This is a genomic window from Galactobacter valiniphilus, assembly GCF_003575975.1.
GTDB classification, from domain to species: Bacteria; Actinomycetota; Actinomycetes; order Actinomycetales; family Micrococcaceae; genus Galactobacter; species Galactobacter valiniphilus.
The window spans coordinates 1-40,517 of sequence record NZ_QQXK01000032.1 but is presented as its reverse complement, the minus strand read 5'-3'; the positions used below and the strand labels follow the sequence as shown (position 1 = coordinate 40,517).

At 70.2% G+C, this 40,517-nt stretch carries 35 protein-coding genes, 2 tRNA genes and 1 pseudogene; 26 read left to right on the top strand and 12 right to left on the bottom strand.

Annotation, left to right across the window (positions count from 1 at the left end):
• Positions 1-78: 78 nt before the first annotated feature.
• The 3 genes from DWB68_RS16850 to pepN form a co-directional block, all read right to left on the bottom strand.
• Positions 79-459: a globin gene (locus tag DWB68_RS16850; RefSeq protein WP_325048571.1), complete on the bottom strand. Its 381-nt coding sequence runs from the start codon at positions 457-459 to the stop codon at positions 79-81.
• A gap of 215 nt (positions 460-674) precedes the next feature.
• A complete protein-coding gene (locus DWB68_RS13730; RefSeq protein ID WP_119425691.1) occupies positions 675-1,202 on the bottom strand; it encodes an OsmC family protein in 528 nt (175 codons plus the stop codon).
• The gene (pepN, locus tag DWB68_RS13725) at positions 1,199-3,751 is read right to left on the bottom strand and encodes an aminopeptidase N (protein WP_119425690.1); all 2,553 of its coding nucleotides are present in this window, start codon (positions 3,749-3,751) and stop codon (positions 1,199-1,201) included. The genes DWB68_RS13730 and pepN overlap by 4 nt, the downstream gene beginning before the upstream one ends.
• Positions 3,752-3,895: 144 nt before the next feature.
• On the opposite strand from pepN, the gene DWB68_RS13720 reads away from it, so the two are divergent.
• Both DWB68_RS13720 and DWB68_RS13715 read left to right on the top strand, forming a co-directional pair.
• Positions 3,896-4,369, top strand: coding sequence for a ribose-5-phosphate isomerase (locus DWB68_RS13720; RefSeq protein ID WP_119425689.1), 474 nt, complete (start codon positions 3,896-3,898; stop codon positions 4,367-4,369).
• Between the two features lie 146 nt (positions 4,370-4,515).
• Positions 4,516-4,800 carry a hypothetical protein gene (locus DWB68_RS13715; protein ID WP_147391697.1) on the top strand — a complete coding sequence of 95 codons (285 nt, stop codon included), beginning with the start codon at positions 4,516-4,518 and terminating at the stop codon, positions 4,798-4,800.
• A gap of 75 nt (positions 4,801-4,875) precedes the next feature.
• On the opposite strand, the gene DWB68_RS13710 is transcribed toward DWB68_RS13715, so the two are convergent.
• Positions 4,876-4,949, bottom strand: a tRNA-Gly gene (locus DWB68_RS13710).
• Positions 4,950-5,057: 108 nt separating this feature from the next.
• A complete protein-coding gene (locus DWB68_RS13705) occupies positions 5,058-5,582 on the bottom strand; it encodes a hypothetical protein (RefSeq protein WP_119425687.1) in 525 nt (174 codons plus the stop codon).
• Between the two features lie 7 nt (positions 5,583-5,589).
• Here DWB68_RS13705 and DWB68_RS17060 point away from each other — a divergent pair, with 7 nt between their 5' ends.
• On the top strand, positions 5,590-5,724 hold the full coding sequence (locus DWB68_RS17060) for a hypothetical protein (RefSeq protein ID WP_267896977.1): 135 nt from the start codon (positions 5,590-5,592) through the stop codon (positions 5,722-5,724).
• Positions 5,725-5,791: 67 nt separating this feature from the next.
• Here DWB68_RS17060 and DWB68_RS13700 read toward each other — a convergent pair whose 3' ends face one another.
• Entirely contained in the window at positions 5,792-7,273 is a 1,482-nt protein-coding gene (locus DWB68_RS13700; RefSeq protein ID WP_147391696.1) for a gamma-glutamylcyclotransferase, read from the bottom strand.
• A gap of 176 nt (positions 7,274-7,449) precedes the next feature.
• Between DWB68_RS13700 and DWB68_RS13695 the strand changes: the two genes are divergently transcribed.
• The 6 genes from DWB68_RS13695 (at position 7,450) to DWB68_RS13670 (ending at position 12,622) form a co-directional block, all read left to right on the top strand.
• A tRNA-Pro gene (locus DWB68_RS13695) sits at positions 7,450-7,523 on the top strand.
• Positions 7,524-7,590: 67 nt separating this feature from the next.
• The gene (gene tig, locus DWB68_RS13690; protein ID WP_119425685.1) at positions 7,591-8,907 is read left to right on the top strand and encodes a trigger factor; all 1,317 of its coding nucleotides are present in this window, start codon (positions 7,591-7,593) and stop codon (positions 8,905-8,907) included.
• Between the two features lie 248 nt (positions 8,908-9,155).
• Positions 9,156-9,779, top strand: a complete 624-nt coding sequence (locus DWB68_RS13685; RefSeq protein WP_119425684.1) for an ATP-dependent Clp protease proteolytic subunit — start codon at positions 9,156-9,158, stop codon at positions 9,777-9,779.
• A gap of 55 nt (positions 9,780-9,834) precedes the next feature.
• A complete protein-coding gene (locus DWB68_RS13680) occupies positions 9,835-10,488 on the top strand; it encodes an ATP-dependent Clp protease proteolytic subunit (protein ID WP_119425683.1) in 654 nt (217 codons plus the stop codon).
• A gap of 131 nt (positions 10,489-10,619) precedes the next feature.
• On the top strand, positions 10,620-11,891 hold the full coding sequence (gene clpX / locus DWB68_RS13675; protein WP_119425682.1) for an ATP-dependent Clp protease ATP-binding subunit ClpX: 1,272 nt from the start codon (positions 10,620-10,622) through the stop codon (positions 11,889-11,891).
• Between the two features lie 104 nt (positions 11,892-11,995).
• Positions 11,996-12,622, top strand: coding sequence for a mycothiol-dependent nitroreductase Rv2466c family protein (locus DWB68_RS13670; RefSeq protein WP_233548825.1), 627 nt, complete (start codon positions 11,996-11,998; stop codon positions 12,620-12,622).
• Positions 12,623-12,708: 86 nt separating this feature from the next.
• On the opposite strand, the gene valS is transcribed toward DWB68_RS13670, so the two are convergent.
• Positions 12,709-15,327 carry a valine--tRNA ligase gene (gene valS, locus DWB68_RS13665; protein ID WP_119425680.1) on the bottom strand — a complete coding sequence of 873 codons (2,619 nt, stop codon included), beginning with the start codon at positions 15,325-15,327 and terminating at the stop codon, positions 12,709-12,711.
• Positions 15,328-15,435: 108 nt separating this feature from the next.
• Between valS and DWB68_RS13660 the strand changes: the two genes are divergently transcribed.
• Positions 15,436-16,374, top strand: a complete 939-nt coding sequence (locus DWB68_RS13660; protein WP_158588322.1) for a prohibitin family protein — start codon at positions 15,436-15,438, stop codon at positions 16,372-16,374.
• Between the two features lie 3 nt (positions 16,375-16,377).
• Here DWB68_RS13660 and DWB68_RS13655 read toward each other — a convergent pair whose 3' ends face one another.
• Complete coding sequence (locus DWB68_RS13655) at positions 16,378-16,950, bottom strand: hypothetical protein (RefSeq protein ID WP_119425678.1); 573 nt, start codon at positions 16,948-16,950, stop codon at positions 16,378-16,380.
• Entirely contained in the window at positions 16,947-17,480 is a 534-nt protein-coding gene (locus DWB68_RS13650; RefSeq protein ID WP_199700463.1) for a GNAT family N-acetyltransferase, read from the bottom strand. The genes DWB68_RS13655 and DWB68_RS13650 overlap by 4 nt, the downstream gene beginning before the upstream one ends.
• A gap of 97 nt (positions 17,481-17,577) precedes the next feature.
• Here DWB68_RS13650 and DWB68_RS13645 point away from each other — a divergent pair, with 97 nt between their 5' ends.
• Positions 17,578-18,162: a hypothetical protein gene (locus DWB68_RS13645; RefSeq protein WP_119425676.1), complete on the top strand. Its 585-nt coding sequence runs from the start codon at positions 17,578-17,580 to the stop codon at positions 18,160-18,162.
• On the opposite strand, the gene DWB68_RS13640 is transcribed toward DWB68_RS13645, so the two are convergent.
• Positions 18,050-20,476, bottom strand: a complete 2,427-nt coding sequence (locus tag DWB68_RS13640; protein WP_119425675.1) for an HNH endonuclease signature motif containing protein — start codon at positions 20,474-20,476, stop codon at positions 18,050-18,052. The genes DWB68_RS13645 and DWB68_RS13640 overlap by 113 nt on opposite strands.
• 281 nt (positions 20,477-20,757) lie before the next feature.
• Between DWB68_RS13640 and DWB68_RS13635 the strand changes: the two genes are divergently transcribed.
• The 5 genes from DWB68_RS13635 (at position 20,758) to ndk (ending at position 27,623) form a co-directional block, all read left to right on the top strand.
• Complete coding sequence (locus tag DWB68_RS13635; RefSeq protein ID WP_119425674.1) at positions 20,758-21,528, top strand: SDR family oxidoreductase; 771 nt, start codon at positions 20,758-20,760, stop codon at positions 21,526-21,528.
• Between the two features lie 412 nt (positions 21,529-21,940).
• Complete coding sequence (gene ileS / locus DWB68_RS13630) at positions 21,941-25,216, top strand: isoleucine--tRNA ligase (RefSeq protein ID WP_119425673.1); 3,276 nt, start codon at positions 21,941-21,943, stop codon at positions 25,214-25,216.
• A gap of 8 nt (positions 25,217-25,224) precedes the next feature.
• Complete coding sequence (locus DWB68_RS13625; protein WP_119425672.1) at positions 25,225-26,625, top strand: bifunctional folylpolyglutamate synthase/dihydrofolate synthase; 1,401 nt, start codon at positions 25,225-25,227, stop codon at positions 26,623-26,625.
• A gap of 2 nt (positions 26,626-26,627) precedes the next feature.
• On the top strand, positions 26,628-27,062 hold the full coding sequence (locus tag DWB68_RS13620) for a DUF4233 domain-containing protein (RefSeq protein WP_119425671.1): 435 nt from the start codon (positions 26,628-26,630) through the stop codon (positions 27,060-27,062).
• Positions 27,063-27,203: 141 nt separating this feature from the next.
• The gene (gene ndk, locus DWB68_RS13615; RefSeq protein WP_119425670.1) at positions 27,204-27,623 is read left to right on the top strand and encodes a nucleoside-diphosphate kinase; all 420 of its coding nucleotides are present in this window, start codon (positions 27,204-27,206) and stop codon (positions 27,621-27,623) included.
• Between the two features lie 122 nt (positions 27,624-27,745).
• On the opposite strand, the gene DWB68_RS13610 is transcribed toward ndk, so the two are convergent.
• Positions 27,746-28,393, bottom strand: a complete 648-nt coding sequence (locus DWB68_RS13610; protein ID WP_158588321.1) for a vitamin K epoxide reductase family protein — start codon at positions 28,391-28,393, stop codon at positions 27,746-27,748.
• A gap of 452 nt (positions 28,394-28,845) precedes the next feature.
• On the opposite strand from DWB68_RS13610, the gene DWB68_RS13605 reads away from it, so the two are divergent.
• From DWB68_RS13605 to rsfS, 10 genes are all read left to right on the top strand, one after another.
• On the top strand, positions 28,846-31,866 hold the full coding sequence (locus tag DWB68_RS13605) for an Rne/Rng family ribonuclease (protein ID WP_119425668.1): 3,021 nt from the start codon (positions 28,846-28,848) through the stop codon (positions 31,864-31,866).
• Between the two features lie 200 nt (positions 31,867-32,066).
• The gene (rplU, locus tag DWB68_RS13600) at positions 32,067-32,375 is read left to right on the top strand and encodes a 50S ribosomal protein L21 (protein ID WP_119425667.1); all 309 of its coding nucleotides are present in this window, start codon (positions 32,067-32,069) and stop codon (positions 32,373-32,375) included.
• Positions 32,376-32,412: 37 nt separating this feature from the next.
• Positions 32,413-32,664: a 50S ribosomal protein L27 gene (gene rpmA, locus DWB68_RS13595; RefSeq protein WP_119425666.1), complete on the top strand. Its 252-nt coding sequence runs from the start codon at positions 32,413-32,415 to the stop codon at positions 32,662-32,664.
• A gap of 136 nt (positions 32,665-32,800) precedes the next feature.
• Positions 32,801-34,366, top strand: a complete 1,566-nt coding sequence (obgE, locus tag DWB68_RS13590; protein ID WP_119425665.1) for a GTPase ObgE — start codon at positions 32,801-32,803, stop codon at positions 34,364-34,366.
• A gap of 26 nt (positions 34,367-34,392) precedes the next feature.
• A complete protein-coding gene (proB, locus tag DWB68_RS13585; protein ID WP_233548824.1) occupies positions 34,393-35,517 on the top strand; it encodes a glutamate 5-kinase in 1,125 nt (374 codons plus the stop codon).
• Positions 35,518-35,603: 86 nt separating this feature from the next.
• Positions 35,604-36,923, top strand: a complete 1,320-nt coding sequence (locus tag DWB68_RS13580) for a glutamate-5-semialdehyde dehydrogenase (protein ID WP_233548822.1) — start codon at positions 35,604-35,606, stop codon at positions 36,921-36,923.
• 78 nt (positions 36,924-37,001) lie between these two features.
• The gene (locus DWB68_RS13575; RefSeq protein ID WP_147391695.1) at positions 37,002-37,235 is read left to right on the top strand and encodes a hypothetical protein; all 234 of its coding nucleotides are present in this window, start codon (positions 37,002-37,004) and stop codon (positions 37,233-37,235) included.
• A gap of 11 nt (positions 37,236-37,246) precedes the next feature.
• On the top strand, positions 37,247-37,852 hold the full coding sequence (gene nadD, locus DWB68_RS13570) for a nicotinate-nucleotide adenylyltransferase (RefSeq protein WP_119425661.1): 606 nt from the start codon (positions 37,247-37,249) through the stop codon (positions 37,850-37,852).
• A 7-nt stretch (positions 37,853-37,859) separates the two neighbouring features.
• Positions 37,860-39,596 (top strand): hypothetical protein, encoded by a 1,737-nt coding sequence (locus tag DWB68_RS13565; protein WP_119425660.1) that lies wholly within the window; start codon positions 37,860-37,862, stop codon positions 39,594-39,596.
• Positions 39,597-39,662: 66 nt separating this feature from the next.
• Positions 39,663-40,082, top strand: a complete 420-nt coding sequence (gene rsfS, locus DWB68_RS13560) for a ribosome silencing factor (protein WP_119425659.1) — start codon at positions 39,663-39,665, stop codon at positions 40,080-40,082.
• A 117-nt stretch (positions 40,083-40,199) separates the two neighbouring features.
• Here the strand turns inward: rsfS and DWB68_RS13555 are convergent.
• Positions 40,200-40,424 (bottom strand): annotated as a pseudogene (locus DWB68_RS13555) (ubiquinone-dependent pyruvate dehydrogenase); the annotation flags it as partial.
• Positions 40,425-40,517 lie beyond the last annotated feature (93 nt).

Here is a 40,517-nt window from a genome sequence, read left to right as displayed (position 1 = left end):
CAATCACCACCGCGGCCACACATCACTCAAGGGCTCCACCCCCGCCAGCCGCGTACCCAACCTGGCGGGGCAATACACCTAGCCGGGGGTGTTGATCATCGCGGTGGCGGCGCGCTCGAAGTAGTCCCACATGATGCCGTCCAGCATGGGCGGGAGCGCCACCTCATCGAGCGCTGCCCGCATGTGCGTCAGCCAGGCCTCGCGGGCAGCCTGATCGACGGCGAAGGGGAAGTGGCGCATGCGCAGGCGCGGGTGCCCACGGCGCTGCGAGTAGGTCGTGGGTCCGCCGAAGTACTGGATGAGGAAGAGGCGCATCCGCTCCTCGGCGGGCCCCAGGTCCTCCTCGGGGTACATGGGTCGCAACAGCGGGTCCTCGGCGATGCCGCGGTAGAAGGCGGCGACCAGGGCCGTGAAGGTGGCCTCGCCGCCGGCTTGGACGTACACCGAGGCGGGGTCCAAGCGCTCCTCCGGTTCGGTCGCCTGGGCGGGGGCGGCGGGGGCGGTCTCGGACGGGGCCGTCGCCGGCTCGGCCGGGACCTTGGCTGCGGTGGGCACCACGGGAATCTGCACGCGGGCGCCGGCTCCCACCGAACGCACCTCGAGGGAGGCTCCGAGCGGGGCCGCGGCCTCCGGCAGGGTGGGCTTGGATTCGGGGGTGGGGGAGGTCATGCCCGTTATTCTCCCGCAGTCGGGCTGCTTGCGGTGGCCCCGGTGTCCGGCTTCACGCTGAGCGCAAAGTTGAGCGAGTTGGCGATGAAGCACTGCTCGTGGGCCCGGTCGTGGAGTGCGTGGAGAGCCTCGGCGCCGAGGGGCACTCCCGCGGCGTCGAGCACCCTGCTGCTGGGGGAGAGACTCGCCGAGACGAAGCGGCCCGCGTCCCCTGGGCCGAGTTCGAGGATGCCCTCGACCTCCACGGAGGCGTCGGTGACCTCGTAGCCGGCCAGGCCGGCGAGGCGCAGGAACGCCAGGAGGTGGCACTGCGCCAGCGCGCTCAAGAGGAGGGTCTCGGGGTTGAAGGCGTCCCGGTCCCCGAAGAAGGTGCGGGCGGCGGAGACCCGCAGCGCCGGAACCTCCGGCCCCGCCGAGGCGGTGGCCGCTCGCGAGAAGCGCCGCACCTCGGTGGTGGGGCGCGCCCCGGGCCCGTCCCAGTCCACCCGGGCGGTGAACACGTGGGACGGGCCGCGGCGCGCGCTCTCACTCATCGTGTGGCGTCGGCCTTCTGCGCGTTCAGGGCGCGGGCCATGCCGTCGCGGGCCTCCGAGAGGAGGCGCGAGAGCGCCGGGATGCGCTCGCCCAGGCCGGCCAGGGCGGCGTCCGTCGCTTCGAGCGTGTCCTGCGAGGTGGGGCGCGCGGGGTACAGGCCGTTCACGATGGCCTGGGCCATTTCGTAGGAGCGCGAGGTCCATACGCCCTCCACCGCAGCGAAGTACGGCGCCACGTAGGGGGCCAGCAGGGACTTGTCGTGCGTGCGCTGGAAGCCGGCGATCACCTTGCGCTGGAAGGTGTTGGAGAGCTCCTGCGACTCGATGAGGCTGGACCAGGCGGCGGCCTTGGCCTCGGCCGTGGGCACGGCCGCGCGGGCCAGGGCTGCGGCCAGCTCGCCCGTCGCCGAGCGATCCGCGGCCAGTGCGGAGGCGATCTCGTCCTCGCCGGCGACGCCGCCGGCCACGAGGGAGGTCAGCAGCTCCCAGTTCAGATCGGTGTCGATCTCCAGGCCCTCCAGGGTGATCTCGCCCGAGCGCAGGGCGGCGACGGTGGCGAGCTGCGCCTCCGTGCTGGCGAGGGAGGAGAAGGTCATGACGAGCATGAACTGCGAGTCGGAGCCGGCCTCCGCGGCCTGGGCCAGGGCCCACAGGCGATCCGTGGCGTCCACGGCGGTCGCCTCGGCAAACTCGGGCGCCACGTAGCGAGCCAGGGCCGTGCGTAGCTGGGCCAGCTGCACCTTGATGGTCGTGGAATCCTGCTCCGGGCCGATGTTGTTCAGCACGAGCTCGACGTAGTCGCGCGCGGCGATCTCGCCGTCGCGCGTCGCGTCCCACACGGCACCCCACAGCAGGGCGCGCACGAGCGAATCGCTCGCGGTGGAGAGGTAGTCGATGGCGGTGCGCAGGCTGCGCGGATCCAGGCGCAGCTTGGCGTAGCCCAGGTCGCCGTCGTTGACGAGGACCAGGTCGCCGCGGCGCTTGCCCACGAGCTGCGGGACCTCGGTGCGGGCACCGTCTACGTCGAGCTCCACGAACTCGCGGCGCACGAGCTTGCCGTCGACCACGTCGTGCAGGCCAACGCGCAGGCGCTGGGCGCGCAGCGTGGGGTGCTGCTCGGGCGTGGTCTGCACGATCGCGAAGGAGGTGATCACGTCGTCGGCGTCGACAGTGAGCTCGGGGCGCAGGGTGTTCACGCCGGCCGTCTCGAGCCATTGGCGGGACCACTCGGAGAGGTCGCGGCCGGAGGACGCCTCGAGCTCCACGAGCAGGTCCGAGAGTTCGGTGTTGGAGTAGGCATGCTTCTTGAAGTACTCGCGCACGCCGGCCATGAACTCGTCCTGACCGACCCAGGCCACGAGCTGGCGCAGCACGGAGGCGCCCTTGGCGTAGGTGATGCCGTCGAAGTTGACCTGCACGTCCTCGAGGTCGCGGATGTCGGCCTTGATGGGGTGCGTGGAGGGCAGCTGGTCCTGGTCGTAGGCCCAGGACTTCTCGAGGGAGGAGAACGTGGTCCAGGCGGTGTCCTTGTACTGCGTGTTCACGGCAGCGGCGTGCGTGGACATGAACTCGGCGAACGACTCGTTCAGCCACAGGTCGTTCCACCACTTCATGGTCACGAGGTCGCCGAACCACATGTGGGCCAGCTCGTGTAGCACGGTGATGGCGCGGCGTTCCACGAGGGCGGCCGGCACCTTGGAACGGAAGACATAGTCCTCGAGGATCGTCACGCAGCCCGCGTTCTCCATGGCGCCGGCGTTGAACTCCGGCACGAAGAGCTGGTCGTACTTCTCGAAGGGGTAGGCGACGCCGAAGTCCTTCTCGAAGACCTCGAAGCCCTGGCGGGTGACCTCAAAGATGTTCTCGGCGTCCAGGTGCTCGAAGAGCGACTTGCGGGCGTAGGCGCCCAGGGCGACCTCGCGGCCGTCGGCGCTCGTGACCGTCGAGTGCGTCGAGGCGTACGGGCCGGCCACGAGGGCCGTGACGTAGGAGGAAAGGACCGGGGTGGGGGAGAAGGTCCACGTGGCAGTGCCCTCCGCACCGGCTTCCGGCTGCGGCGTGGGCTGATTGGAGATGACGTCCCAGTGCGCCGGGGCGGTCACGGTGAAGGCAAAGGTGGCCTTGAGGTCGGGCTGCTCGAAGACGGCGAACATGCGGCGGGAGTCGGGCACCTCGAACTGGGTGTAGAGGTACACCTCGTCGTCGGCCGGGTCCACGAAGCGGTGCAGCCCCTCGCCCGTGCTGGAGTAATCCATCGTGGCGTCGACCGTGAGCACGTTCTCCGCCGCCAGGTTCGGCAGCGCGATGCGCACGCCATCGGCCACCTCGGCCGGGTCCAGCTCGACGCCGTTGAGCACCACGGAGTGCACCTCGCGGGTCACGGCGTCGATGAAGCTGGAGGACCCCGCCGTGGCGGAGAAGGTCACGGTGCTCACCGAGCGGAACGTGGTACCCGGGGCGCTGAGGTCCAGGCGCACATCGTAGGACTCGGTGGAGATGAGGCCGGCGCGCTCCTGCGCTTCGGCACGGGTGAGGTTCAAGCCCGGCACGTGATGTCCTTCTTTCGAGGGTGTTCTGAAAGAACTGTTTGACAGTCTTGCAACGATCTTCGCACTTTTGCGTCCAGTTTGGCCCATATTCTTGGAAGAGACAGCAGGAAAACGGCCCCAAGGGCCAGGAGGAAGACCCCCGCCATGCGCATTCACATCGCCACCGACCACGCCGGCCTCGAGCTGAGCCACCACCTGATCGAGGTGCTGGGCGCCGACGGTCACGAGGTCATCGATCACGGACCGACCTCCTATGACCCGCTGGACGATTACCCGGCCTTCTGCCTGCGCGCCGCGCAGGCCGTCGTGGCCGATCAGCGCGCCGGCGTCGAGGCTCTGGGCATCGTGCTCGGCGGCTCCGGCAATGGTGAGCAGATCGCCGCCAATAAGGTCGAGGGGGTGCGCGCAGCGCTCGCATGGAACGCCGACACCGCCAAGCTGGCCCGCGAGCACAACGACGCCAATGTCGTGGCCCTGGGCGGGCGCCAGCACAGCGTCGAGGAGGCCACGGAGCTCGTGCGCCTGTTCCTGGCCGAGCCGTTCTCCGGCGACGAGCGCCACTCCCGCCGCATCGGCAAGATCGCGGCCTACGAGACCACGGGCGAGATCATCGACTGAGCTGGCTCCAGCCAAGCAGAGGGGCCCTGCGCGGAACGCGCGGGGCCCTTTGCTTTGATAAAACGCTTCGCTCTAAAGAGTTTCTTGGGTTAGATAATATGTGTTTATGCCCGATGGTCGGGCGCGAAGCGCAGAGAGTGGAGCGGATGAGCGGGATCGACAAGGGCGCGCGACTTGAGGCGCGACTGCTGGACAGCCGGAATCTCGAATCGAATGTCACGCTGCGGCTGGATGGGGTCCTTCACGGCTTTCGCCTCGCGGAGTTCTCGAGGGGCGAGGAGACCGTGACGCTGACGGGAAGCGCGGGCGTGCAGTTCACCGTGCCCGGGACTCACGAGGTCACCGTCAGGCCGAACGCCGACCAAACCTTGCTCTTCAACATTCTTCAGCGCCGCAATGGGCTCCAGGCGGGCGAAGGGCGTCCAGTCTAGTAGCGCTCGAGCGCGATAGCGACAGCTGTACAACGCCGGGGGCCCCTTCCTGATGGAAGGGGCCCCCGGCGTTGCTGGAGGGGTAGACGGGAATCGAACCCGCGTAATTAGTTTGGAAGACTAAGGCTCTACCATTGAGCTACTACCCCGAAAGTGATTCTTTCGACGCCGGAAGCCGTAGCTCCGACGACCGACAGCCTAGCGCCAGCCACCACAGTGCCACAAATCGAGTATCCGGCGACCCGAGGCGATCCGGCTCAGTATCGCCACGACCAGCCGCCGGTGCCGGGCGGCTCGTAGATCAGCAGGCCGTGTTCGTGGGCGGCGTCGAGGACCAGGGTGCCCTGCTCCGTTCCGCCCGCGTCCACGGCCACGGGAACCTGGGTGGGATCGTTGCAACCGAAGGCCGCCTCGCTATCGGCCGGGGTGGCTTCCGAGCTCGAGGCGGACGGGGCCGTGAAGAAGGCCGCGGGGGTGAGCGGCATGAAGCCCTCCTCGCCGCCCGCCGCGGCGGCCAGCGAGGTGTGGAGCCGGATCTTGAGGAAGACCTTGCGCTCCGGCTCGGACCGGCCGCCGAGGCCGCGGATCTCGCAGCTCGTGAGCCGTTCCACGGACACGATGCGCAGGCTGAACTCGGTGGCCGAGGGATCGCCCGGCGCGCTGAGGAGCGCGGTTTCTCCGAGGGCTTTCACGGGGCGGCCGGCCGCGTCGGTCCTGACGGCGCCGCCCGTGACGGGGTCGCTCGAGGCGACCGCAGGGGGAGGGGCGCTGGGGGTCTCCACGACATGCGTGCTCGGCTCGCTTGGTGCACGCGTCGAAGCGGCCGGGGACCTCGCCGGAGAGCTCGCCGAGAGCCCGGAGACCCCGCCCCCCTCGCTGGGGCTCGCCGACGTGGCCGCGGAGCTCGCGGGCGGCTCCGCCTGACTCTGGCAGGCGCACAAGGCAGCCGTAGCGGCGAGGAGGACTCCGGCTACCGCGGCTCGCGCGGCCCTCACGAGCGCAGTCGCTTGGTGAAGTCGCCGCTGGTGATGAGCTTGCCGGCACCACCCAGGAGGTACTTCCTGCCGGCGGGGGTGGAGACGTAGCTCCACGACGAGCTGCCGTCGGCCAGGATGACCTTGGAGCGCTGGTACATGGCCGCACCCTTGGGTGTGCGCACCCCGAGTTCGTAGCGGTCCACCCGCCGCAGCTTCTCCGGGCCCTTGGATGCCGCATAGCTGATCTGCTCGGCCACCACGGCCCCCTTGCCCTGGGTGATGAAGGTCAGCCCGTTGTTGCGGTTCATGTATAGGCGATGGTTCGTGATGCGCTGGTCGGTCTGCCACAGCCGGTAGCCGCGCATGATGTGATCGGCGCCCTGGCCGCGCCGGAGCGTTCCGAAGACGGCGAAGGAGTACTTGTAGTCGACCCGCAGGTCGGTTTTGGCCATGACGAATCCGGTCTTCGAGGTGCCGACGACCTTGACCTTGACCCACGGCCCGACGACGCCGATCACGTTCACCTTGGTGCCGACGGGCAACGAGGCACTGACAGGGCTGTACGGGAGCCGGTTGGTGTCGGGACGCAGGGGCGTGGTGTGGCTCGTGAAACGACCGTAGGTGGCCACGGTCTTGACGGGAATCCGCGTGCCGATGTCGTTGCGGGTGATGACGTACCCCGTCTTGCCGGCGTAACTCACGCGGGACCAGGGCCCGGCGTGACCGGTGACCTTGACCTTCACCCCGGCCGGGATCGTGAGCAGGCTGCGATCGTAGGGGCCAGTGCTGGTGCCCGCCCTGAGGGGAACGTCCTTCGCCGACCAGCGATAGAACGCGGTGCTGCCGGTGACAGGAACGGAGCCGACGAGCTCGGAGGAACGGACCCAGCCCGAGGTGCCGCCCTTCGACACGAGCGACCACGCCCCGGACACCGCGCGCAGGCTGACTGTGTCGGCCACGCCGAGGCGGCGCAGGGCGCGGGAAGCGGTATCCGTTTCGGCAAGAACGCCGGTGGTGGCCCGCATCCACCGGGTGCCGCTCACCGCCGTGCTGCTGCGGGTCGCTTGAAGGTGGGTGGACATCGCCCATCCCTTGGCTCCGCCGGTCTCGACCCACAGCCAGGGACCGAAGGCGCGCGAGGCCTGAACGCGGGTGCCGGCCACGATGGTGCCAGCGCTGGCCGAGCCCGCGTCCGGATCCCGGCGCAGCGTGATGTTCGCCCCGGCGAAGCGCGCCGTGGCGGCGAAGGTTGTCGTCGGCGTGGGGGAGGGTGGTGTGGTGGACGGCGTCGGCGTCGGCGTCGTGGTTGGCGTGGTGGTCACCGCCGGCGGCGTCCCGCCGCCCGTCGCGGTGCCGGTCCCCGGCGCCGATCCGGTGGGGGTGCTGCTGTCGGGTGTCGCGGCGGCGGTGCCACTCGCCGAGGCCGAGGGATCGGCCGGATCGGCGCTCACCTCGGCCCGCGCCGGAAGGGCCGACACGGCAAGAATGCCGCTCAAGGTGATCGCCGTCGCCAACCCCATCACTCGGAACCGTGATCGTTGCGTCACTGCGTGCCCGCCCCCCAGGTATCGCTCGATGATTGGCTAACTCTAACGCGCAACTTCGAGTCGAGGCCAGGGGAACGCGATTCGGGGCGGGGCCCAGGGTGTGCGTAAACTGGATTCCGCATCATCGGGGTGTAGCTCAGCTTGGTAGAGCGCGCGCTTTGGGAGCGCGAGGTCGCAGGTTCAAATCCTGTCGTCCCGACGAAGATCCGTTACCCGGACCCGCAGACGGCGGGCCCGGCCAACACACATGTCAGGAGCTGCACGCAGTGAAGAGCGCCGTCGAGAATCTCTCCCCCACCCGGGTCAAGATGCACATCGAGGTCCCGTTCGCGGAGCTGAAGCCGGCCATCGACGCCGCCTACAAGGAGATTGCGTCGCAGATCCAGGTGCCCGGCTTCCGCAAGGGCAAGGTGCCGTCCCGCCTGGTCGACCAGCGCGTCGGCCGCGGCTACGTCATCGAGACCGCCATCAACAACTCGCTGGATAACTTCTACCGCGACGCCGTCAACGAGGCCTCCGTGGTCCCGCTGGCCCGTCCCGAGGTTGAGGTCCAGCAGGCCCCCGGCATCGACGAGGCCGCCCTGGATTCCGATCTGGTCTTCGACATCGAGGTCGATGTCCGTCCCGAGATCGAGCTCCCCGAGTACTCGGGCCTCGAGGTCGAGGTCGAGGCCCGTGAGGCCGGCGACGCCGAGGTCGAGAAGGCCCTCGAGGAGCTGCGCGGCCGCTTCGGCACGCTGAAGGCCGTCGAGCGCCCCGCCGCCGATGGCGACTACACCACCATCGACCTGGTCGCCACGATCGATGGCGAGACCATCGACGAGGCCACCGGCCTGTCCTACCTGATCGGCTCCGGCTCCATGCTTGAGGGCCTGGACGAGGCCCTCACCGGCCTGTCCGCCGACGAGGACGCCACCTTCGAGACCACCCTGGCCGGCGGCGAGCACGCCGGCGAGAAGGCCCAGGTCAAGGTCGTGCTGACCGCCGTCAAGGAGCGCGAGCTCCCCGAGGCCGACGACGACTTCGCCCAGCTGGCCTCCGAGTTCGACACGATCGCCGAGCTGCGCGAGTCCCTCGTGGCCAAGGCCGCCGAGGACGTCCTCGTGGAGCAGGGCATCGAGGCCCGCGACAAGGTCCTGGAGGTCCTGGTCGGCCTCGTCGAGGTTCCGGTCCCCGCCTCCGTCCTGGACGAGCAGGTTGAGCAGCACTTCTCCGGCGCCAACCAGGCCGACGATCACGACACGGACGAGCACCGCGCCGAGATCAAGGCCAACACCGAGAAGGCCTTCCGCAACGAGATCGTCCTCGACGCCGTCGCCGAGAAGGAAGAGATCGAGGTGGAGCAGGGCGAGCTGATCGAGTACCTGATCCAGTCGGCTCAGCAGTACGGCATGGACCCGAACCAGTTCGCGCAGATGCTCGACGGCGCCGGCCAGGTCCCGATGATGATCGGCGAGGTCCGCCGCCGCAAGGCCCTCGCCAAGGTCCTGGAGCTGGCCAAGGTCAAGGATTCCAACGGCAAGGCCGTTGACCTCGAGGCCTTCGTGAAGCCCGCCGGTGAGGACGCCCCCGAGGCCGAGTGACCCGGTCGCGGGCCTCGCAGCCCGTGAACGCTAGCTCATGGACCCCTCCACCCCCTGGGTGGAGGGGTCCTCGCTTTCTGGAGCGGGCGCCGTCGTGCGCCCAAGCCGGCGCGCGCACCGTGCGCCTACAGCGAAACGGGGCCGCCACACCCTTCCTGGGCGGGCGCGGCTGGGTAGGGTCGAGCCAGCAGATCATCACCGGGCGCGTTGTGCGCAGCGCCCCCGGACACGTTGAGAGGGAATCGAAGATGACCAACGACGCCACCCCCCGCATGAGCTCGGTGGACCCGGCCGCGCGCGAGGACTACATCTACAACCGACTCCTCAAGGAGCGGATCGTTTGGCTCGGCTCCGAGGTGGAGGACGGCATCGCCAATGCGATCTGCTCCCAGCTCCTGTTGCTGTCGGCGGAGGATCCCGAGAAGGACATCTTCCTGTACATCAACTCGCCCGGCGGCTCCATCACCGCCGGCATGGCCATCTACGACACGATGCAGTTCATCCCGAACGACGTCGTGACGGTCGCGACCGGCCTGGCCGCCTCCATGGGCCAGTTCCTGCTCTCCTCCGGCACGCCGGGCAAGCGCTACGCCACCCCGAACGCCCGCATCCTCATGCACCAGCCCTCGGGCGGCATCGGCGGCACGGCCTCCGACATTCGCATCCAGGCGGAACTGATCCTTCACATGAAGAAGGTCATGAGCGAGCTGACCGCCGCGCAGACCGGCCAGAGCATCGAGACGATCCTCAAGGATAACGAGCGCGACAACTGGTTCACGGCGGCCGAGGGCCTGGAGTACGGCTTCTTCGACCACATCGCCCAGAGCTCCAAGAACGTTTCCGGCGGCGGCGGCGTGGGTGCCGGCGCCTGAGCGCCGCTGAACCACACCGAGAGCCCCAGACCCTTCGTCTTCTTCAGGAGAAATCATGTTCTTCAATGGCAAGGCAGAGAACCTTCCCACCTCGCGCTACATCCTCCCGCAGTTCGAGGAGCGCACCCCCTACGGCTTCAAGCGCCAGGACCCCTACGCCAAGCTCTTCGAGGACCGCATCGTCTTCCTCGGTTCGCAGGTCGATGACGCCTCCGCCGACGACGTCATGGCGCAGCTGCTCGTGCTGGAGTCCATGGACCCCGAGCGCGACATCACCATGTACATCAACTCGCCCGGCGGCTCGTTCACGGCCATGACGGCGATCTACGACACGATGCAGTTCGTGCGCCCGGAGATCCAGACGGTCTGCCTCGGCCAGGCCGCCTCGGCCGCCGCGGTGCTGCTGGCCGCCGGCACGCCGGGCAAGCGCCTCGCGCTGCCGAACGCCCGCGTCCTGATCCACCAGCCGGCCCTGGGCGGCGGCGAGCGTGGCACGGCCACCGACCTGCAGATCCAGGCCGAAGAGGTCATGCGCATGCGCGCCTGGCTCTCCGACACGCTGGCCGGTCACTCGAGCCAGGATCCCGAGCGCGTGGACAAGGACATCGAGCGTGACCTGTTCATGACGGCCGACGCCGCCAAGGCCTACGGCCTGATCGACGAGGTCATTTCCCCGCGCAAGATGAAGCCCACGGCCATCTCGCGCTAAGGACACCCAGGCGCGGCGTTGCCTTCATCTACGAAGGCAACGCCGCGCCTTCCTCATGCCGTGGGGCGTAACGCCTACCATGGATCGACGGGCGCAGAAGCTGCGTCCACCCCGACACGAAGAAGGCAGCGATGAGCGAGAGTTCCGACCTGTTGAAGTGCTCCTTCTGCGGCAAAAGCCAGAAGCAGGTGCGCCGATTGATCGCCGGTCCCGGCGTCTACATCTGCACCGAGTGCATCGAGGTCTGCAACGAGATCATCGAGGAAGAGGCCGTCGAGGTCTCCGAGGAGCCCGAGTTCGAGCTGCCTCGCCCCTCCGAGATCTTCGATCACCTGCAGGAGTTCGTGGTGGGGCAGGAGGCGGCCAAGCGCGCCCTTTCCGTGGCGGTGTATAACCACTACAAGCGCATCAACGGCGCCGGCTCCTCGAGCCAGGGCGCCCTGGAGCACCGCGAGCTGGACGAGGTCGAGGTGGCCAAGTCCAACATCATGCTGATCGGCCCCACGGGCTCCGGCAAGACCTACCTGGCGCAGACGCTCGCCAAGCGCCTCAACGTCCCCTTCGCCGTCGCCGACGCCACGAGCCTGACCGAGGCCGGCTACGTGGGCGAGGACGTCGAGAACATCCTGCTCAAGCTCATCCAGGCCGCCGACTTCGACGTCAAGCGCGCCGAGCAGGGCATCATCTACATCGACGAGATCGACAAGATCTCGCGCAAGAGCGAGAACCCCTCCATCACCCGCGACGTTTCGGGCGAGGGCGTGCAGCAGGCGCTCCTGAAGATCCTCGAGGGCACGGTTGCCTCGGTGCCGCCGCAGGGCGGGCGCAAGCACCCGCACCAGGAGTTCATCCAGATCGACACCACGAACGTGCTCTTCATCGTGGCCGGCGCCTTCGCCGGGCTGGACGACATCATCGCGGGCCGGGCCGGCAAGAAGGGCATCGGCTTCGGCGCCCCGCTGGAGCACCTGAAGTCCGCCGAGGTCTCCTATGCGGATGTGCAGCCGGAGGACCTGCTGAAGTTTGGCCTGATCCCCGAGTTCATCGGTCGACTCCCCGTCATCACGGCCGTGGAGAACCTGGACCGCCCGGCGCTCATCAGCATCCTGACGGAGCCCAAGAACGCCCTGATCAAGCAGTACCAGAAGATGTTCCTCCTGGACGGCGTGAAGCTCACCTTCGAGCTGCCCGCCCTCGAGTCCATTGCTGACCTGGCCCTGGAGCGCGGCACGGGTGCCCGCGGCCTGCGTTCCATCCTCGAAGAGACCCTCGGGGCCATCATGTTCGAGGTGCCCAGCCGCGACGACCTCGCCGAGGTCATCGTCACGCAGGACACCGTCCTGAACCGCGCCGCCCCTGAGCTCGTGCTGCGCCAGGAGATGCGCCGCCCCAAGTCGGCCTAGCGCGGCGTCAGCTTTCGACGCACAGTGCACGGCACTCGCCCCCATCCGGTCCCGAAGGTGACAGGATGGGGGCGAGTTCTTTTTCCTCGCTAAGGAGCGTTGCCGTGAGCACGAACACCGTCGACTTCTGGTTCGACCCCGCCTGTCCCTTCGCCTGGTGCACCTCGCGCTGGATCAAGCAGGTGGAACAGGTCCGCGACATCGAGGTCGTCTGGCACCTGATCTCCCTGGGCGTCGTCAACGAGGGCCGCGAGTTGGACCCCGGGTACCGCAAGCACATCGATGGCACGTGGGGCGCGATTCGCGTCGTGGCCGCCGCGGCGGCCCAGGTGGGGGAGGGCGTGCTCGACGACCTCTACACCGCCATCGGCACGCGCTTCCACAACGATGCGCGCAACGGCGCCGAGGAGAGCCGCAAGGAGGCCGTCGCCGAGGCCCTCGCCGAGCTGGGCCTGAACGCCGAGCTCATCACCGCCTGGGAGTCGGACGAGTACGACCAGTCCCTGCGAGAGAGCACCAAGGCTGCACAGGACCTCGTTGGCTCGGACGTGGGCACCCCCGTGGTCGCCCTCAACGGCGTGGGCTTCTTCGGCCCGGTCATCACGCGCGTGCCGCGCGGCGAGCTGGCCGGCGAGATCTTCGACGCCGCCGTGACGCTCGGTAACTACCCGCACTTCTTCGAGCTCAAGCGCTCGCGCACCGAGGATCCCTCGGCCACGGCCGAGGGCTGAGCGGCGGGCCGCCTTCCGGCCCGGCAGACGCAAAAGCGCCCGACGGCGTGTGGTGACCACACGCCGTCGGGCGCTTCTCATGCGGCTCAGGCCCCCTCGGGGGCCTCCAGCTCGACGTCGGAGACGAGGAGCTCCTCGCCGCCCGTGACGAGCGTGAGCTCGGCGGCCGCGGTGGCGGCCTTCAGATCACCGAGGCCGTCCTGCAGGCGAGCGATCTGCTCGGCCGGGGCAGTGATCGTCGCGGAGAGCACGGCGGTGCGCTGCTTGACCTTGGCCTCGGACTTGGCCTTGCGCAGGCCGGCGAGGGCCACGCCCACGGTCGGCAGGACCTCGGGGTCGGCGTCCTCGAGGCCGGCGGTGAGCGCCGTGGCCTCGGGCCAGGCGGCGCGGTGCACGGAACCCTCGCGCCACCAGCCCCAGACCTCGTCGGTCGCGAAGGGCTGGAACGGGGCGAGGAGGCGCAGCACGGCGTCGAGCGTCGTGGCCAGGGTGGCGCGCACGGAGGCGGTCTCCTCGGGGGAGACGCCGCCGTAGGCGCGATCCTTGATGAGCTCCACATAGTCGTCGGTGAACGACCAGAAGAAGGACTCGGTGAGGTTCAGCGCGCGCGCGTACTCGTAGTTCTCGAATGCGCGGGTGGCCTGCTCGATGACGCCGGCGAGGCGGGTCAGGAGCGAGCGGTCCAGCTCGTTGGTGATGACGGAGGTGTCGCCCGTGACCACATCGGCCGCGGAGACGCCCATGCCGAGCGCGAACTTGGAGGCGTTGAGGACCTTGATCGCCAGGCGGCGACCGATCTTCATCTGGCCGATCTCGTAGGCGGTGTCGGCGCCGAGCTTGGCGGAGGCAGCCCAGTAGCGGACGGCGTCGGCGCCGAACTGCTCCAGGATGTCCGTGGGGACCACCACGTTTCCCTTGGACTTGGACATCTTCTTGCGGTCCGGGTCCAGGATCCAGCCCGAGAGCGCAGCGTGCTTCCACGGGGTCTCGCCCTCGAGGGAGTTGGCGCGCACGATCGTCGAGAAGAGCCAGGTGCGGATGATGTCGTGGCCCTGCGGGCGCAGGTCGAACGGGAAGACGTTGCGGAAACGCTCCTCGTCCACGCCCCAGCCGCCCACGATCTGCGGGGTCAGCGAGGACGTGGCCCAGGTGTCGAGGACGTCGGGGTCGCCGATGAAGCCGCCGGCGACGCCGCGCTGGGACTCCTCGTAACCGGCCGGGGTCTGCGCGGCCGGGTCGACCGGCAGCTGCGCCTCGTCGGGGACGATGGGGTTCTCGTAGTCGGGGTTGCCCTCGGCGTCCAGCGGGTACCAGACGGGGATCGGCACGCCGAAGAAGCGCTGGCGGGACACGAGCCAGTCGCCGTTGAGGCCCTCGACCCAGTTCTCGTAGCGCGAGCGCATGTGGCCCGGATGCCACTCGAGCTCGCGGCCGCGCTGGATCAGCTCGGCGCGGCGCTCCACGTCGCGGCCGCCGTTGCGGATGTACCACTGGCGGGAGGTGACGATCTCGAGGGGCTTGTCTCCCTTCTCGTAGAAGTTCACGGGGTGCGAGATCTTCTCGGGCTCGCTGATCAGCAGCTCGTTTTCGCGCAGCATCTCGACGACGCCCTCCTTGGCGGAGAACGCGGTCTTGCCCGCGATGCGCTCGTAGTTGGCGCGGCCTGCCTCCGTGGTGATCCACTCGGGGGTCTCGGAGACCAGGCGGCCGTCGCGGCCCATAATGGCGCGCGTGGGCAGCTGCAGCTCGCGCCACCAGGTGACGTCGGTGAGGTCGCCGAAGGTACACACCATGGCGATGCCGGTGCCCTTGTCGGGCTTGGCGAGCGGGTGGGCCTTGACCTCGACCTCGACGCCGAAGAGCGGGCTCGTGACCTTCTTGCCGAAGAGGCCCTGGTAGCGCTCGTCGTCGGGGTGGGCCACGAGGGCCACGGCCGCGGGGAGCAGCTCGGGGCGCGTGGTCATGATCTCGATGCCGCGGCCGTCCTCGGCCGTGAAGTTGTAGCGGTGGTAGGCGCCGGGCATGTCCCGGTCCTCCAACTCGGCCTGGGCCACGGCGGTGCGGAACGTGACGTCCCACATGGTCGGGGCCTCGGAGAGGTAGGCGTCGCCCTTGGAGAAGTCGCGCAGGAAGGCGCGCTGGCTCGTGGCGCGGGAGTGGTCATCGATCGTGCGGTACGTGATGTCCCAGTCCACGGAGAGGCCCAGGGTCGTGAAGAGATCCTCGAAGACCTTCTCGTCCTCGGTGGCCAGCTGCTCGCAGAGCTCGATGAAGTTCTGGCGGGAGACGACGTCCCAGTCGCGCTGGTTCTTGGCCGGCTTCTCCGGCGGCTGGTAGCCCTCGACGTACTTGTACGTGGGGTCGCAGCGGACGCCGAAGTAGTTCTGGACGCGGCGCTCGGTCGGCAGGCCGTTGTCGTCCCACCCCATGGGGTAGAAGACGTTCTTGCCGCGCATGCGCTGGAAGCGGGCGATCACGTCGGTCTGCGTGTACGAGAAGACGTGGCCGACGTGCAGCGAACCGGAAGCGGTCGGCGGCGGGGTGTCGATCGAGTAGACCTGCTCGCGCGTGGTCTGCGGGTTGAAGGCGTAGGTGCCCTCCTCGCGCCAACGCGTGTTGAGCTTGGTCTCGAGGCCCTCGAGGGCCGGCTTGTCGGGGACGGTGGAGGATGCGGGCGTGTCTGTGCCCGGAGTGATCTCAGCCATGCCTGCCATTCTCCCATGAGCGGCGGCGGGTCCGGTCCCCGTGTCGGGTGCACCCTCGGCCCGCCTAGAGTGAGATGCATCATTCGTTGCCTGCTCGAGAGGACCGGCATGGCCCAGTTCGTGTTTTCCCTTGTCTTGATCGTGATTGCCATCGGAGCGGTGGGGTATTCCCGCGCCAAGGCCAAGCGGGCGGAGGAGGGGAAGCCCTCTCGGGCCGCCAAGTGGACCGGGGTCGGGGCCAGCCTCGTGGCGGCGCTCGGCTTTGTGTTGCTGGGCACCTCGTTCCTCTACACGCAGGACGAGGGCGAGGCGAAGGCGCTGCGTTCCTTCACGGGCGAGCTGGTCGGTTCCAAGGTGGAGCCGGGCATCGGCATCAAGGCCCCGTGGGTGGAGACCGTCACCTTCGACACCCGCAACAACGTCGCCAAGTTCTCGGATTCTGATTCCGGGACCACGGGAAACTCCATCCCGTTCAACGACAAGGCCGGCACGCGCGGTTCCATGGACGTCACGGTCACCTACGCCGTGCGCCCCGACATGGTTGAGGCAATCTACAAGGAGTACCGCACGCAGGACATGTTCCGGACGCGCCTGATCAACCAGGACATCGCCGCCATGGTGCGCACGGTTCCCTCGCGCTACACCACGGTCGAGGTGCTCTCGAAGCGCGAGGAGGTCTCCGCGAACATCCTGGAGGCGCTGGAGAAGCGCTGGGAGAAGTGGGGCGTCACGGGCATCCAGGTGGCGCTGCAGGACATTCGCTACCCCGAGCAGATCATGCAGCGCTTCGAGAACTTGACGGCCGAGCAGACGCGCGCCGAGGAGGCGAAGGCCGCCACGGTCACGGCCGAGCAGGAGGCCAAGAAGAAGCTCGTGGAGGCGGAGGGCGAGGCCAAGGCCAACGCCGCCCGCTCCAAGGCGCTCACGCCCGAGGTGCTGCAGCAGCAGTACATCGAGGCCCTGAAGATCGCGGCCGAGAAGGGCCAGCTGATCATCACCGACGGCAAGACCACGCCCATGATCAACGTGGACGGCGCCAAGAAGTAGCGCCTAGCGGTGGGCACCGAGGCGGTGGTGTTCAAGGAAGTCGCGCAGCTCGTCCATGATCACGACCGCCTCGATGGCCCTGGCGTAAGGGCTGGGCATGCGGAAGAGCTCGGCGCCCCAGGAGGTGCCGTTCGGGTGGAAGCCCGGGCGGCCCTCGCTGCCGGCGAGTTCGCGGGCGCCATGGCGCCACATGGAGATCACCAGCTCGACGTCGCGCCTGGCCAGTTCCGCTTCGACGGCGGGCGAGTGCTCCCGCATGAGCGTCAGCGTCTCGGGGTCGTCCTTGCTGCGTGGGACCTGGGAGAGGTTGACGAAGCCGATGCCCTGGGCCGCGGCGACCTCGTCCTGGAAGGGCTCGTCGGTGGGGACGTAGAGGCCGGCGTCAGCGAGCCGACCCATCTGCCGGCGGCCGATGGGTCCCAGGTAGAAGTGGCCGTTCGTGATGGCGCCCGGGGAGGTCTTGCCTCCCACGATGCAGGCCCAGGCCGGGGGCTCGTCCTCGGCGGGCCAGAGCTGGGCGAGCGTCAGCGTGCCGTCGGGGAGCGTCGTCAGGCGCTCGCGCCGGGAGGCCGTCACGCGCCGGCCCCGGGCTGCCCGGTGGCAGGGAGCCTGCGCTCCAGCACCTGGCCGGGCCAGTCCTCCACCGTGAAGGTGCTCAGCCGCGTGTAGCCGCACGACTCGTAGTACTCGACGAGCCTCCCGGTGCCGCCCGCGTAGCAGTCGACGCGCAGGTAGCCCGGCCCCGCTTCGCGCGCCAGGTCGTCGGCGTGGGCCATGAGGCGACGGCCGACGCCCTTGGCGCCCGGCCGGCGCGAGCCGATCAGCACGCGGACGTACAGCTCGGGCTCGGTGGCGGGCGGTACATCCTCGCTCGCCTCTCCCACCACGAGGGAGCCGATGACGGAACCGTCGTCGTTGACGGCGACCCAGGCGCCGGGCAACGCCAGCATCTCCGCGACGCGGCGTTGCTGGCGCTCGCTCGTGGACCAGGGCTGGGATCCCCATTGCCCGGTGTTGCCGACCGAAACGAACCACTCGACGGCCTCGTCGAAGAGCGTGAGGACGGCGGGGACGTCGTCTGGGGTGGCGCGGCGAAGGGAGATCACGGGTTCCATGCTCGCACGGCGCGTGCCCCAGCGGATCAGGGATGATCCGCCGCTCGGTCGATGCGGGGATGCACTTCACACCGATAGCGTCGAGGACATGACGAAGCCTGGATCACGCCTGTCACGTTCCCTCGCCTTCGGTGTCGCCACCGGACTGACCTCGCTGCCCGCGTACGACAAGATCTCCACCCGCAATCGACGCCGCATCATCGGATGGGGCAGCCTCGCCGGGGCGATCGCCGCCGGTGGCGCCATGTTTGCGGCCAGTCGGCGTGGCGTCGATTCGGCCGGTGCTGATGCTGTCGGGGCCGCGGCGCCGGCCTCGGTGCCGGCTGCCGATGCGCCCGCCCCCAGCGCGGCCCAAGCCGCCCGGCCCCAGCCGGCCTTGCAACAACAGCTGGCCGCGACGGCCGGGCTGGCCCTCGCCGGTGGTGCGGCGACGGCCGGTGCACTCTGGTTCAGCTTCTGGGCCGATCGCCAAGCCATGCAGTTCCTGCGCAAGCGGGGTGTTCGGGCTCCGCGGGTCTGGTTGGCCGGAGGCGGCGCCGTCCTGGGTGCCGCCCTCGAGTTCATGGATCAAGCCAAGCCCGACGACAGCGAACGGAACGGACAGGTGGGGGCTCCCGATCCGACGCAGCCTCCCGGTGACGCCGAGGGTGCTCCGATCTTCTCCGCCTCATAGCGCCTGCTGCGGACCGCCCCCCTCCGCCCGGCTGCCACGGCAGGTGCCCGGGTGAGCCTCCTGTGGGGTGCCCTCGCGACGGTCGGGTGACGATCCTGGCGAGCCGCCCGCCCTCGTGCTCGACCGGCGTGACGTTCACGCGGTGGTGGCATCGGTAACGCGCCGTCCACGGGCGCCCCGGTTCGCTGGGGAGCGTGGCCGACCACACCGGGGAAGGCGACCGGAGTCCCTGCGTTGCCGACCTGTCGATCCGAACGGGCTCGCTCGGCCTCGCGGCCGCGACGGCCCCGTCCAAGGGAGCCAGGTTCGCGGGTCGAGCAAGGCGTGTTGGACCCACTCCGCTCGTGGGGTCGGCCTCACGCGCCAGCCCTGCATGGCCTGGTGGACGTGCCACGGAGCCTTCGGTCGAGCGGTGTTGTTCCTTCTCGAGCGCCCTGGCAGTGAGCGCCGAAACGATCCGGGGTGAACCGTTTCCGCCCTGCGTGGGCAAAGCGACGAGTCGCCCGCGATGCACCTCGTGGTGGTGGAAACTGCACAGGAGCACCGCGTTGTCGACGTCGCTGGCGCCGCCGCGCTCCCACGGGATCACGTGGTGGGCGTGGCACCAGCCTGGGGGAGCGTTGCAACCGGGTGCCCGGCAACCGCCGTCCCTCACGGTGAGGACCCGCCGCTGTTGCGGAGAGAAGAGCCGACGCGAGCGCCCGTAGGCCAGCGGCGATCCGGCGTCGTCGGTGACGAGCAACGACACCGCATCCTCGCAGAGCCTGGCGGCGAGCGCCGAGAGCGGCACTGGTTGGTCGGTGCGGGAGAGTTGAGCCTCGCGGTCGCGCGTCAGCGCCTGGAGCGTGGTGAACGCGGGGCCCAGCGATCCGGTGCTTGCCCCGGACGGGTTCGAGCCCCGTTCGGGCCGGGAAGTCTCCGAGCCGTGCGGGTTGACTCCCGCAACCCGGCGCTCGCCGTCGAGCGAACGGAACAGCCCGCCGGCCAGGGCGGCGCCTGGGAAGGTTCCCTGGCCCTCGACGAGCCCGGCCTCGCTGGCGGCCAGGTAGTCGGCCAGGGCCGAGAGGGTGACGGTCACGACGAGCGCCGAACTGGCACCCACGCCGGCGGCCGTGGCGCCGGAGCGCACGTGCTCCTCCACGAGGGCGTGGAGGGCATCGAAGTTCTGCTGATCCGAGCTGCGGTCGGTGGGCGCATCACCGTCCGGGGAACCTTCAAGCGTTGCGTGGCTGGCCGTTTGGGCCGAGGCGGCCTCGCCACGCCGCGATCCCGGTGCGGTGAAGCCGTCCAGGACCGACAGGAGGAGCGCCCCCTCGGCCTCCGGGGCGAAACCGCTGAGGGTGTAGCCGCCTCCGCGGGCCGCCCGCAGGCGAAGCGCACGGCGCTGCTGCTGTTCCTCGTAGCGGGGCTCGGGGCCGTCCGGGTCGATGTGGTTGGCCCACACCTTGGCCTGATTGCGCACGTGGTGCACCTCGAGGCGCCGCCCACCCCAGGGATCCTGGTCTCGGAGATCCGTGTCGCGGGTGCCGTTCCGAGCAGCGGCGGCACCGCTGCGCGGATTGCCCCACGGGCCCGCGGAGCGTTCGCCTTGCGTGTGGGTATTCGCAGCGGCCGCTGGTTCCGTGCCAGTGCCAGTGCCAGTGCCCGTGCCCGCGGCGCTACCGGGAGTGGCCGTCGGCCCGGCATCCGGGGGTGCGCCTGCGCCGCCTGGTGCCCCAAGCGTTCCCTGGGTTCCGGCTGCGGCGCGGTCTCCGTGGCGCTGTCCAGCGTTCGGCGCCGGCGGGCGGGAGAGATCGATCCGTCCGCCGGTTGCCTCGGCGACGAGCGAGACCTCGGCCGCCGCGATCATGCCGGGGATGGATTCGGGGGCGCTCGGATGCGGGAGCTCGCGGTGAACCGCGGCCGCTTGGTCCGCGCTTAGCTCGCCTGCCCGCAACGCCGCGGCGAGCGCCGGACGGAAGGGAGACAACTCGCCAGCGGAGAAGCCGGAGCGCGGGGCGGTGGCCTGGGCCAGGGAGATCAGGAGGTCCGCCGTGGGGGCCTGGATACCGAAGGCCTGCATGAGCAGCGGCTTGGTGGCGCGGAAGCCGAGGCGGGCCGCGAAGGATTCGGCCCGGTTGAAGCCTTCGGAGCGTCTGCTCACGGCGCCAGCGACGCTCACCCTCAGCGCGTCCACCGCTCGGGAGAGATCCGCCGCCGCGCCCAGCACGTCAACGAGTTCGGGCTCGCTCGCGGCGTCCCATGAGCCGGGGGACCAGGCGAGGGTCTGCCGCACGCGCGAGGTCGCTTCCTGCAGTGCGTTGCTGCTCAGCACGGCGACCTCCCATCGAACGCATCATTGGTTTCGAATGTATGTTCTAAGTCTACTCCCGGGGCACGGCCTTGTCTCGCGATATTTCGCGGATTCCAGGGATACTTCCCTGGCCATCGCGGCGGTTGACCGTGCGGGCGAGTGGGGGGAGTCTCGGAGGTCGTCGTGCCGTTCATAGAACATACGTTCTACTCGTCTAGTGCCCTGCTCACCCGAGCGGCCCGCCCGGGCCAACCGCCCGCCGTCGTGCATCCCACGCCGCCTCCCGGTCGTAGGCTTGAACCATGACCTCCCCCTCCGTGACCCCCGCCCGCTGTGCCCTCGTGACGGGCGCCTCCGCCGGCATCGGTGCCGCCACCGTGCGTGCCTTGCGCGCCGAGGGCTGGGATGTCCTGGCCGTGGCCCGCCGCGAGGGCCGCCTCATGGCGCTCGCCGAGGAGACCGGCTGCGCCTGGGTGGCCGGCGACGTTTCAAGCGACGAGGACGTGGAGCGCATCGCGCAGTCGGCCAGGGCCAACGGCGTCGACACCCTCATCAACATCGCCGGCGGCGCCCGCGGCAACCAGCACGTGGCGCAGGCCCACACGGAGGATTGGGACTGGATGTTCCAGTCCAATGTCATGGGCTCCATGAAGCTCACCCGTGCACTGCTCCCGCAGCTGCGCTCGGCCCAGCCCGGCGGCACGGTCCTGAACCTCACCTCCACCGCGGCCCTCGCCAGCTACGAGGGTGGCGGCGGCTACAACGCCGCCAAGGCGGCCCAGCGCGCCATGACCAAGGCCCTGCGCCTGGAGGAGGCCGAGCACAACGTCCGCGTCATCGAGGTGCTCCCCGGCCTCGTCAAGAGCGACGAATTCGCCCTGCGCCGCCTCGGCTCCCAGGAGGCCGCCGACGCGGTGTACGCGGGTGTCGAGGCGCCGCTGACCTCGGAGGATGTCGCCGAGGTGGTCCGCTACGCCGTGAGCCTGCCGCACCACATCAACCTCGACGAGATCGTTCTGCGCCCCGTGGCCCAGGCCGCGAACCACAAGCTCCTGCGCACGCCCCAGGCGTGAGCCGCGCGTGAGCCGCGCGTGAGGCGTGAGTGAGGCGTGAGTGAGCCGTGGCTGACTCAGCGTCAGGCCCGGTCGCCGGGCCCGGTGTGACCCATCGGGCTTGACGCCGCACGCTAGACTTGACCGCAACACAGGCACTGACCCGGCCATCACCGGCGAGCCTTCGGAAGAACCCCGCTGAACCACCGCGCACGGCGCCGCGGACCAGCGGCAAGTAGAACCGAGCGGGTGCGCCCGTCACAGCGCACACGAGCGGCTCGCGTCGCCCGGGATCACCCGGGGGAGCGCAAGCAAGCGGGGTGGTACCGCGGCCCCGGCGTCCATGCGCCGGTGCGTCGTCCCTGTAGTCGGCGAACAGCAATGCGCGCTTGCCTCAGGGGCAGCGCAGAAGGACTCGCAGGAAAGCCACGCCATGAGCCTTTACCCCCGCGTTACGAGCGATCCGTCCGGGAACACCCCGGCCTCCCCGCGCTTCCCCCAGATCGAGGAGCGCATCCTCAAGTACTGGGACGAGGACGGCACCTTCCAGGCCTCCATCGATCAGCGCGCCGCCGGCGAGAACGAGTTTGTCTTCTACGACGGCCCGCCGTTCGCCAACGGCCTGCCCCACTACGGTCACCTCCTCACGGGCTACGTGAAGGACCTCGTGGCCCGCTATCAGACGCAGCGCGGCCGCCGCGTTGAGCGCCGCTTCGGCTGGGACACGCACGGCCTGCCGGCCGAGCTCGAGGCCATGAAGCAGCTGGGCATGACGGACAAGAAGGAGATCCTCGACATGGGGATCGACAAGTTCAACGCCGCCTGCCGCGCCTCCGTGCTCAAGTACACCGACGAGTGGCAGAACTACGTCACGCGCCAGGCCCGGTGGGTGGACTTCGAGAACGACTACAAGACCCTGAACCCCTCCTTCATGGAGTCGGTCCTCTGGGCCTTCTCCGAGCTGCACCGCAAGGGCCTGACCTACGAGGGCTTCCGCGTGTTGCCCTACTGCTGGAAGGACGAGACGCCGCTCTCCAACCATGAGTTGCGCATGGATGACGACGTGTACAAGGATCGTCAGGATCCCACCGTCACCGTCGCCTTCCCGCTGACCGGCGCCGGCTTCGAGGGCGGCAACGCCGAGCTGGCCACCGACCTGAACGGCGTCAACGTCCTGGCCTGGACCACCACCCCCTGGACGCTGCCGACCAACCAGGCGCTCGCCGTCGGACCCTCCATCTCCTACGTGGTGGTGCCGGCCGGGCCGGCCCAGCCCCACACCAACACGCTCCCTGCGGGAGCGCGCTACCTCCTCGCCGCCGACCTCCTGGGCGCCCACGCCAAGGATCTGGGGTACGACGACGCCGCTTCCGCAGCCGGGGCGGTCGAGGCCACCTACCTAGGCTCCGAGCTCAAGGGCCTTCGCTACCAGCCGCTGTGGAACGTCTTTGCCGACGCCGAGCAGTGGGGCACCGAGAACGCCTGGCAGATCGTGGTGGACGACTACGTGACCGTCTCCGACGGCACGGGCGTGGTCCACCAGGCCCCCGCCTACGGCGAGGACGATCAGCGCGTCTGCGAGGCCAACGGCATCCCCGTGGTCATCTCCGTGGACGAGGGCGCCAAGTTCCTGCCGCTCTTCAAGGGCACCGAGCTGGACGACGTCGCCGGCGTGCAGGTCTTCGAGGCCAACAAGACGATCATCAACCACCTCAAGGCCGACGGCCGTCTGTTCCGCCAGGCCACCTACGAGCACAGCTACCCGCATTGCTGGCGCTGCCGCACGCCCCTCATCTACCGCGCCATCTCCTCCTGGTACGTCCGCGTCACGGACGTCAAGGACCGCATGGGCGAGCTCAACCAGGGCATCAACTGGATCCCGGAGAACGTCAAGGACGGCCAGTTCGGTAAGTGGGTCGCCAACGCCCGCGACTGGTCCATCTCCCGCAACCGCTTCTGGGGTTCCCCGATCCCCGTGTGGCAGTGCTCCGACGCCGAGTGCAAGCACGAGGAGGTCTTCGGCTCCCTCGCGGAGATGCAGGCCCGCTTCGGCCGCCTGCCCGTGAACCACGAGGGAGAGACCGATCTGCACCGCCCCTTCATCGACGAGCTCACCGTCGCGTGCCCCGAGCCGGGCTGCGAGGGCACGCTCAAGCGCGTCGAGGACGTCCTCGACGTCTGGTTCGACTCCGGTTCCATGCCCTACGCCCAGGTGCATTACCCCATGGAGAACAAGGACTGGTTCGACACCCACAACCCGGCGGACTTCATCGTCGAGTACATCGGCCAGACCCGCGGCTGGTTCTACACCATGCACATCCTGGCCACGGCGCTCTTCGACCGCCCGGCGTTCAAGAACGTCATCTCCCACGGCATCGTCCTGGGTTCGGACGGCCAGAAGATGTCCAAGTCCCTGCGCAACTACCCGGACGTTAACGAGGTCCTGGACCGCGACGGCTCCGACGCCATGCGCTGGTTCCTCATGGCCTCGCCGATCCTGCGCGGCGGCAACCTCATCGTCACCGAGGAGGGCATCCGCGAGGGCGTCCGCCAGGTGCTGCTGCCGCTGTGGAACGTCTGGTACTTCTTCACGCTCTACACGAACTCCGCCAACCACGGCGAGGGCTACGAGGCGCAGCTGCGCCACGACGCCAAGGACCCGCTGGATCGCTACCTCCTGGCCGCCACGGGCGATGTCATCCGCGACGTCCGCGTGGCACTCGACGCCTACGAGGTCTCCGACGCCACCGAGGCCCTCCGCTCCTACATGGAGACGCTGACCAACTGGTACGTGCGCCGCTCCCGCCAGCGCTTCTTCGACGAGGACACCGAGGCCTTCGACGTCCTCTACACGGCCCTCGAGGCCGTGTGCCGCGTGGCCGCCCCGCTGCTGCCGCTGGCCACCGAGGAGATCTGGCGCGGCCTGACCGGCGGGCGCTCCGTGCACCTGACGGACTATCCGGACGACTCGCTCTTCCCCGTGGATGCCGAGCTCGTGGAGCGCATGGAGCTCACCCGCACCATCGCCTCCACCGGCTCCAGCCTGCGCAAGGCCGCCAAGCTGCGCGTGCGCCTGCCCCTGGCCGGCATGGACGTCGTGGTCCCGAATGCGGCCGGCCTCGCCGGGACGTTTGCCGACATCATCAAGGACGAGCTGAACCTCAAGTCGATCGCCCTGGTGGACGCCGAGGAGGCGGACGAGGCCTCCTACGGCATCGTCCGCACGCTCTCCGTCAACGCCCGCGCCGCCGGCCCGCGCCTCGGCAAGCAGGTGCAGCAGGCCATCAAGGGCGCCAAGTCCGGCGACTGGTCCGTGGCCGATGACGGCACCGTGACCGCCGGCGGGCTCGACCTCGTGGAGGGGGAGTACACCCTCACCACCGCCGTGGACGAGTCGGCCGCCGCCGAGCGCGCCGCCGCGGTCCTGCCCGGCGCCGGCTTCGTGGTCCTGGACACCGTCCTGACCCCGGAGCTCGAGGCCGAGGGCGCCGCCCGCGACCTCGTCCGCGCCATCCAGTCCGCCCGCAAGGCCGCCGACCTCAATGTCGGCGACCGCGTCCGCACCTCGGTGCAGGCGCAGGCTGGCATCGTTGAGGCCGCCGAGGCCTTCCGCGAGCTGGTCATGTCCGAGACGCTCTCCGCCGAACTGGAGCTCAACGTCGTGGACCTGCCCGAGCCCGCCGTCGTCGTCGAAGCAGTGGAGGCCTGAGCCACATCATGAGCGATTACACGCCGATCCCGGACCCGGAGGGGGTGGCCCGCGCCTACTCGGAGCTGCTCTCCCGGGCGCCCGAGAACAAGGTCGAGGCGCGTCTTGAACCCATGCGCCGCGCCATGGAGGTCCTGGGCGATCCCCAGAAGGCCGCCCCGGTCATCCACCTGACCGGCACCAACGGCAAGACCAGTACGGCCCGCATGATCGAGTCGCTGCTCCTGGCCCACGACATCCGCACCGGCCGCTACACGAGCCCTCACCTGAGCTCCGTGACCGAGCGCATCGTCATCGACGGCGCGCCCGTGGCCGACGCGACCTTCGTGCGGGTCTGGGACGAGATTGCTCCCTACCTGCAGATCGTCGACGCCGAGCTCTCCGAGAACGGCGAGCACACCCTGACCTTCTTCGAGGCGGTGACCATCCTCGCCTTCGCGATCTTCGCGGACGAGCCGGTGGAGGCCGTGGTGCTCGAGGTCGGGATGGGCGGCAGTTGGGACGCCACGAACGTCGCCGACGGCGCCGTCTCCGTGGTCACGCCCATCAGCCTGGATCACACCGATCTGCTGGGCGACACCGTCGAGGACATCGCGCTGGAGAAGTCGGGCATCATCAAGCCAGGCGGCTTCCTCGTCTCCGCCGTGCAGGCGCCCGGCGCGGCGTCGGTGCTGCTGGAGCGCGCCCGCGAGGTCGGGGCCGAGTTCCGCTTCGAGGGCATCGAGTTTGGCGTCGAGGAGCGCGTGCTCGCCGTGGGCGGCCAGGTGCTCTCCCTGCGCGGCCTCGCGGCCCGCTACGACGAGGTCATGGTGCCGCTCTTCGGCGAGCACCAGGCCCAGAACGCCTCGCTGGCCCTCGCGGCCGTCGAGGCCTTCATCGGCGGGGGAGAGCGCCCCCTCAACGAGGAGCTCGTCCGCGAGGGCTTCGCCGCGGCCTCGAGCCCCGGCCGCCTCGAGATCGTGCGCACCTCGCCCACCATCGTGGTGGACGCCGGGCACAACCCCGAGGGCATCCGCGTGAGCGCCGAGGCCGTCAAGGAATCCTTCGGCTTCAGCAAGCTCGCGCTCGTCGTGGGCATCCTGAAGGAGAAGGACGCTCCGGACATGTTCGCCCAGCTCCTCGAGGAGTACGGCGATCTGGTGCAGGACGTCGCGATCACGCAGTCGGCCTCCCCGCGCGCCATCCCGGCGGGCGAGCTCGCTGCCATGGCGATCGACGCCGGCTTCAACGAGGACGATCTCTTCGTCACGGAGAAGCTCGACGACGCCCTCGATTGGGCCGCCGGCCGCGCCGACGACACCGAGGACATGGGTGGCGGCGTGCTCGTCACCGGATCCATCACGCTCGTGGCCGAGGCCCGCACCCTCCTGGGTGCCGACCGCAACGGTCCGGCGGCGGGAGGCAACTGAGCATGGCCAAGCTGAACAAGAAGCAGCTCGCGTGGCGCCCGGGGCAGACCAAGGTCCGCCGCAGCTCCCGCGTCATGTTCGCCTCGACCATCTTGGTGCTCGAGGCGCTCGTGGTGATCTTCGCCGGGCTGGCGATCTTTGGCCTGCGCGGCCGGGTGGAGGGCGGCGCGTTGCCCCTGCTCATCGCCTTCGGCGTGCTGGCCCTGGTCTTCATCCTGGCCTGCGCCGTGGTGAACAAGCCCTGGGGCATCTCCCTGGGGTGGGGCCTGCAGGTCCTGCTCATCCTGATGGGCATCCTGGAGCCCATGATGTTCATCGTGGGCATCGCCTTCGGTCTGACCTGGGCTTACGCCATGGTCAAGGGCGGCCAGATGGACCGCGACAACGCCGAGCGCGCCCGCGAGCAGGCCGCCTGGGAGGCCGCGAACCCGGAGTAGCCGGGGGCGCGGCGCCCGCGGGTGCAGCAGCGACGCCGTGAGAGGGGTCGGCCGGGCGAGGAACGCCCGGTCGGCCCCTCGGCGGTGGTGGCACTAAACTGGCCCACGAGAACACTTCCCCTCCACACAAGGAGAACCAACATGTCCCTCGAGCGGACCCTCGTGCTCGTGAAGCCGGACGGCGTCAAGCGCCACCTGACCGGCGAGATCCTCTCCCGCATCGAGCGCAAGGGCTACGACATCGTCGAGCTCAAGCAGCTCACCCCCTCCCGCGAGCTGCTCGAGCAGCACTACGCCGAGCACGTGGGCAAGCCGTTCTACGAGCCGCTCGTCGAGTTCATGATGTCCGGCCCTGTGGTCGCCGTGGTGCTCGAGGGCAACCGCGTCATCGAGGGCTTCCGCTCCCTGGCAGGCACCACCGAGCCGACCCTGGCCGCCCCCGGCACCATCCGTGGCGACCTGGGCCGCGACTGGGGCCTGAAAGTGCAGCAGAACCTCGTCCACGGTTCCGACTCGCCCGAGTCCGCCGCGCGCGAGATCGGCATCTGGTTCGGCGCCTGAGCCGCAGCGCGCCGGCAACGCCACAGGGCCGCCTCCCCGGAAACGGGGAGGCGGCCCTGTGGTTGTTCAGACGCACGACGGCGGGCGCCCGGCCGGGTGCCGCGGGCGCGCCTGGGTGCGGTTTAGGCGGGGAAGAAGAGCCCCATGAAGCGGAAGAGGATCGAGGCGGCGCAGGCGATGATCACGATGATGGCCGTGAGCCAGGTCCAGCCGCGGGCCCAGGCGTGGGCCCATGCCGGGGCGGGGAGGACGCCCGTCAGGATGGAGCGGCCGAGCGAGACGAACATGAGGATCGTCATCATGAGCCAGCAGATCATGCAGTAGATGCACAGCGCGCCGATGACGTAGAGGGCCTCGGAGTAGAGCCACACGAGGAACCCGAAGGCCGCGAGCACGCCCACCTGGAAGCCGATCCAGTACCAGCGCGGCATGGAGGCGCCGGAGAGGACAGTCACGCCGATGACCACGAGCACGGTGAAGCCCACGAGGCCGATGAACGGGTTCGGGAAGCCGAACGCCTGGGCCGCCTCCGACTTCATGACGGAGGAGCAGGAGAAGGCCCCGCCCCAATCGCAGCTGGTCTTGGTGTTCTCGTCCAGATAGATCTGGATGCGCTCGCCCACCAGGACGGAGGCGGCGATGAGGCTGCCGAGACCCGTGATGATGGTGATCCACGCGAAGCCCACGCGACGGGCCCACCAGGGGAGGGATTGCGTTTCGTCCGTCGGCTGGGTCGCAACCCCGGAGACGGCGGTGATGCTCTCGTTCACGGTGAGAGTGCCTTTCGACTCTGCGGCCCGGTCCGGGCCACTTCGACGCTGTGTCGAATTCAGCTTACGGCGATGTGGGGTGGCACGGTGCGGCGGCGCTCCGGCCGGGGCGGCCCGCGTATGCGAGAATGAGCGCGGGTGACCACCGCTAACCACAGTGGCGATGGGCGCTCCGCTTTCCAGACGTACCACCTCGGCGTAGACATCGCGCGGCCCGCAAACGAAGGGCACGCGCCGACCGCACGAGGCCCGCAGCTCGGGCCGGGCGCGCATTTCGCGCCAGGGGGCACATCGGGGCAAGCGACCCTCGAGGGGCGCCGTCGGTGCCGCTGGCAGGGGAATCACTGACTTTTTAGGTCGCCCGACTCGCCGTGAGGCGCCCGGAGCAGACCCACCCGACACGCATCGTCGGAGGATCCCGCTGTGGGGGTTCCTTTGGCGTAGGAGAAAACATGGCTGAGTCCAGCACGTCTTCGTCCACCCCGGCCCGCCGCCCGCGCCGCGCCGCCGGCGCACCGGCCGGCAGCCCCAGCGAGGCGATCGAGGAGACCGCCGCCGAGGCGACCACCGCCAAGAAGGCGTCGGCCAAGAAGGCCCCCGCCAAGAAGACCGCGAGCAAGAGCGCCGCCACGGCCAAGGCCGCGGTTCCCGCCGCCGAGGCAGCTGAGGCCGCCCCCGCCAAGAAGGCCACGCGCAAGCCGGCCGCCAAGAACACCAAGGCCTCCGCCGCTGCCGACGACGCCGTCGTTGCCGCGGTGGCCGAGACCGGAACCGCCGCCGAGCCGGCGGAGGCCACCCCCGCGAAGAAGGCGCCCGCGCGCCGTTCGCGTGCCAAGAAGGTCGCCGAGCCCGTCGCCGAGACGGCCGAGGCACCCGCCGAGGAGCCGGTTGTTGAGGTCGCCGCCGAGGAGCAGGCGCCGGCCAAGAAGGCCCCGGCGCGCCGTTCGCGTGCCAAAAAGGTCGCCGAGCCCGTCGCCGAGACGGCCGAGGCGCCCGCCGAGGAGACTCCGGCGGAGGAGACCGCCCCCGCTGAGTCTGCGGCCGTCGTCGAGCCCTCCACCGGGGGCACGGAGGACGCGGAGGAGGCCGCGGCCGAGGCAGCGCCCGAGCCCGTGGTCTTCGATCCCTTTGCCATCCCCGAGTCCCTCGCGCTCGTGCTCAGCACCGCGCCCGAGGCCTCGGACGACGAGGACGCGCCCGAGGAGGGCACCCGCCGTCGCCGTCGCCGCCGCCGCGGCACCGAGGACATGGAGATCGAGGGCGGCAACGAGACCGACCCGCCGGGCACCATCACCCGCGTCCGCGCGCCCCGCGCCGCGAGCGAGAAGCCGATCGATCACGTCGTCTCCATCAAGGGCTCCACGCGCCTCGAGGCCAAGCGCCAGCGCCGCCGCGAGTCCCGCGAGTCTGGCCGTCGCCGCCACGGCATCACCGAGGCCGAGTTCCTCGCACGCCGCGAGTCGGTCGACCGCAAGATGGTCGTGCGCCAGAAGGACGAGCGCATCCAGATCGGCGTCCTCGAGGACGGCGTTCTGGCCGAGCACTTCGTCTCGCACACCACGCAGGACTCCATGATCGGCAACGTCTACGTGGGCAAGGTGCAGAACGTGCTGCCGTCCATGGAGGCCGCCTTCGTCGACATCGGGCGCGGCCGCAACGCCGTGCTCTACGCCGGCGAGGTGGATTGGGACGCCGCCAAGTTGGACGGCAAGCCCCGCCGCATCGAGAACGCCCTCAAGTCGGGCGACACCGTGCTGGTGCAGGTCACCAAGGATCCGGTGGGCCACAAGGGCGCCCGCCTGACGAGCCAGATCTCCCTGCCCGGCCGCTACCTCGTGTTCGTGCCCGGCGGCTCCATGACCGGTATCTCTCGCAAGCTCCCCGATGTGGAGCGCAACCGCCTCAAGAAGATCCTGAAGGACCACCTGCCCGAGAAGGCTGGCGTCATCGTCCGCACGGCCGCCGAGGGCGCGGCCGAGCAGGAGTTGATGAACGACATCAACCGCCTGCGCGTGCAGTGGGAGGGCATCCTCAAGGCCTCCACCTCCACCAAGACCCGCGCCCCCGAGCTCCTCTACGCGGAGCCGGACCTGACCATCAAGGTGGTCCGCGACGTCTTCAACGAGGACTTCTCGCAGCTCATCGTCCAGGGCGAGCACGCCTGGGACACCATCGAGGCCTACGTCACCTATGTGGCCCCCGACCTCGTGGATCGCCTCCACCAGTGGGACGGTGAGGGAGACGCCTTCACCGAGCTGCGCATCGACGAGCAGATTCGCAAGGCCCTCGATCGCAAGGTCAACCTGCCCTCGGGTGGTTCCCTCGTGATCGATCGCACCGAGGCCATGACGGTCATCGACGTCAACACCGGCAAGTTCACGGGCTCCGGCGGCAACCTTGAGGAGACCGTCACCAAGAACAACCTGGAGGCGGCCGAGGAGATCGTCCGCCAGATGCGCCTGCGCGACATGGGCGGCATCATCGTCGTGGACTTCATCGACATGGTGCTCGAGTCCAACCGCGACCTGGTGCTGCGCCGCCTCGTCGAGTGCCTCGGCCGTGACCGCACCAAGCACCAGGTCGCCGAGGTCACCTCGCTGGGCCTGGTGCAGATGACCCGCAAGAAGATCGGCACCGGCCTGCTCGAGGTCTTCTCCGAGCCGTGCGATCACTGCGACGGCCGCGGCGTGGTGCTGCAGGACGAGCCGCTCGCCGGGCGTTCGCGCCCGCAGCAGGTGCACGTGCCCTCCGATCGCCCCACGCGTTCCGAGCGCCGCAAGAACAACGGCAACGGTTCCTCGAACAACAACGCCCAGGCCAAGCCGGTCGAGGCCGCCGCCGCGGCCACCCCCGCCGCGCCGGCCCCCGAGTCGAGCCCCGAGGAGGCGGAGCGCGCCCAGAAGGCCCGCGCCGCCCTGGCGAGCATCGCCGCCGCGTCGACGCACGGCGCCGAGCATGGGGCCGAGCAGGCCGCCTCCGCCCACGCGGCCGAGCCGGAGCAGGCCAACGCCGCCGGTGAGCCGTTCACCGAGGCGGGGGAGGACGACAAGCCGCGTCGCCGCCGCCGTCGCGGACGCCGCGGGCGCGGTGGCCGCGGCACGGGCGAGGAGTCGCAGGGCCAGGAGCCCGGCGACTCCGCATCCGAGGAGTCGGCCTTTGAGGTCGCCGAGGCGATCGAGGAGGCGCCCGCCGCCGAGACCGTTCAGATCGAGGCGAGCGAGGCACCCGTGGCCGCGCCCGCCGTCGTGCAGGAGTCGGCGCGGGAGCAGGCGGCCTCGGCCGCCCGCCCGACCACGCGTCGCCGTGCGCGCCGCGTTGCCTCCTCGGAGCAGGGCTCCAGCACCACCACGGTGGCCGCCGCCGCCGAGGCCCAGGGCACCGTCGCGGTGTCCGCGGCCGCCACCCCCGTCAAGGCCGCCCCGGTGGCCGAGCCGGTCATGCTCGGAGTGGGAGTCCCCGCCTCCGAGCTGTGATCTCGCTTACGGCGCGACGCGCCGGGGCCGCTTCATTTGCCCCGGCGCGCGCGGCTACCGTAAGATTGATCCTCGGTGCGTGTACCCGAAACCGAACCCCCTCATGTGGAACGGCGGGCACCATCATCAGAAGTTTCCCGCGAACGGTCTCTCACCGTTTCGCGGCAGTCAATGTCAACGTCGAGAGAAGTGAGTACCAAGTGTCGTACGCGATTGTTCGCGCTGGCGGGCGCCAGGAGAAGGTTGCCGTGGGCGACATCGTCACCCTCGATCGCGTGCGCGAGGAAATCGGTGCCTCCATCGAGCTCCCCGTGGTGCTGCTGGTCGACGGTGACAAGGTCACCTCGGATGCCGATGCTCTCGCAGGTGTGAAGGTCCAGGCCAAGGTCCTGGAGAACCTGCGTGGCAAGAAGATTGTCATCCAGAAGTACAAGAACAAGACCGGTTACAAGAAGCGCCAGGGTTTCCGCGCCGCGCTGACCAAGGTCGAGATCACCTCGATCGCCTGATCCGGTTCAAGCACAGCTTCGAAGGTAGGTAGAAACCATGGCTCATAAGAAGGGCGCAAGCTCCACTCGTAACGGCCGCGATTCCAACGCTCAGTACCTGGGCGTCAAGCGCTTCGGTGGCCAGGTCGTCAAGGCCGGCGAGATCATCGTCCGCCAGCGCGGCACCCACTTCCACCCCGGCGCCAACGTGGGCCGCGGCAAGGATGACACCCTGTTTGCCCTCTCCGCCGGTGCGGTGGAGTTCGGCACGGCCCGCGGTCGCCGCGTGGTCAACATCGTCGGCGAGTGAGCTAACGCTTCACGCTGAGACGAACGGGGGGTGGGCCTGGTGCCCGCCCCCCGTTCTCGCGTAAGTACGCATTTTCTTTTTCTCGATCAGCGCCCAGACTGACAGCGGCAGCTGATCACAACCCCAGGAGTATGTCGTGGCGGCCTTCGTCGATCGCGTGACCTTGCATCTGACCGGTGGTAACGGCGGACACGGTTGCGTCTCCGTGCATCGCGAGAAGTTCAAGCCCCTCGGCGGCCCGGACGGCGCCAACGGCGGCAACGGTGGCGACATCGTGCTGCGCGCCGACATCCAGGCCACGACCCTCCTGAGCTACCACCATGCCCCGCATCAGCGCGCAGGCAACGGCGAGCCGGGCAAGGGCGACTTCCGCCACGGCAAGAACGGCGAGCCGCTCATCCTTCCCGTGCCCGTCGGCACGGTCGTGAAGGACAAGGAAGGCAACATCCTCGCCGACCTCGTCTCCGTGGGCCAGGAGTACATCGCCGCTGCCGGTGGCCTCGGTGGCCTCGGCAACGCCGCGCTCGCCTCGCCCAAGCGCAAGGCCCCCGGCTTCGCCCTCCTGGGTGTGCCCGGCGAGGAATCCTCGGTGGTGCTCGAGCTCAAGTCCGTGGCCGACGTGGCTCTGGTGGGTTACCCGTCCGCCGGCAAGTCCTCGCTCATCGCCGCGCTTTCCGCCGCGCGCCCCAAGATCGCCGACTATCCCTTCACGACCCTGGTGCCGAACCTCGGCGTCGTGGCGGCCGGCGACACCCGCTTCACCATCGCCGACGTGCCCGGCCTCATCGAGGGCGCGGCCGACGGCAAGGGCCTCGGCCTCGAGTTCCTGCGCCACGTCGAGCGCTGCGCCGCCCTGGTGCACGTCCTGGACACCGCCGCGCTGGAGACCGACCGCGACCCGCTGGCCGACCTCGAGGTCATCGAGGCCGAGCTGGACAAGTACGCCGTGGACGCCTCCTTCGCGGGTGCTGACGGCCGCGCCGTGCCGCTGAACGAGCGCCCGCGCCTCGTCGCCCTGAACAAGGTCGATGTTCCCGACGGTCGCGACATGGCCGAGTTCGTGCGCCCCACGCTCGAGGAGCGCGGCTACCGCGTGTTCGAGGTCTCCGCCGCCTCGCACGAGGGGCTCAAGGAGCTCTCCTTCGCCATGGCCGCCCTCGTCAACGAGGCGCGCGCCGCCATCGAGGCCCCCGTCGAGGAGGTCGAGGTGCCCGTGCTGCGCCCGCGCGCCGTCAACAAGGCCGAGTTCACGATCAAGCGTGAGGAGCGGGGCGGCGAGCCGCTGTTCCGCGTCCGCGGCACCAAGCCCGAGCGCTGGATCGTGCAGACCGACTTCCGCAACGACGAGGCCGTGGGCTACCTCGCCGATCGCCTCAACAAGCTCGGCGTCGAGGACGGCCTGTACGCCGCGGGCGCCAAGCCCGGCGACGCCGTGGTCGTCGGCGGCGAGGGCGGCGTGATCTTCGATTGGGAGCCCACCGTCTCCGCCGGCGCCGAGCTGCTCGGCAACCGCGGCGAGGACCTGCGCCTCCACGAGAGCACGCGCCGCACCACCACGGAGCGCCGCGAGGCCCTTCAGGCCCGCAAGGACCGCCGCGCCGCCACGCAGGAGGAGCTCGAGAACGAGCGCCGCTCCGGCATGTGGAACGTCGACGCGGAGGGGCTGTCGGGCACCGCCGTGGAGACGGACGGCCGCCAGTGAGCCGGGGGAGTGGTCGTCCCTCCCCGGTGAAGGATCGCGCTGGGCTGCTTCAAGCCAAGCGGATCGTGGTCAAGATCGGCTCGTCCTCGCTCTCCAGCGTGGACGGCGGTCTCGACGTGGGCGCCGTCGAGCGCCTCGAGGAGGCCCTCAACGCCGTGCTCGCGCGCGGCACGCAGGTGGTGCTGGTGTCCTCGGGTGCCATCGCCGCCGGGCTGGCCCCGCTGGGGCTCGAACGCCGCCCGCGCGATCTCGCGACCCAGCAGGCCGCAGCCGGCGTGGGCCAGGGCCTGCTCGTGGCGCACTACTCCCGCGCCTTCGCCCGGCACGGGCGCACGGTGGCGCAGGTGCTGCTCACGGCCGACGACCTGGTCCGCCGCACCCACTACGCCAACGCGTACCGCTCCCTGGACAAGCTCCTCGCCCTCGGCGTGGTGCCCATCGTCAACGAGAACGACGCCGTGGCGACGCACGAGATCCGCTTCGGCGACAACGATCGCCTCGCCGCGCTCGTGGCCAACCTCGTGAAGGCCGACGCCCTCGTGCTGCTCTCCGACGTGGACGCCGTGTACACGGCGCCCCCGAGCGCCGGCGGCACGCCGCTGCGCACCATCTCCTCGCCCGCAGATCTGGAGGGCGTGACCCTTGGTTCGATCGGCCGGGCCGGGGTGGGCACGGGCGGCATGGTCACCAAGGTGCAGGCCGCCACGATCGGCGCGCAGTCCGGCATCCCCACGCTCGTCACCTCCGCCACGCTGGCCGCCGAGGCGCTGCGCGGCGAGGAGGTCGGCACCTGGTTCGAGGCGCGCCGCGGCCGTCGGCCGCTGCGCCTGCTGTGGCTCGAGCACCTGGCCACCACCCGTGGGCGTTTGGTGCTCGACGACGGCGCGGTCGCCGCCGTGGGCAGCGGCAAGCGATCGTTGCTCGCGGCCGGCATCGTGGCCGTCGAGGGGGAGTTCGCCTCGGGCGACCCCGTCGAGATCGCCGGGGCGGACGGCACCGTCCTGGCCCGCGGCCTCGTGAACTACGACGCCGACGAGCTGCCCGAGATGCTCGGCCAGTCCACCGACGCCCTGCGCGAGCGCCTCGGCGCCCACTACGAGCGCGTCGTCGTGCACGCCGACGACCTCGCCCTGGTGGGAGCCAAGCGCTAGCCGCGTCGCTTCGCCGGTCGCGAAAGCCCCGTCCCCACCCGTCATGGACGTGTGTGCGGGCGGGGCTTCTCCCTATCATGGGGAGCATGACGAGCATCGATCACGCCAGCACCCCGAACGCCTCCGCCTCCCTGGCCCAGGCGCCGGAGCCGGCCGACGCCCTCGTCGCCGCCCGCGCGACCGCAGCCCGCGCCGCCTCCCGCGAGCTCGCGGCCCTGCGCCGCCAGGACAAGGACGCGGCCCTGCTCGCGATCGGCGACGCGCTCGTGGCGCAGCAGGAGCGCGTCCTGGCCGCCAACGCCCAGGACCTTGCCCGCGGCGAGGCAAACGGCACCTCGGCCTCCATGCTTGATCGCCTGCGCCTGAGCCCCGAACGCATCGAGGGCCTGCGCTCGGCGCTGGCCGAGCTGGCAGCCCTGCCCGATCCCATCGGCGAGCTGGTCCGCGGCCAGACCCTACCCAACGGCCTGCGCCTGCGCCAGGTCCGCGTCCCCCTCGGCGTGGTCGGCGTCATCTACGAGGCCCGCCCCAACGTCACGGTGGACATCGCCGGCATCGCGCTCAAGAGCGGCAACGCCGTGCTGCTGCGCGGCGGCTCGGCCGCCCAGGACACCAACCATGTGCTCGTGGAGATCATCCGCGACGCCCTCGAGGCCTCGGGCCTGCCCCGCTACGCCGTGCAGACGGTGGACGACGGCGGCCGCCCCGCCGCCCAGGCCATGATGCGCGCCGTCGGCCTCATCGATCTGTTGGTGCCGCGCGGCGGCCACTCGCTGATCCAGGAAGTGGTGCGCAACTCGCGCGTGCCCGTCGTGCAGACGGGCGAGGGCAATGTGCACCTGTACCTGCATGCCGACGCCCCGCTGCAGCGCTCCGTGGATATCGCCCTCAACGCCAAGGTGCAGCGCCCCAGCGTGTGCAATGCCGCCGAGACGCTGCTGATCCACGCCGACGCCGCGGAGACCTCCCGCGCAGTGCTCCAGGCGCTCACGGCCGCCGGGGTGCGCCTGCACGCCGACGAGCGTGCCGCCGCCCTGGTCCCCGAGCTCAGCCTGGAGCCCGCCACCGAGGAGGACTGGGCCACGGAGTACGGCGATCTGCAGATGGCCGTGCACGTCGTCGACTCCCTGCCCGAGGCGCTCGAGCACATCCGCTCGTACTCCACGGGGCACACCGAGGCGATCATCACGGATTCCATCGCGAGCCAGCAGGAGTTCATCCGCGGCGTCGATTCGGCCGCCGTCATGATCAACGCCTCCACCCGCTTCACCGACGGCGGAGAGTTCGGCCTCGGCGCCGAGGTGGGCATCTCCACCCAGAAGATGCACGCCCGCGGCCCCATGGGGCTCTCGGAGCTCACCACCACGCAGTGGATTGTGGAGGGTGACGGCCACGTCCGTTCGTGAGGTCCGCCGCCCCTTCGCTAAGATGGGGAACAAGCACTTTGCGGGAGCATCCTGCCCCCGCGCACCCCTCAAGGAGACATGTCGATGAACGTTCTGGCTAGCGCCGTCACCCTCGCCAGCAAGGCCGCCGAGCACGAGGGCGGCAGCGGCCTCTTCTGGGGCTTCGTGGTGGGTGGCATCATGATGGGCCTGTTCCTGGTGCTCTGGCTGATCACCGGCTCGTACTCCAACGTCGGCAACAAGCACGAGGCCGGCCAGGACATCATCGATCCGAGCAAGCAGATCGGTCCCTTCGGCCCGTCCGGCCACTGAACCTCGCGCACATGCCTCGCGCCCGCATCGGCGTGATGGGTGGAACCTTCGATCCCATCCACCACGGACACCTGGTGGCCGCCTCCGAGGTGGCCGCCAGGTTCGAGCTGGACGAGGTGGTCTTTGTGCCGACCGGCCGCCCGTGGCAGAAGGAGGGCGACGGTCGCGAGGTGACCGACTCCGAGCACCGTTATCTCATGACGGTGATCGCGACGGCCTCGAACCCGCGCTTTACGGTGTCCCGCGTGGACATCGAACGCCCGGGCTTCACCTACACCATCGACACGCTTCGGGAACTGCGCGAGCAGCGGCCCGACGCCGAATTGTTCTTTATCACCGGCGCGGATGCGCTGGAGAAGATCATGTCGTGGAAAGATGTTGAGGAACTGCAGACGCTGGCCCACTTTGTGGGTGTGACGCGTCCCGGTCACGTCTTGCGTGACATGGGGCTCTCCGACGTCAGTCTGCTGGAGGTGCCGGCCATGGCCATCTCCTCCACGGATTGCCGCCGGCGCGTGGCCGCGCAGGACCCGGTTTGGTACCTGGTGCCGGACGGGGTGGTTCAGTACATCAACAAGTACGAGCTCTATCGGAACCCGGAGAGCTCACAGGAGTGATTTCAGGATGACGGAATCTCAGCCGCCGCTGACGCGCCGCGAGTTGCGCGAGATGCGTGCCCGCCGCGAGGCGGAGCTGCAGAACCGTGCCGCCTCCACCGCAGACGAAGCGCCCGGTCAGGGACCGGGCGCTTCGCCGCGTGATGCTTCGGGTGACGCCGCGGAGGCCTCGCAGCCCGCCCGCCGCCAGCGCCGCGGTCCCGAGCCGACCCCCGGCACCCTCTTCCTGCCGCGCACGGCTCCCGCCTCGCGCCCCCAGGCCCCCGCCGTGCCGCCGGCGCCCACGGCCCCGAAGGCTCAGTCCGCCTCGTCCTCGGAGGCGGTCGCGCCGAAGCCGGCCGCGCCGAAGCAGACAGAACAGCGTCCCGCTGCCCCGAAGGCAGCCGCCCCCGCCCAGCCCGCCGCGCCGACGCCCTCGCCGCAGGCCCCCGTGGTCAGGCCGTCCCCTGCCCCCGCCGCGCCGGCGCATGACACCGCAGCCCACTCCTCGCGCCGCAAGGAGCGCCTGCGCCGTCAGGCCGAGCAGGCCCGCCTGCAGGCCCAGCAGGGTGTGAACGAGGCCGAACAGGCAGACGACACCTTCGTGCCCGAGCCCAGCGCTCCCGCGCAGCCCGCGGGCACCTCGAAGCCCGCACCGGCCGCGCCGAAGGCGCCCGCGGCGCCCCGGGCGAGCCGGCCCGCCGCGCCCCAGCCGACCAAGCCCTCTGCCACGCAGCCGGGCACGCCCGCGGCATCGCGCCCGGCCACGCCTGGCACGCCCGCTCCGTCGCGGCCCGCCTCAGCGCAGGCGATGCCCCAGGCGCCGGCCGCCGCTCCGAAACCCCAGGCCCAGGCCCACCGCCCGGCGGCCCCGGCCGCTCCTCCGGCGCCCGCGACTCCGGCAGCGCAGCAAGCCGCCGCCCAGGCACCGGGCCAGCCCGTCGCCGACGAGCACGCAGCGCACCGCCGCCGTCGGGACGGCGGCGCCCATCATTCGCGCGAGCTGCAGGCCGCGCTGGGTGCCTCGCCGACGCTCGAGGCCGCGCAGGCCGAGATCGAGGCCATGGCCGCCGCCCGCGAGGCGGCCCTGCGCCGGGCCCTCGCGCGCCGCAGCACCCCGCCGCCCTCGGAACCCTTCTCCTCGGCGCTGGGCCTGCCGTCCACCGGCTCCGCCGCGCCGCATGTCCCGCGTCAGCCCGCCGTGAAGGCCCAGGAGGCGGTCCGTCCGCCGCGCAGCCCGCGCCGCCCCGGCGAACGCGAGGCCCAGTTCCCCGCGCCCGGCACCCCCACGGGACCCGTCCCGTGGCAGCGCCCCGCGGCCGTGGCGCCGCAGGCGCCCGTCGCGCCCTCGGCCGCCCCGGCGGGCGAGGCGAGCGCCGAAGCCGGCGCCCCGACGTCGTTCTCCGATCTGCTCGGCCTGCCCGCCGCGCCGCCCGTCACCCAGCGCCCCCGCCGCGGCGGCCGCCGGGCCCAGCCGGCCGTCGTCGAGGACCGGGCGGCGCAGAAGCGCCTCGAGAACACGGGCCTCATCGCGCCCGTCACGCAAGAGATCAGCGTGGTGGTGCCGAATCAGCGCGCCGCCGCGGCGCGCGCTGAGGCCGAGGCCGCCGATTCCACCGGGCCCATCTCCGCGAGCAGCGCCCACGGCCTCGATCCGCTCGAGTACCGCGAAGCTGGCGTGCAGCGCAGCCGCTGGGGCCTCGTCGCCGTCCTGGCCTCCGTTCTTGTGGCGGCCACCGCCGTCGTTTGGGCCTGGCTCTTCTAGAGCTCCGGCCACCCATTGCCCTTCGCGGGGCCACCGCCCCGCACCATCAGTACCCCAAGGAGATCCGTGAGCGTCCCAACCATCGTCGCCGAGCGAGTGCTCAGCGCCGCCAAGGCCGCCCAAGACAAGCTGGCCGAGCACGTGCTCGCCCTCGAGGTCGGGGAGCGCCTCGGCATCGCCGACGTCTTCCTCATCCTCTCGGGCGGGTCCGAGCGCCAGGTCGAGGCCATCGCCGAGGCCGTCGAGGACGCGCTGCGCGAGGAGCACAACGAGCTGCCGCTGCGCCGCGAGGGGCGCGGCAGCGGCCACTGGGTGCTGCTCGACTACGGCGACTTCGTGGTCCACGTCCAGCACCCCGAGGACCGCTCGTTCTACGCGCTGGATCGCCTCTGGTCCTCGTCTCCGCGCCTCGAGCTGCCGGGCATCGAGCAGTCCGAGGCCCCGGCCGAGCTACCCGAGACCGAGAACGGCGCCCAGCCCGCCTGAGCCCCTCGTTCGTTCGCGGTGAGCGCCCGTTCCGCCTCGCCGCACTCGTCGCCGGCCCGTCCCTGTTTTCTCAGGGGCGGGCCGACGGCGTTGTGGGTCCGGGTTTCGAGGGCGGGGCTAGAGCAACTGGCGCCAGTTGGTGGCGGCGAGGTCCAATAGCTCGTCGCCGCGCCCGCTCATGACCGAGCGCAACGCGTAGAGGGCAAAGCCCTTGGCCTGGGCCAGCTCGATCTTGGGCGGGATGGTGAGCTCCTGCCTGGCCGTGGTGACGTCAACGAGGGCCGGCCCGTCGTGCGCAAAGGCGGCGGCGAGGGCGTCGTCGAGCTCCGAGGAGTTCTGCACCTTCCAGGCGGCTAGGTGTATTGCCCCGCCAGGTTGGGTACGCGGCTGGCGGGGGTGGAGCCCTTGAGTGATGTGTGGCCGCGGTGGTGATTG

Coding starts and splice junctions, on each gene's coding strand:
- DWB68_RS13730 (WP_119425691.1), bottom strand. CDS start 1,202: ATGAGTGAGAGCGCGCGCCGCGGCCCGTCCCACGTGTTCACCGCCCGG.
- DWB68_RS13720 (WP_119425689.1), top strand. CDS start 3,896: ATGCGCATTCACATCGCCACCGACCACGCCGGCCTCGAGCTGAGCCAC.
- DWB68_RS13715 (WP_147391697.1), top strand. CDS start 4,516: ATGAGCGGGATCGACAAGGGCGCGCGACTTGAGGCGCGACTGCTGGAC.
- DWB68_RS13685 (WP_119425684.1), top strand. CDS start 9,156: ATGACCAACGACGCCACCCCCCGCATGAGCTCGGTGGACCCGGCCGCG.
- DWB68_RS13680 (WP_119425683.1), top strand. CDS start 9,835: ATGTTCTTCAATGGCAAGGCAGAGAACCTTCCCACCTCGCGCTACATC.
- clpX (WP_119425682.1), top strand. CDS start 10,620: ATGAGCGAGAGTTCCGACCTGTTGAAGTGCTCCTTCTGCGGCAAAAGC.
- valS (WP_119425680.1), bottom strand. CDS start 15,327: ATGGCTGAGATCACTCCGGGCACAGACACGCCCGCATCCTCCACCGTC.
- DWB68_RS13660 (WP_158588322.1), top strand. CDS start 15,436: ATGGCCCAGTTCGTGTTTTCCCTTGTCTTGATCGTGATTGCCATCGGA.
- DWB68_RS13645 (WP_119425676.1), top strand. CDS start 17,578: ATGACGAAGCCTGGATCACGCCTGTCACGTTCCCTCGCCTTCGGTGTC.
- DWB68_RS13635 (WP_119425674.1), top strand. CDS start 20,758: ATGACCTCCCCCTCCGTGACCCCCGCCCGCTGTGCCCTCGTGACGGGC.
- ileS (WP_119425673.1), top strand. CDS start 21,941: ATGAGCCTTTACCCCCGCGTTACGAGCGATCCGTCCGGGAACACCCCG.
- DWB68_RS13625 (WP_119425672.1), top strand. CDS start 25,225: ATGAGCGATTACACGCCGATCCCGGACCCGGAGGGGGTGGCCCGCGCC.
- DWB68_RS13620 (WP_119425671.1), top strand. CDS start 26,628: ATGGCCAAGCTGAACAAGAAGCAGCTCGCGTGGCGCCCGGGGCAGACC.
- ndk (WP_119425670.1), top strand. CDS start 27,204: ATGTCCCTCGAGCGGACCCTCGTGCTCGTGAAGCCGGACGGCGTCAAG.
- DWB68_RS13605 (WP_119425668.1), top strand. CDS start 28,846: ATGGCTGAGTCCAGCACGTCTTCGTCCACCCCGGCCCGCCGCCCGCGC.
- rpmA (WP_119425666.1), top strand. CDS start 32,413: ATGGCTCATAAGAAGGGCGCAAGCTCCACTCGTAACGGCCGCGATTCC.
- DWB68_RS13580 (WP_233548822.1), top strand. CDS start 35,604: ATGACGAGCATCGATCACGCCAGCACCCCGAACGCCTCCGCCTCCCTG.
- DWB68_RS13575 (WP_147391695.1), top strand. CDS start 37,002: ATGTCGATGAACGTTCTGGCTAGCGCCGTCACCCTCGCCAGCAAGGCC.
- nadD (WP_119425661.1), top strand. CDS start 37,247: ATGCCTCGCGCCCGCATCGGCGTGATGGGTGGAACCTTCGATCCCATC.
- DWB68_RS13565 (WP_119425660.1), top strand. CDS start 37,860: ATGACGGAATCTCAGCCGCCGCTGACGCGCCGCGAGTTGCGCGAGATG.